Source organism: Zhengella sp. (assembly GCF_041397485.1).
In the GTDB taxonomy this organism is placed as follows: domain Bacteria; phylum Pseudomonadota; class Alphaproteobacteria; order Rhizobiales; family Rhizobiaceae; genus Zhengella.
Genome location: NZ_JAWKWO010000001.1, coordinates 230,687 through 287,667, shown reverse-complemented (window position 1 = coordinate 287,667; position 56,981 = coordinate 230,687). Strand labels below are relative to the sequence as shown.

Here is a 56,981-nt window from a genome sequence, read left to right as displayed (position 1 = left end):
GCCTTCCATGTCGGCCAGCGAATTCACGTCGCGCTTGGTATTGAAGATGCCGGTGGCCGGACCCACGGTGGTCACCGCACCGACGCGCACGCCGCCCGGCGTCGTGCCCTCGTTGATGCGCGCCAGCATGCCGCCATCGTAAAGCGCGCGGTCGACCTCTTCCATGTCGGCGAAGAAATAGGGCAGGCGCAGCCCGAAGATCAGCTTGTCCAGCGATCCGACGATGTTGAGCGGCGCCATCGCCACCTCGACAAGGCCCTGGCTGACCTGATCGAAGACCTCCGCATCGCTGCCCAGCGCGCCGCGCTGGAATTCCTCGGCCTTCATGCCGTTGGCATTGAGGTGCTCGCTGAAGGTATGGGCCCAGACATAGCTGCCCGATCCTTCCAGATCCGGCGGGCTGTCGAGCGAAACCTTGACCTGTGCTGTTGCCGCGGTCGCCATGGCGAGTGCGGCCCCGAATGCAGCCATAAAAGCAAATCGTTTCATTGCGCGTCTCCCTGTTTTCCTTGCTTGAACCAATGCGTTGGCATGCGGGTCATCCTCCACCCGCAAGTCCGAATGCGCGCGGCAGCGCCAGGCTGATCTGCGGAAAGGTGACCAGCAGCGCCAGCACGAAAACCTCCACCAGCACGAACGGCATCACCGCGCGCGCCAGGCGCCAGTAGTTCACCCCTGTCACCGTGGTCACCATCAGCAGGCAGCCGCCAAGCGGTGGCGAGACCAGCCCGATGCACAGGTTGAAGCAGAGCACGATGCCAAGGTGAACGGGATCGGCGCCCTGCGCAAGCGCGGTCGGCGCCAGCAATGGCACCAGCAGCGCCAGCGCTACGGGTATGTCCAGGAACATGCCGGCGACGAGGAACAGCACGTTCAGCACGATCATGTAGCCGACCGGACCCAGGCCCATGGCATCGACCGTGGCAGAGATCGCTTCCGGCACACGTTCCAGCGCGCTGAGATGCCCGAGCGCGGAAACGGCGGCGATCAGCAGGAAGATCGCGCCCGACAGCATGGCTGTGCGCCGGAACGCCTGCCAGACCGCATCCAGCCCCATGCGTTCATAGTGATAGCCGCCAGCCCAGGCCACCGCGACGGCCACGGCGGCCGCTTCTGTCGGTGTCATCAGGCCGAACACGATGCCGCCCAGGATGATGGCGGGCACCAGCAGCGCGGGCAGGGCGTGGAGAAGGGCGGGCAGGAAGGGCGGTACATCGCCGGCTTCAAGGCGGGGGTGACGATGAATGCGGGCATAGATGGCATTGGCGGCCATCAGCGAGGCAGCAAGCAGCAATCCGGGCACGATGCCGGCGATGAACAGGGCCGTGACGGACGTGCTCATCAGCGCGCCGTAGAAGATCAGGATGATCGACGGCGGAATGATCGGCCCGATGATCGAGGACGCCGCGGTGATGGCGCTGGCATATTCCAGGTCGTAGCCGCGTTCGCGCATGGCCGGCACCAGCGTGTTGGAAACGGCCGCGGAATCGGCCACAGCAGAGCCCGAAATGCCGGCGAAGAACACGCTGGTCATGATGTTGACATGGCCGAGCCCGCCGCGCAGCCGCCCGACCATGGCCATGGCGAGGTCGATGAGAACCCGTGTGATGCCGCCCCTGTTCATCAGTTCGCCGGCCAGGATGAACAGCGGCATCGCCATCAGCGCGAAGACATCGATCTTGGAGAAGATCTGCTGCGGCAGGATGGCGAGATAACGGGTGTTGTCGGTGGCGATGAAGGCCAGGACCGCGGCCGCGCCGATGACATAGGCAATCGCGAGGCCGGAGGCGAGCAGGACGATCCCGGCGGCCAGCACGAGCCAGATCATCGCCGCAATCCCGCACGCGCCGGGCTGAGCGCTTCGGCGCTGACGCCCTCGGCGGCAATGTCGGCCGGAATCTCCTGCCCGAGCACCAACGCGGCGGCGGTCCGCGCGGCGGCCGGCGCGCTCTGGATGCCATAGCCGCCCTGTCCGGCCAGCCAGAAGAAGCCCTTGGCGTCAGGTGCGTAGCCGATCACCGGGCACTTGTCCGCCACGAAGGAGCGCAGGCCCGCCCATTTGTGCGCGATACGGCGAACCGAGACGTCGAAGGCCCGCTCGATCCGGTCCACGCAGATCGCCACGTCAAGCTCTTCGGGCTGCGCATCGCAAGGTGGGGAGGGCGTTTCGTCGGCCGGCGAAATCAGCAGCAGGCCGGCATCCGGCTTGATGTAGAATTCCTCCTCCGCGTCCACGACCATGGGCCATGTCTGCGGCTTGTCGGGCTCGAAGCCCGCAGGCGGATCGATCAGAACCGCCGTGCGGCGCTTCGGCATCAGCCCGACGGGCGCGACGCCGGCCATGGCGGCGATCTCGTCGGCCCAGGCGCCGGATGCGTTGACCACCGTGTCCGCGAAAAAACGCTCGCCGCCGGCCTCGACACTCCAGCCGCCACCCTCGCGCGCGATGGCCGTGACGCAGGCATGCGTGCGCAGCGTGCCGCCTTGCGCCTGGAAGGTCTTGAGATAGTGCTGGTGCAGCTGATCGACATCGATATCGGCGGCGCTTTCATCCATCAGCGCCGCGGCCAGGTAGTCGCGGCGGATCAGCGGCATCATGGCAAGCGCTGTCTGCGTATCCAGTGGCCGCACCGCCGCGCCCAGTTCGTCCTGAAGGTCCGTCAGCGCGTCCGCCTGTCCTTCGTGGCCGGCAAAGATGACGCCGCGCGTCTTCAGCAGCGGTTGCTGTATGAACGGACTGCCGGGATCGCGGAAGAAGGCGTGCGAGGCGCGCGACAGGGCGCGGATGACCGGCGGCCCGTAGGCAATGGTGAACAGCGCGGCCGACCGCCCTGTCGTGTGATAGCCGGGTCTTTCCTCGCGCTCCAGAAGAAGCACCCGCGCATGGCCGGCAAGCCCGGCTGCCACCGATGCCCCGGCAATGCCCGCACCGATGACGATGATGTCGTGGCCGTCCGTCGTCTGCGCCATGAAACCTCTCCCTGGGCAAGAACGCTAGCACTGATTTTCCGATTGGAAAAGCGAATTTTCTGAAAGGAAAAACGATTTGCCGCGGACGGGAGGGCGGATTAGGATCGCACTCCTTTTCCGGGAGCGTGCCATGGACAACAACGAGAAACCGGACAGCCAGCGGATCGCTTTCGGTCAGCAAATCCGCAGGCTCAGACGGGAAAAGGGCTGGACGCTTGCAACGGTGGCCGAGCGGTCGGGCCTTGCTGTGTCGACCATTTCAAAGGCCGAACGCGGCGTCATCGCGCTGACTTATGACAGGCTGGCGCAATTGGCGCAGGGGCTGGAGGCAGACATGGCGGCCTTCTTCACCGCCGAGGGCAGCCGGTTCGAGCCGGGCGGCTTCGCCGTGGCCAGGAAGGGCGAGTTCAGCCGCCAGGAAACCGCGAACTATGTCTACGAGATGCTGTTTCCGGAACTGTGGCAGAAGGCGATGACGCCGATGATGGGCACGCTGAAAGCCCATGACATCAAGGATTTCGAGGAATTCGTCCGCCATCCGGGCCAGGAGTTCCTGCTGGTGCTGGAAGGCGTCGTCACCGTGCATCTGGAAGGGCGCGATCCGGTTGTCCTCAGCGAGGGCGATTCCATCTATTTCGACAGCGCACGCGGCCACCTCTATGCATCGGACGAGGACCGCGACGCGCGTATCCTTGTCGTCTGCGTGGCGTCCTGACGGCAGCCGGGATCAGGCGAGACCGGCGTCGAGGGCCGCCAGGTGCCGGTCGAGAATGCCATCGACATCGATATCCTCGGGCATCACGCCGAACATGTGCCCGCCCGCACCGCCCAGGCGCGTCGCGCAGAAGGCCCGCGCCACCGGCGCCGGGGCGAAGCGGACCAGGAGCGCGCCCTGCAGCACCAGCGCCAGGCGCTCCACCAGCAGCCTGCCGGCGCCCTCGCCAAGCGGGCCGTCGAGCATGGTCTTCACGCCTTGAACCGCCATGTCGAGATCGTCGTCGCGCCCGAGCCCCGGCTCGATCTCGGAGAAAAGCGCGGCAAGGGCCTCGGGCTCCTTGCGAAGCGTGCGCAACACGTCCAGCACGATGACATTGCCCGAGCCCTCCCATATCGCGTTGAGCGGGGATTCGCGGAACAGGCGCGGCATGGGCGTTTCCTCCACATAGCCGGCGCCGCCATGGCACTCCATGCATTCGAAGACGAAGTTCGGATTGCGCTTGGTCAGCCAGTATTTGGCCAGCGCGACCGCTATGCGGGCAAAGGCCTTCGATCGCGGATCCGAACCGCCGAACATGCGCGCCACCCGCGCACCCAGCACCGCCGCCGCCTCGTATTCGACCGCCAGATCGGCGATCACGGCGCGCATGAGCGGCTGATCGATCAGCGTCTTCTGGAAGGCGCGCCGTCCGCGCACATGGTGGAGCGCCTGCAGGAAGCCCATGCGCATGATGCCGACGGTTCCGGCCACCGTGCCAAGCCGCGTATGGTGAACCATGTCGATGATGACGTTGACGCCGCGACCCTGTTCACCCAGCAGGATGGCGAAGGCATCGTGGTATTCGATCTCGCTCGACGCATTGGACTTGTTGCCGAGCTTGTCCTTGAGGCGCATCACGTGAATGCCGTTTCGCCGCCCGTCAGGGGTGATGCGCGGCACCAGGAAACAGGACAGGCCGGCCTCTGTATAGGCCAGCGTCAGGAACCCGTCCGACATCGGTGCCGAGCAGAACCACTTGTGCCCGACGAGCCGGTAGTGACCGGCCCCGGCATCGATGGGGAAGGCGCGTGTGGTGTTCGCGCGCACGTCGCTGCCGCCCTGTTTTTCGGTCATTGCCATGCCCATGGTGATGCCGGCCTTGGCGCCGATGGGCTTGATGTCCGGATCGTATCGTCCGCCGAGAATGCGCTCCAGCCACGGCCGCGCGGCCTCCCCCTGCTGCCTGAGCGAGGCAACCACCGCATAGGTCATGTTGATCGGGCACATGGTGCCCGCCTCGGCCTGGGTGAACAGCGCCAGCAGGCCGAAATGGCCGACATGGGATGACGGATCCTCCACGGTCCAGGCCACGTCATGGATATTGTGCTCCATGGCCAGCGCCATGAGGTGGTGGTACGAGGGGTGAAAGCGCACCTCGTCGAGCCGCCGGCCGTAGCGGTCGAACGAGACGAGTTCCGGCCCGTGGCGGTTGGCCAGTTCCCCCCATTCCAGGACCTTTTCCGATCCCGCTTCAGCGCCGAGGCGCGCCATGCGCTCATCCAGCCATGATCCGGCTTCCCGCCGGATGGCATCGCGCATGGCCGGATCGTTCAGATACAGGTTCCTGCCGTAATATTCTGACGGCTGGTTGGCGACCTCATGGGTGGCGAGCTCGATTGCTGGTGCGAATTTGGGCATGCCTTCCTCCCCGGCAGGACTGTCAGGCTTGTGTCGCTTCCTTTGACGTAACCGTCAATCCCGAAATCGTCAACGCGCCAGCAGGCGAGCGGCCTGAACGCGTCTGGCGCGCTTCGGAAATCGCAATCGCATGCGGAGTGGGGCGCGCGCGCACGGTCAGTTTTCGCCTGTTCCGGGCTGTAAAAAATTAAACATTAGAAAAATACCTTTAACCGTCGGGAAAAAGTGGACGGGAACAAGCGATGCGAAACATCTTCAATGGAGGCGCGCGCGATGCGCAGGCAGTGCTTTCCGCACTGGACCGTTCCCTCGCTGTCGTCGAGTTCGACATGCAAGGCAACATCCTGCGCGCGAACCGGCAATTCTGCGCGGCCACCGGATATGCCGTCAGCGAACTGGTGGGCCGTCACCATTCGATGTTCGTGGACGAAACGACGGCAGCCGGCAGCGGGTACCGTGAATTCTGGAACAAGCTGCAGCAGGGCGAGTTCCTTTCCGGCGATTTCGCCCGCATCGCGAAAGGCGGGCGGCTGCTCTGGCTTCATGCCACCTACAACCCGGTGCGCGGGCGCAAGGGCATTTGTGAAAAGGTGGTGAAATTCGCCACCGACATCACCGCCGAAAAGCAGCAGGCGGCGGAAGCCGACAGCAAGCTGGCGGCCATTTCGCGCGCGCAGGCCGTCATCGAGTTCGATCCTTCGGGCCGGATTCTGACCGCAAACGACAATTTCTGCGCCACGATGGACTACGAGCTTGGTGAGATCGTTGGCCGTCATCATTCCATGTTTGTCGATCCCGATCATGCCAGAAGCGCCGATTACCGCACGTTCTGGGAGCGCCTGTCGTCGGGTGAGTTCATCGCCAGCGATTTCCGGCGCACCGCGAAGGGCGGGCGGACGGTCTGGCTGAAGGCGAGCTACAACCCCATTTTCGACGCCGCCGGCAAGGTCGTGAAGGTGCTCAAGATCGCCACCGACCTGTCCGCCACCATGGCCGACGTCGCTGTGCTGGGCAAGGGATTGAACGGCCTTGCCGATGGCCGTCTCGACCAGCAGATCACCGAACCGTTCGCGCCCGCGCTGGAATCGCTGCGCACCGATTTCAACGCCTCGCTTGCCCGGATGAAGGATGCCATGGCCACCGTCCGGCGCAATGCATCGGCCATCGATGGCGCTTCGGGCGAGATCGGCGCTGCCGCCGACGACATGGCGCGCCGCACCGAGCAGCAGGCCGCTGCCGTGGAACAGACCGCCGCATCCATCGAGGAAGTGACCGTTTCGGTGAAGGAGACGGCAACCCGGTCGCAGCAGGCCGGAGCCCTTGTCTCGCGCACCCATGGCCGGGCCCGCGAATCGGGCGAGACGGTGAAGAATGCCATCGCCTCCATGGCACAGATCGAGGAATCGGCGCGAAAGATCAACAACATCATCGGGATGATCGACGAGATCGCGTTCCAGACGAACCTGCTTGCACTCAATGCCGGCATCGAGGCGGCCCGGGCGGGAGAGGCGGGCAGGGGCTTTGCCGTCGTCGCCCAGGAAGTGCGCGAACTGGCGCAGCGCTGCGCCACGGCGGCCAATGACGTCAAGGAACTGATCTCCGATTCCGAACGCCACGTGCAGACAGGATCCCGCCTCGTCGGCGAGACAGGCAGGGAACTGGAGGCCATCGGCGCCGATGTCAGCGAGATCACCGGCAATGTCTCGGCCATCGTCGAGGCCGTAACGGCACAGGCCGCCAGCCTTCAGGACATCAACAGGGCGATTTCCGAGATCGACCGCAACACGCAACAGAATGCGGCCATGGTCGAGCAGTCGACAGCGGCAAGCCACAGCCTGGCGCATGAGGCCGCCGCCCTGGCCCGCTTGCTGGACCGTTTCCATGTCGGTGAACCGGAGCGCAAGGCCACGGCCGAAACGCCTGCGGATGCCCCTGCACAGCGTCCCCGCATGCGGCTGGTCGAGGGCAATGCCGCGCTGGCGGCAGACACGTGGGAAGAGTTTTGAACAGGGGCCGGTAACCGGCCGGCCTTGAAAGGAGAGCGACGCGCCCATGTCGGAACAGATGCAGAAGGTGGCCGGCGGCCCCACGCGCATATTGGTCGTGGATGACGTGGAGGAAAACCGCGACCTGCTATCGCGGCTGCTGGCCCGTCGCGGCTATGGCGTCGAGGTGGCAGGCGATGGAGCGGCCGCGCTTCGGCGTCTGGAGGCCGGCGACGTCAATATTGTGATCATGGACTGGATGATGCCCGGAATGTCGGGCATCGAGGCGCTGCGGCGCATCCGCCTGCGCCGGTCGCAAACAGACCTGCCGGTGATCGTCGCCACGGCAAGGGCGGCTTCCGACGACATGGTCGAGGCCTTCGCGGCAGGCGCCAACGATTACATCACCAAACCGATGGATTTCGCTGTCGCGCTGGCTCGCATCCGGGTTCAGGAATCGCGCCAATGGGCCATGCGCCGGCTCTCCGACTCCAACAGGCTGCTTCGCCAGGCCAACGAAAAGCTGGTTTGCGAGATCCGCGAGCGCCGCCAGGCCGAGGAAAGGGCACTGTTCATGGCCAGCCATGACGCGCTCACCGGGCTGGAAAACCGCAGCCGGTTCTTCGCGGGGCTGGAACAGGCGCTGGCGGCGGAAAGCGGCCATGTGGAGGTGTTCTTCATTGATCTGGACGGTTTCAAGCTCATCAATGACCGTCATGGCCATCTGGTCGGCGACGAGATCCTGAAAACCGTTGCACGGCGCCTTGAAAATGCCGTCGGCAGCGATGGATCCCTTGCCCGCTTTGGCGGCGATGAATTCGTCGTGCTGCGCCGGCACGGCAGGGCGCCTGGCGATGGCGAGGCCTTCGCCGAGCGCATTCGTGCAGCCGTTGCCGCGCCGATCGGGCTTGACCGCGTGCGGCTGCGCGTCGACGTGAGCATCGGACATGCCGGCGCACCGGCTGGCGGCCTGACCGCCGACGAACTTGTGCACCATGCCGATACCCGCATGTATTGCCAGAAGGCCGTGTCGAAAGCGGATTCCGGCCAGCGGCAAGGGCGCATCGACATGGGCGAGGGCAGGAAGCGCGCGTCCTGACCTGGCCTTCGGCTGTCGCCTACGTCAAAGCGCGGTCCGGGCGGGCGGATTGCTGACGCCGGAATGCCTGCCGGAAGGCAACAAGGTTTGCCACGGTTCGATAGGCTCCGATCAGAAAGCCCTTGATCGCGCGCAATCGCAAGCGGTTCCGGGACTTGCGCCGTCCCTGCTCCAGCAGGCTGCCGCCCAGCGCTTCGCCATTGTCCGTCACCGGGTTTCCGGGAACGGACCAGACATCGAGCCCCAGTTCCCAATACAGCCTGATGTCCTCGTCCACGGCCCGGAAGACCTTGCGCCGCGCGAGCAGACGCTGCGCACCGTCCCGTGACACCAGGTAGCCGACCGTTCCGGCCCTTGGCCGCTTCCATTTCATCAGCGTCAGGCCACCCACATGCCGGGAGAGGCCGTAGTCATCCGGTCGGCTGCGCGGGTAGTCGAACAGCTTGACCAGATTGCGCCCCTGCGACAGCAGCAGGCCGGCGGAATGCAGGGCCTTGCGCACGGTTTCCGGATCGCGAAGCAGGAAATCGTCTTCCAGCACCAGGGCCTGTTCCCATGGCCCGTTCAGCAGGACCTCCCAGCACCGCCGGTGCGAGGTGTAACAAGCGACCTCCGTGGGCGTCAGCGGATGTTTGGACCACATTCTGGCCCGGCTCGAATCGAGCAGTCGGGTCGCGGCATCGTCCCCGGCCACCGCGCCCTGAACGAACAGACCCGTCCAGTCGCCCAGGTGCTCGTCGAGCTGCCGCCGCGCCGCCGTCAGGCGTTCCCTCGGGGACAGGGCGCATGTCATCACGAGGATGACCGTCGCCGATGAACCGGCGTCAGGACGCATGATGGACGACCTCGACGCCCGGCAGGCCGATCGGCGTGAGACCGAGATCGCGCGCCAAGGTTCCGAATCCCTCGGTCTCAACAAGATCGCGGTACGGAATCTCGGGAAAGTCCAGGTCAGCGCGGTGGACGTCGCCATGAACGAGAAGCGCCGTGCCGCCGACGCTGTCCAGCGGTACCCTTTCCAGATAGCGCAGGTCGTGCAGATGGCGGCGTGGGGGATATTGCAGCGGCGGCTGGAAGAGGCCGTGGCGGATGTAGCTGTAATATTCGGCCCGGCTGGGCTTGCGGATATAGAGAAAGGCGTTCAGGTCATAGCTCGCGCCGCCGGGTTTCAGCACGCAATCCGGCGTGACGATCTTGGCCCTTGCCGCCAGCAGCCTTTGCAGCAGGTCGCGGGGCAGGCCGATGACATCGGCATCGATCCACAGGAACCAGTCGGCATCCAGCCCGGCCGCTGCCCGCAGCAGGTCGTTTCGCGCCATGGCTATGCCCGAACGGCGCGCCAGTTGGGCCCGCGTGTCCCAGCGCTGCGAGCGCGAGAGGCGCGGCCCGTTCCGCTCGACCCGGACAGAGGATATGCTGGCGAATGTTTCCCCGTGCCGCGCAATGATTTCGGCGATCACCTCCGGCGTGCGGTCCTCGCTGTCGCCCTCGCCATAAACGACGTGCAGACGGTCCTTTGGATAGTCGAGAGCCAGAAGCTGCTCCACGCCGTTTTCCAGAAACGCCTCGCCATTGCGCACGGGAATGAGGACCGCGATGGAGGGGTGCTTTTCTTCCGGCGGCAGGGGGCGGGTCAAGAGGCCGGTATCGATCTGCCTGCGCGCATCCGCAAGGGTCAGCCGCTTGCTGCGCGATAGCACTTCGTGACGGAACCTCTTCCATTGCGCCCGCCGCCGCTTCAGCCATGGCATTCTCACATTGTCGATCCAGCTCCCCTGCCAGAGATGCTCCGAGCAGGTCAGGTGGCCATAGGGACCCCATCGCGCATCGCCCGTGTGCCCGCCGAGCGAGGTGAGGCCGGAGAAGAGATGCGAGGAGTTCAGTGCCAGACTGTCCCGGTCCTGCCACTGCGAAACGGCGGCGGTCAGGATACAAGGCCCGGTTGTATCGAGGACATCGGCATCGCGGCGAGGATACATGAGCACAACATGATTCAAGACCGATTCCCAGAACGGGTGGCCCGGCGGCGAGGCCATGGTGCCGTTGAAGAACAAGGTGTCCAGGCCGCGCACACGGCCATGGTGCTGATGCTCTCCGGGTTCCTCGCAAAGGATGACCCGCTCGTCGCCGGCAAGGGGCTCCACCGTGGCCAGGCAACGCGTGTCGATGTCGGCATAGAGCCCGCCGATCCGGTACAGGATGCAGTAGCGGGCAAGGTCGGCCCGTTGCACGGGGAGAGAGTAACCGTCAAACAGATCAATGAGATGCGGGAATTCCTCCGCCATGAAGGCGCGCAGGTCCTCATCTGTCCAGAAGCGGTATTCCCAGTCCGGATTGAGGCGCTTCCAGCTTTCCGGATCCCCTTTCTCGGGCGCAACGGTTCTGCTACGCCATGTCTGGTGAATGATGCGGGGAACGCCGCCGGTACGCTCAAATGTCATTTCTGCAAGTCTGTATTCTCGAAAACGATGGACGCCAGTCCGGTGCTGAAATCCGCAATGCCACAAATTTGAGTAATTTATCAACCTTGGATTTTAGCGCCTGCTTCAGTTTTCGGCCCGTTGCGCGAAAAGGACGCCGGCGGACTTGTGCCCCGACCGTCGCGGAACTGGAACCGGCGCAGGTCGCGATGCTGCTGGAAACGATCCGCCGGCAGCGGCCGGTCTGCGTGTTGTTCGAAGGTGTCGGTCTTCTTCAGGCTGTCGAGGCGGTACGGGCTGAATTTCCCGGCCTGCGTCTGATTGTCGATTTTCACAATGTCGAGAGCCGCCTGCTGGCGGATGTTCTGCGCGCGCGCCTTCCCCGCCCGCTGCGTCCGCTGACGCCTCTTGTCTGGGCGAGGCGGCTTGCCGCGGCCCGGCAGGCCGACCGCCGCATCGCCCGTCTGGCCGGCGAAATCTGGACCTGCTCCACCCGCGACCACGACCATGCGCGCGCTCTGGGAATCGAAGTGCCGGTCAGCGTCATAGCCAATCCCGTGCCGCAATGGTGTTTGGAAACGCCCGGCAAGCCCCTGGCGCCGGCACAGGATATCCTCTTTGTCGGGCACTTGCGCTACCCGCCGAACAGGCGTGCTGTGCTGGAACTTTGCCAGTCCATCATGCCGCGCCTGCAGCAACGCCTGCCCGGCGCCCGGTTGCATGTGTGCGGCCGCAGCCCGAAGGCGAAGCTGAAGCGGTTGGTGGAGAGCCGTGGCCATCGCCTGACCGAGAATCCGCCCGAATTGCGCCCGGTCTACGAGACCGCGCAGGTGGCGGCCATGCCGTTGCGCGAGGGCGGCGGCACGCGCATCAAGGTGCTGGAGGCCCTGGCCGTGGGATGTCCTGTCGTTGCCACGGGCAAGGCGGTCGAGGGCCTCGGGTTGGAAGATGGCGTCCATTTTCTCAAAGCCGATGACGCGCGGGAATTCGCCGTCGCGCTGGAAGCGGTGATGACGACGCCGGCCCTTGCCCGGCGTCTGGCGGAAGCGGGCCGTCACCTTGTCGAGCGGCAATTCGGCCCTGCAACCCGCCGCGCGGCAATCAGCGCCGCGCTCGGTCCGAAATGGCATGAGGCTGCCGGCGCCCCATAGGCGAGCCGCGCCAGCTCCGTTTCGCCATCGGGCGAAGCAGCCGATCGCTCGTCGCATTGAGCCGCTCACACGCTTCTTGCATGAAGTTGGGATGAAATGCGTACAGCATGCATCGCTTGGCGGAAATGATTGCCGTTTTGCATGCCTTTTGTGCCGCATGTGCGCTATCAGTGAATGAGTGCTGCCGCACGCCGGCTGTCCGCAAACCGTTGGCCGCTGCGGGCGTGGAACGGTTCGCGTCAGGCGGGCATTGGCAATCTGCCCGGCAATGAAACAGCAGAAGGCTTGAAGCGCATGTCCGGTGAAAAGCAATATACCTACAAGGCAATTGCCCGGTCGCTCCTCGATCATGGCGCCGATACGCTTTTCGGCCTGATGGGCGATGCAAACCTGTTCATGGTGGACCACTATGTCCGCCACGGCGGCGGAACGTTCATTCCCGCCGCATTCGAAGGCAGTTCCGTGCTCATGGCGCTGGCCTGGTCGCACGTGTCCGGCAAGGTGGGCGTTGCCACCGTCACCCACGGTCCCGGCCTGACCAATTGCGTCACGGCGCTGACCGAGGGCGTGCGCGGCCATGTGCCGATGGTCCTGCTGGCCGGCGATACGCCGGTGGAAATGCCGCAGCATCTGCAAAGCATCGACCAGCGCGAACTGGTGAAGGTCACGGGCGCCGGATTTGAGCAGATGCGAACGCCGCAAACGGTCGCCTATGACATCGCCAACGCCTTCTATCGCGCCCGGGTCGAGAAGCGGCCGATCGTGCTGAACATGCCGGCGGATTTCATGTGGCAGGAGGCAGGCTATGAAAAGATGGTCTTCAAGACCTTCGACACGCCCGCCCATGTGCCGGAGGGCCATGCACTGGACGAGGCCATCGGCATGATCGCCTCGGCGAAGCGGCCGATCATCCTGGCCGGCGGCGGCGCCGTGGGCGCGCGCGACAAGCTGGTCCGCCTTGCCGACCGGATGGAGGCGCCGCTTGCCACCACGCTGAAGGCCAAGGGCCTGTTCAACGGACATCCCTACAACATGGACATTTTCGGCACGCTCAGCACACCGGCGGCCTACGACGCCATTGCCGATGCCGATTGCGTGATCGCCTTTGGCGCCAGCCTGCACTACTTCACCACCGACAAGGGCGCCCTGATGAAGGGCAAGCGCGTGATCGTGGTCAATGAGAACCCGGCCGATATCGGTCGCAATTTTCATCCCGATGCGGCCCTGACCGCCGACGCCGGCCTGACGGCCGATAACATCGTCTACTGGCTCGACGAGGCCGAGATCCCGGCCACCGGCTTTACCGGCGAACTGGACATGGAAGCCCTGACCTGCCACCCGAAGGGCGATGCCGACAAGGCACGGGCGGGCACGGTCAACTATGTCCATGCGCTGGATCGCCTCGAGGAGGCGCTTCCCCGCGACAGGATTCTCGCCACCGACGGCGGCCGTTTCATGACCGAGGTCTGGTGCCGCGTGTCGGTGCCCGATCCGGCGAGCCTTCTGGTAACCGCGAATTTCGGCTCGATCGGGCTTGGCCTGCCCGAAGCCATCGGCGCCGCCATTGCCGCGCCGCAAAAGCCGGTCGTGCTGTTCACGGGCGATGGCGGCTTCATGATGGGCGGGATCAACGAGTTCAACACGGCCGTGCGCCTGAAGCAGGATCTGATCGTCATCGTCTGCAACGATTCCGCCTATGGCGCGGAGCACATCCAGTTTCTCGATCGCAGCATGGATCCGAGCCTGGCGCAGTTCGACTGGCCATCCTTTGCCGACGTGGCGACGGCGCTGGGTGGCCAGGGCATCGCCGTGCGTTCCGCCCGGGACCTGGAAACGGCCATTGACGCCATCGGCAAGCGCGACCGGCCGCTGCTCATCGAACTGAGCCTCGATCCCAATGACGTACCGCGCATGCGGCTGTGAGGCACGGCGGCTTCAGGCCGAGGCAAGGCCCGCGCCGCCAATGGCCAGAAGCAGCACGACGGCCCAGGGCGGCGCCTTCCAGGCAGCAAGCAGGACGAAGCCTGCAAGCGCCAGCGCGAAATCGCCCGGAGAGAGGATGGCGCTCGTCCAGACCGGATCGTGCAGCGCCGCCGCCAGGATGCCGACCACGGCGGCATTGGCGCCGCGCATCGCGGCTTGCGCGGCAGGCATGGCGCGAAACCGGTCCCAGAAGGGCAACATGCCGAGAAGCAGCAGGAAGCCCGGCAGAAAGATGGCCGCCAGCGCGATGGCCGCACCCGCCACACCGGACGGGTCAGGGCCCGTGACCGCGCCAAGATAGGCGGCGAAGGTGAACAAGGGGCCGGGCACGGCCTGCGCCGCGCCATAGCCGGCCAGAAAGGTGCTCTCCGACACCCATCCCGGCGCCACGACCTCCGCCTCCAGCAAGGGCAGGACGACATGCCCGCCACCGAACACCAGCGCGCCCGCGCGGTAGAAAGCATCGAACAGTGCCAGGCCCTGCCAGCCGCTTGCCGCGCTTGCCAGCGGCAGGCAGGCCAGCAGCACCAGAAAGAGCGTAAGGCACATGAAGCCCGTGCCACGGGGCAGGCGGAATGCCAGCCGCGGCGCCGGGCCCGTGCAGTCCGTTCGGCACAGCACGAGCCCTGCGATGCCGCCAAGGGCGATGGCCGTCATCTGGCCGGCCGCGCTGCCGCTGAAAACCACGATCAGTACCGCGGCCAGGGCAATGCTGGCCCGCTCGCGGTCCGGCGTGAGACTGCGCGCCATGCCCCAGACGGCCTGCGCGACCACGGCGACGGCAACCAGCTTCAAGCCATGCAGCAAGCCGCCGCCGACGGGCCCGCCGAAGGCGGTGGCACCCATGGCAAAGACGACGAGAAGAACCGCCGAGGGCAGGGTGAATGCCGTGAAGGCGGCGAGCGCTCCGGCCAGGCCACCGCGCAACAGGCCGAGTGCGAAGCCAACCTGGCTGGAGGCAGGGCCGGGCAGGAACTGGCACAGCGCGACGAGATCGGCATAACCGGCCTCGTCGATCCACCTGCGCCGGATCACCAGCTCGTCCCGGAAATAGCCCAGATGGGCAATCGGCCCGCCAAACGATGTCAGCCCGAGTTTCAGGAAGGCCAGGAAAACCTCGCCAGCCGACCCCGCCTTCGCTGTCCTGTCCGCTGCTTTTTCCCACTTCATGGTTCTGCTATGTGCCGTTTCCCGCGCCTCCGGGTCCGGATGGCCGGTTGCGATGTCACGCGTGTGAAGAAGCCTGTGACCCTGTCACGCAATTCACATCCATGAACTTCGCGCATTTGCCTGCTGGCCCTTCGCAAAGGCGCCGGGCTTCCTTCACTATTGCCCCTGAAGCCGGGCGGCAATCGGGAGGATGTCATGAGCGCACTGTTTTCACCGCTGCAACTGGGACCGCTGGAACTGGAGAACCGGATCGTGGTCTCGCCCATGTGCCAGTACAGCGCCGTCGACGGGATGGCGCAACCCTGGCACCTGATCCACATCGGCAATCTCATGATGTCGGGTGCCGGTCTCGTCATCCTGGAAGCCACCGCGGTGGAAGCGCGCGGGCGCATCACCCACGGCTGCCTCGGCCTGTATTCCGATGAGCAGGAGGCGGCGCTGACAGCCATCGTTCGCGAGGTGCGGAACCTGTCGCGCGCCAGGATCGGGATCCAGCTTGGCCATGCCGGGCGGCGCGGCTCAGCCCGCTCCATCAGGGATCGCTGGAAAGGTGAATCCCTGCCGCCGGAAGAAGGGGCATGGCAGACCTGTTCGCCATCCGCGCTTGCCTACAACGAAAATTGGGCCGTGCCCGCGGAACTGACGGTGGACGGCATCGCAGCCATCGTGGACGCCTTCGCCGATGCGGCGCGGCGGGCCGTGCGTGCCGGGTTCGATCTCATCGAGGTGCATGCCGCGCATGGATACCTGCTGCACTGCTTCCTGTCGCCGCTCACCAACCGCCGCACGGATGCCTATGGCGGCAGCCTCGCGAACCGGATGCGTTTTCCGCTGGAGGTGGTCCGCGCCGTCCGGGACGCGGCTGACGGAAAGGTCGCGCTTGGCGTGCGTGTCAACAGCACCGACTGGCATCCCGATGGCGCGACGCCGGATGATGCGCTCGCCTTTGCCCGGGCACTGGAGGCCGAAGGCGTGGACTATGCCGTCATGTCGGCGGGCAATCTGGTGCCCGATGCGGTCATCCCGCCGGCAGCACCGGGTCATCAGGTGCCCTTCGCCGCCCGCGTGAAGGCCGAGACCGGATTGCAGGCCATGGCCGTGGGCTTCATTGTCGATGCGCGACAGGCCGAGGAGATCGTGGCATCCGGGCAGGCCGATTGCGTGGCGCTCGCCCGCGCCATGCTGGATGATCCGCGCTGGGGCTGGCATGCGGCCGCCGAACTGGGCGCCGATCTCGACTACCCGCCGCAATATCTGCGCGCGCGTCCCAACAACTGGACCGGTTACACGCTGGCGCATCCGACAAGCCGGCCTGCCGGCAGCAGCAGCCAGGCAGACCGGCCCAGCGCTTCCGCCTGGGATCGTCCGCGCCTGGGCGCGAAATAGGGCATTTCCAGACGTGCTGAACACGTGCCGCCGGCCCGCCACAAGCGGATGCCGGCGGCCCGACCCGCCGCTCAGGCGGCGGCGGCCAGAACCGCCGCTCAGGCGGCGGCGGATTGCTTTTCGCGGTCGAAGACGAAGTCGGCATAGCCGTCCTGCTTCGCCTTCAGGCAATGGTCGCGATACTTGTTGAAACCGCCGACGAACATGGTCAGGCCCTGTGGCTTGCCCTTGACGTTGGCGCCGACCCACCAGGTGTTTGCCTTGCGGATCAGCGAATGCTCGGCAAGCTGGGCGACCAGTTTCATCCAGGCATCTTCCGCCTGCTGCGTCGGCTCGACCGACTTCACGCCCGCGCGGTCCATATGCGTGATCATGTCCGCGATCCAGTCCACGTCATGCTCGGCAATGGTGATCAGGTTGGCCAGCGCCGCCGGGCCGTTGGGACCGCTCACGGCAAACAGGTTCGGGAAACCGTTGAGCATCATGCCGTAAAGCGATGTCGGGCCATCCTTCCACTTGTCCTTCAGCGAAATGCCGTCGCGCCCCGTGACGTCGAAGGCCAGCAGCGCGCCTGTCAGCGCGTCATAGCCGGTGGCGAAGATCAGCATGTCGAGTTCGGTCTCGCCGGATTGGGTGCGAATGCCCTTTTCGGTGATCTCGACGATCGGATCGTTCTTGCAGTCGACCAGGTGGACGTTCTCGCGGTTGTAGGTCTCGTAATAGGACGTGTCGAGGCAGGGCCGGCGCGCGAAGATGGGATAGCCGCGCGGCTTGAGCGCCTCCGCGGTCTTCGCGTCCTTGACGATCTCGCCGATCTTCTCGCGCACGAAGTCGGCCACCTCGTCATTGGCATCCTGGTTCAGCATCAGGTCGGAGAAGATGCCGAGGAACGTATGGCCGCCATTGATCCAGGCCTGCTCCATGAGCTGGCGGCGCTGCGTCGGCGGCAGGCTGAAGAAGGGCCGCGTGGAAATCGGCCGCGCGCCGCCGGTCGGGTTGTTGCGGCAGGCTTCGCGGATGGCCGGGTAGTGGTGCTTCATCTCGGCCACGTAGTCGGCATCGAGGTCATGGTTGCGCATCGGCAGGGTGAAGCTGGGCGTGCGCTGGAAGACGAACAGTTCACCCGCCTGCGGTCCGATTTCCTGGATGATCTGGATGCCGGTCGACCCGGTGCCGATCACGCCGACGCGCTTGCCGGCATAGCTCACCGGCGTGTGCGGCCATTTCTGGGCCCGCAGCAACTCGCCCTTGAACCTTTCAATGCCGGGAATGTCGGGATCCTTGGGGATCGACAGCGGACCTGTCGCCATCACGCAATAGGGCGCTTCCAGCACTTCGCCCGCATCGGTCGTGGCACGCCAGACGTTCTGCTCCTCGTCCCAGCGCGCGCTCGTCACCCGCGTGTTGAACTTGAAGTCCTTGCGCAGGTCGAGCCGGTCGGCGACGAAATTGGCATAGGCCAGGATTTCCGGCTGCGCGGCGAACTGTTCCGACCACGTCCATTCCTGCTGGATCTCGTCGGAGAACCCGTAGCTGTAGTCGATGCTCATCAGGTCGCAGCGCGCGCCCGGATAGCGGTTCCAGTACCAGACCCCGCCCACGTCGTCGCCAGCCTCGATGCCGACGGTTTTCAGGCCCATGCCGCGGAACTTGTAGAGCGCGTACATGCCGCCGAAACCGGCTCCGACGACGAGAACGTCGACACGCGTGGCTTGGCCCTCGGCCGGTGTGGCCGTCTGGTTGGTGCTCATGGCTTTCCTCCCGGTTCAGCAGAAGCGCTGTCTTTGGATCAAGTAAATGCGCCGGACGGATGTCGTTCAAGCGCCGTCAGCCCACTGAAGGGCAGTTTTACATTTGTGAATTGGCAGACCTTGCGAAGCCCCGGCGCGCGACGGGAAAAACCGGCGCGCATCCTGCGCCGGTTCATTCCTGCCGGGTCCGGGCCGGTGTTCAGGCCGCCTTTTCCAGCCCGCCGCAAAGGCCGCGCAGCGTGCCGCAATAGTTGATGAGCGGCATGCGGTCCTCCAGTGCCTGGCTGGCCGAGATCACCTGGCCGATCAGCACCGTATGCGAACCTGCGCGCTCGCGGATCGCAGGACGGCAGACGAGGCTCTGCAAGGCGTCGGCCAGGGTCGGCACGGCAGCCGTTTCCTGCCATGCGCCATGGGTGAAACGCTGGGCCCCGGTCAAGCCGTTCATGCCGGCGAAGGTGCGCGCAATGCCGTCCTGTTCCGCGCCCAGGATGTTCACCGAGAAGCGCTCCGCATTGACGATCGCGTCGTGGCTGGCCGAAGCCTTGTTGATGCAGACAAGGATCATCGGCGGCTCGGCCGATACCGAGGAGAAGGCCGAGACGGTCATGCCGCGCCGCTCTTCGCCCGTGCCCGCCGCCACGACACAGACGCCGGAGGCGAACTTGCGCATGGCATCGCGGAAGGCGGCATTCGAGACCGATTCCGCATGGTCGCGGAATTCGATATGCGCGCGGATGGCCCCGCCTTCGCCGATCCAGCCGCGGGACCGGGCAAACTCGCTCATCCGGGCAAAGCCCGTTTCCCAGTCGGCCGGCAGGTCCACCGGCAGAAGGGCGCGCAGGCAATCGGGCCGCACCCAGGCATGGCCGTCGCAGGAAAGCCTGCCGATGCCGCGCAGCGCGGCACCGGGCATATTGCGGAAAGCCTCGTCCATGAGGATGGAGAAGTGCTGGAAGTCGCAAGCGTCTTCGAGGCGCGGCGGACCGGATTCGGCGATGACGATCCGCATGGTTCAGGCCGTCGCGTATTGCTTCGCGCTGCTGCCGGCATCGCTGCCCAGCGCCTTGCGGATGGCCGGAATGATCTTGTCGCCCCAGACTTCGATCTGCTTGAGCATCGTGGTCTGGTCGCAGTCGCCAAGCTGCGTCTGGAGCGCGATATGGCGCGGCTTCAGGATCTCGATCTCTTCCAGCATGCGGTCGATCACCTGGTTGACGCTGCCTACCGGCAGGTTGGCGCGCATTTCGTCCAGTGTCATTTCCTGTTGCAGCGGCACTTCCTGCATCAGGTAGCCGTCATCGGTTTCCTGGCGCCGGTCGCGCAGGCTTTCGGAAAGGCGGCGGGCAAAGCGGGCGCTGTCGAGATAGGCGTCGATGTCGGCCTTGTTCTCGCTGGCGAAACCGCAGCGCAGGAAGCCGAACTTGGTGTCGTCGATATTCGTGCCGGCGGCTTCCGCGGCTTCTTCCATCCTGGAACGCAGGACGCGGATGGCGTCGAGGCCGCCGAGAAGCGCCGTGATGAACAGGTTGTAGCCCTCGCGCATGGCGCGCGCGCGCACCAGCGGATTTCCGGTTGTCACCCAGATCGGCGGCATCGGATCCTGCACGCATTGCACGTTCAGCGATGTCTGCGGGATCTTCAGGTACCGGCCTTCATATTCGAAGGACTTCTGCGTGAGCGCCATCGGGATGACGTCCATGTATTCCTGGAACATCTTGCCGGCTTCCGAGAGATCGGTGTTGAACCGCTCGAATTCGAACTGCTGGTAGCCCGATCCGATGCCCAGTTGCAGACGTCCGTTCGACAGGGTGTCGACAAGCGCGACCTCTGCCAGGAAGCGCGGCGCCTGGTAGAGCGGAAGCACGCAGACGGCGGGTCCAAGGCGGATGCGCGAGGTCTTCGCGGCCGCATGGGCGCACAGCATCAGCGGCGAGGGCGATAGCGAATAATTGTTGAAATGGTGCTCGGCATACCAGGCGGCGTCGAAGCCGGCCTGTTCGGCGGCAACCGTCTGCTCGATCGAGGCGCGGATGACATCGTGGGACGACTGCGCGTAGCTGCGCTGCTGGGCCAAAAGGAATACGCCGAATTCCATCTTCTTCCTCCCGTAAAAAGACTGACTGACCGGATGGTAAGTCCGATCATTTGTGATAACAATAAGCGCATTCCGGGCATCAGCTTTTCAGAAACTGCAAAGGTGAGGGATGGACAAGCTCAGGGCAATGGCGTTGCTGGTGGCGACGGCGGAGACAGGAAGCTTCTCGCAAACGGGCCGCCGCTTCGGCCTGTCGCCGGCCAGCGTGTCGCGCCAGATCGCGGAACTGGAGGAGCGGCTCGGCGTCACGCTGGTTCACCGCTCCACGCGCAACCTCGTCCTTTCGGAGGCGGGGCAGCTCTACGCCCGTCAGGCGGAAATGATCCTGGCCTCCGTCGATGCCGCCGATGCCGGCATGAGCGCCATGCAGCAGGTGCCCACAGGGGTGCTCCGGGTCCACTCGCGCACCATGTTCGGCGTGGCGGTGCTGGCACCCTTGCAGGTGGACTTTGCCCGCCAGTATCCCGATGTGACGGTGGAATTGCACCTCTCGGAAAAGCCCGTGCGCCTGCGCGAGGACGGCTATGATCTGGATTTCCGCATTGCCGCGCCGCAGGAGGCGGGGCTGATGCGCAAGCGCCTGTTCCTCAGCCAGCGCATCATCGTGGCCTCGCCGGATTATCTCGCCAGCGCGCCACCGGTGGACGTGCCGGAGGATATCCGCCGGCACAATTGCCTCGTCTACTGGATCAACGGCGATCCGGTGACGTGGCGCTTCCTGGAGGGGCGGGCGGTGGAGGAAGTGCAGGTGCCTGCCAATTTCGCTTCCAACAATGGCCAGGTGCTGCTGGAGGCGGCGAAGGCCGGACAGGGGCTGGCTCTCCTGGATGACTATACGGTGGCCGATGACCTAGCCGCCGGCAGGCTGCGCCGGGTCCTGCCGGAATACCGCATCACCAACACCACGTTCGAGGAGGGGATCTATGCCACCTATCTCGAAGGGATGCAGGTTCCGCTGAAGCTCCGGCTCTATCTCGACTTTATCTCGGACAGTTGGGCAAGACGGGTCCGCGCGCTTCCTTGACCGACCGGTCAGCCAGACGGTATAGACCGGTCAGGAAAGGCGATTGCCGAAGAGGGGACATGACATGGCGGACGCTGTGCAGCCATTGGGCGAGGAATATCCGGGCGAGGAGGGGCAGAGCGACCGGGTCCGCGACATCCTGCGCACAGGCGCACGCATCTTTGCGCAGAAGGGCTTCGAGAGAACCTCGATGCGCGACATTTCCGAAGCCTGCGGCATCTCCAAGGCGCTGCTCTACCATCACTTCGAGAGCAAGGACAATCTCTACGCGCTGATTGCCCACAACTCCGCCCAGCACCTCTATGAATTCGTCTACCAGCGCGTTCCCGAAGAGGGGACCGCCGGCGACAAGATCAGGGCCTTCATGGTGGCCATGGCCACCTTTTTCGACGAATACCGCTGGGCCTGGGTGGCTTCGAGCGCGGCGTTCTGGAGCGACCCGGACCGCAGCCGCATGGAGACGCGAATCCGGCAGCGCAAGCAACTGGAAGGCCGCCTGCGCGACCTGATCCGCGAAGGTGTGGAAAGCGGCGAGTTCAACGATGTCGATCCGGCCATGACCGGGCGCCTGATCCTCTCGGGCATCAACTGGATGCACCGCTGGTACAATCCGGAAGGGCCCATGCGCCCCGCCGAGATCGTGTCCGCCTACTTCGACACGATCTACAACGGACTGGCGCGCCGCTGAGGCGTCCGGTTCACGCCGGTGGCCGGCGACATCCCTCATTTCACGTCTGTGAATCGGCCCCGCCGGACGGTGCGGGCGTTTGTAACCGGCCGGTCAGCCCAATAACATCGCCCGTCAGACGAGCGGACGGTCAGCGTCCGGATAACAGGACTGGAGTGAGGGCAGATGAACATTTCAACCGGTGCCGGACAGGCCGCGACAGAAGCAAAGCCGGCCCATGCCGCGACGGCGGCCGCCAATGCGGCCATGGCTCGCGCGCTTCCCTTCTCCGACCGGCAGGATTTCGAGGATGCGCGGCGCGGCCTGATCGCCCCGGCTCCGCGCCAGGTTGCCAATGCGCAGGGCCGAATCGTCTGGGACACCGCTGCCTTTTCCTTTGTGGAGGAAATGGCGCACGCGCCGGACACGGTCAATCCCAGCCTCTGGCGCCAGACGCAACTGAACATGATCGCCGGCCTGTTTGAAGTGACCGGACGCATCTACCAGGTCCGCGGCCTCGACATTTCCAACATGACCATTATCGAAGGCGAAACCGGCCTGATCATCATTGATCCGGTGACATCGGTGGAGACAGCGCGCGCCTGCCTCGATCTCTATTTCGCCAACCGGCCAGAGCGCCCGGTCGTCGCGGTCATATATAGCCATAGCCATCCCGACCACTATGGCGGTGTGAAGGGTGTCATATCGGCTGCCGATGTCGCCGCCGGCAAGGTGGCCGTCATTGCGCCGGAAGGCTTCATGGAGGCCATCGAGGGCGAGAATGTGCTGAGCGGCACCGCGACCTACCGCCGGGCGCAGTTCCAGTTCGGAACCCTGCTGCAAACCGGTCCGCGCGGCTGCGTCGACACCGGTCTTGGAAAGGCGGTCACCCGTGGCGCCCGCTCGCTGATCGCCCCCACGCAACTCATCTCCGGCAAGACGGAGACCCATGTCATCGATGGTGTCGAGATCGAGTTCTACATGGCGCCCGATTCCGAGGCGCCGGCGGAAATGCACATGTACTTCCCCCAGTTCAACGTGCTCAACATGGCGGAGAACGTCACCCACAACCTGCACAATTTCTGCCCCATCCGCGGCGCCATCGTGCGCGATCCGCTGCTGTGGTCGAAATATATCGGCGATGCCATCGCCCTTTACGGCAGCCGGGTGGATGTGCTGATCGCCCAGCACCATTGGCCGACCTGGGGCCGCGATCGCGTGCTGGAGCTGCTGTCCATCCATCGCGACCTCTACAAGTTCATCCACGACCAGACGCTGCGCGGCATCAACAACGGCCTGAAGCCGGCCGAAATCGCCGAGGCGCTGGAACTTCCGGCCGAATTGCGCTCGCAATGGTCCTGCCGCGACTATTACGGCACCGTGAACCACAATGTGAAGGCGGTCTACCAGCGTTACCTGAGCTGGTATGACGGCAATCCGGCCAACCTGCACGCGCTTCCCGCCGTCGAATCGGCGCGAAAGACGATCGACTACATGGGCGGCGCGGAGGCGGTTCTGGCGCGTGCGGCGGCCGATTTCGAGGCTGGCGCGTTCCGCTGGGTCGCCGAGATCCTAGGCAAGCTGGTCTTCGCCGAACCCGCAAACAGCCAGGCCCGCCACCTGCTCGCCGACACGTTCGAGCAATTGGGCTACCAGGCCGAATCGGCGACCTGGCGCAATGCCTATCTCTATGGCGCGCAGGAATTGCGCCACGGCGTGATGGAAATGACCATTTCGCGCACCCTCGGGCCGGACCTGATGCAGGCCATGACCGTCTCGACCATGCTCGACTATCTCGGCGTACGCCTCGTCCCCGAACGGGTGGCGGGCTTGGCTTTTGCGATCAACCTGAACATTTCCGACCGGGGAGAAACCCTTGCCCTGACGCTGTCGCGGGGGTGCCTGACGCATCTGCCGGACCAGGCCGATCCGGCTGCCGTGGCCACGCTGACCCTGACCCACGAAGCGATCGCGAATATCGCTGTCGGCGTCAGCACGCTCGCCGATGAAGCGGTGGAAGTCGACGGCGACCGGGCGAAGGTGGAGGCGCTTTTTGCCGCCCTGGACGACTTCAACCCCATGTTTGACGTGGTGACGCCGCAACAGGCGACTTGAGTCCGCCACACCGCCCGGTAAACTTGCAGCTTCGCAAGGCGTGCGGGAGGGATGCATTGACGGGCGATGAGACAGGACCGGGGAAGCCCGGTGACGAGACCAGCGAGCGCGCCCGCGCGCTGCTGGACATCGGGGCGAGAATATTTGCCGAGAAGGGCTACGAAGCCACCTCGATGCGTGACATCTCGAACGCGGCCGGCGTTTCCAAGGCGCTGCTTTATCATCATTTTTCCGGCAAGGAAGACATCTACGCGCGCATCTCGTTCGCCGCGACGCAGGACCTTTATGCATTCGTCGATTCGCGCATCCCGGAGCATGGCACCGCTGCGCAAAAGGTCCGCGCCTACATGGTTGCCGCCGCCACCTTCTTTGAAGAACACCGTTCGGCCTGGATCGCCGCCAGCAATGCCTTCTGGTCCGATCCGGACCGCCACCGGCTGGAAACCCGTCTGGCACGCCGGCGCCAGTTCGAGCAGCGCCTGCGTGACCTGATCGGCGAGGGCGTGGCCTCAGGGGAGTTCAATCCGGTCGATCCGGCCCTGGCAGGGCGGCTGATCCTGTCCGGAATCAACTGGATGCAGCGCTGGTACGATCCGGGAAAGGGGCTGCCGGCCAGCCAGATCGTGAACCAGTATGCCGATATCCTGCTGGGCGGATTGCGCAAGCGCCAGGACGTTGCCGCGCCGGAGCGGGCATGAAAAAAGCCCCGCGCAAGGCGGGGCTTTCGGACCTGTCGGATGGTGAGGGGGTCAGTCCAGCGAGATGTTGTTCTTCTCGATGACGCCGCCCCAGAAATCGACATCCCAGTCGAGCTGGGCCTGCATGGCATCGGCGCCGCCGACATGTGGCGTCATGCCGACATTGATCATCTTGTCCTGCAACGCCTGGACGCTCATCGCCTTCTGGAGCGCGGCGCTGACGCGCTCCTTCTCCGCCTCGGGCGTGCCGGCCGGCGCAACGAGGCCGAACCAGAAGGACGAGACGAGCTGCGGATAGCCAAGCTCGGTCACCGAAGGCAGGTCCGGGAACTTGCCCATACGCTCCTCCGTGGAGATCGCGAGGATCTTGAGGTCGCCCGATGCCACGTGCTTGACCAGCGAGATCGGTGTCGAGAAGTTCAGTTCCACCTGGCCGCCGATCTGGTCGACGATCATTTCCGGATTGGCCTTGTAGGCGACGGGGACAAGTTCGGTCTCCAGCACATCCTGCAACACCATGCCGAACAGGTGCGTCACGCTGCCGGGTCCAAGCATGGCGTAGCGCAGCGGCTTGCCGGATTCCTTCGCCCAGGTCTTCAGCTCATCCATGCTGTTGACGCCCATGGCGGAGGGAACCGTGACGGTGAGCGGGCCGCTGAACATGGTGCCGACCGGCTCGAATGAATCCATGCTGAAAGGCAGGTTGCTGCGCAGCAGCACGTTCAGCGAAAGCGGGCCGGTGGCGCCGACGAGGTAGGTCAGGCCGTCCGGCTTGGCCGCGGCCACATAGGCAGCGCCGATGATGCCGTTGGAGCCCGGCTTGTTTTCCACCACGACCGGCTGGCCGAGTTCCTCTGTCATGGTCTCTGCCATCTGGCGCACGAGACCGTCGACGAGGCCGCCGCCGCCATAGGGCACGATCAGGTGAATGGTGTCATCGGCGGCCGCCGACGACAGCGGCGCAAGGGCGACGCTGGCGGCAAGGCCAAGCGCGGCAAGGACATTTCTGCGGCTGAAAAGGCTCATGAACGATCTTCCTCCCTGGTTCATAACACGGGCTGGAATGCCCGTCAGTCTCGATCAGGTTAGGGGTGACCGGGCGGTCAGTCAAGGGCCGTCGAAATCAATCTTGGCGGTTGCCAAGCGCATTCCAAGTCGCTAACGTCGGGTGGTGACTGACCGACCGGTCAGCGTCGATCGCAGGAGGAGGACCGATGTTCGATTGCAAGAATGTGCGTGTGGAACTGGACGGGATGGTGGCGCTTGTCACGCTTGACCGGCCGCCGGTCAATGCGCTCGACCGCGCCACGCGCTACGAGCTGATTTCGGTCTTTGACGAGATTTCCCAGCGCGACGATGTCCGTTGTGCGGTACTGACCGGCGCGGGCAAGACCTTCTGTGCCGGCGCCGATCTCAAGGACCGCCCGAAGCAGGACGATCCGGGCGATTTCCTGGCGCACAACCGCGCCATCCGCGAAACGGGCAATTCCATCCGCGAATGCGACAAGCCGGTCATCGCTGCCGTCAACGGGGTGGCGCTGGGCGCGGGGCTCGGGCTGATGGCCGCTTGCGACATCTACTATGCCTCGGAAGAGGCGCTGTTCGGCATGCCCGAGATCAATGTCGGCCTGGCCGGCGGCGCGGCCATGGTTCATTCCCTGTTCGGGCGTTCGACGGCGCGTCGCATGTTCTTTACCGGTGTGCGCCTGACTGCCGCCGAACTGAAGGAACGCGCGATCATCGAGGCGGTGACCTCCGCCAGCGACCTGGTTCCCACCGCCATGGCCGTTGCGCAGGAAATTGCGCAGAAGGCGCCGCTTGCGATGAAATACGCCAAGCAGACCTCTAACATGGTCGAGGACATGCCCCAGCGCGACGCCTATCGCATGGAGCAGAATTTCACCATGGCGCTGTCGAAGACGGAGGATGCCCTTGAAGCGCGCATGGCGTTCCTCGAAAAGCGTCCGCCCGTTTTCAAGGGGCGCTGATATGGATGGCATCCTTGCTGGCCGGCAAGGGCTGGATGCGCTGTTCAGGCCGCGCTCCATTGCCGTTGTCGGCGCCTCGTCCGATCCGACCAAGACCGGTGGCCGCCCGGTCCACCTGTTGAGGAAGCACGGTTTTGCCGGCGCCATCCTGCCGGTCAATCCGAAGGCGGACACGATCCAGGGCCTGCCGGCCTTCGCCTCCGTCGATGCCTTGGCGGAAACGCCGGACCTCGTCCTGGTCGCCGTGCCTGGCGCAGGCGCGGTGGCGGCGCTCGAGGCCGCGGCCGCGCGCGGCGTTGGCGCTGCCGTCGTGCTGAGCGCAGGTTTCGCCGAAAGCGGTGCCGATGGCGCCGCCTTGCAGGACAGGGTGACCGCGCTGGCGCGGGAAACCGGCATGCGCATTGTCGGGCCGAATTGTCTCGGCACGGTCAGCGTGCGCAACCGCGCCATCGGCACGTTCTCGGTCGCGCTGGAAAATGAAATGCCGGCTGAGGGCGGTGTCTCCATCGTTTCGCAGAGCGGCAATGTCGGCAGCGCGGCACTGCGTCAATTGGGCGACAGCGGTGCCGGCGTGGCGCGTTTCATCGCCACCGGAAACGAGGCCGACATTCAGGCCAGCGATGCCATCGAATGGCTGGCCACCGACGACGAGACCGGGGTGATCCTGTGCTGTCTTGAGACCTGCCGCGACGGGCCGCGCCTCGTCCGCGCGCTGGAAAAGGCACGGGAAGCGGCAAAGCCGGTCGTCATTCTCAAGATCGGAACCTCCGAGGTCGGCCAGAAGGCCGCCCTGTCGCACACGGGCGGGCTTGCCGGCAGCGACCGGGTTTTCGATGCGGTTTTCGCCCGCAGCGGCGCCATCCGGGTCCGTTCCCTGGAAGAGCTCGTCCAGATTGGCGCGGCCATCGAGGCCATCGGCCCGCGCCGGATCGCGGGCGCGCCGTCGGTGGCGCTGATCGCCGCATCCGGCGGTTTCGGCGTCATGATGGCCGATGCGGCTTCGGCCAACGGCATCGCTGTCAATCCGCTCGGAGAGGCCGCACAGGCGCGCATCAAGGCCGCCATCCCGCTGGCATCGGCCATGAATCCCATCGATGCCACGGCACAAATGTCGGCCAATCCCGACATCATGGAGCAATTGCTTCAGGCAACGGTTGAGGATGATGCCAACAATGTCATCTGCCTCATGCTGGCGCTGGGGATGGAAATTCCGCGCATGCGCGATGTTTTCACCGCCGCCTTTGCCAAGGTGCTGGCGCAGCACCCGGAGACGCTGCTGGTTGCCTGCATTCCGGGCCCGGCAGACGCCATCGCGCAGTTGCGGGCCATGGGCATTGCCTGCTTCCCCGGCATCGATGCCGCCATGGCGGGGATCGCGGCCATCGGCCGGTTGCCGGCAGCCGGAGATGACGTGGATGCCACGCCAGGCGAAGCCATCGCGCCAGAACGCCTCGATCCGTCGGTTTTCCGCAACGAGGCCACGGCAAAGGCCGTGCTTGGCGCAGCCGGCGTGCCCTTCGTGAACGATGTGACGGTTCGCACGGCCGAAGAGGCCGGCGCTGCCGCCGCCCGGCTTGCCGTGCCCGTGGCGATGAAGATCCTGTCGCCCGACATCCAGCACAAGAGCGATATCGGCGGCGTGGAATTGAACGTCACGGGGGATGAGGCCGCGCGCGCCGCCTTCGGCCGCATCATGGCGGCGGCGGCAGAACACGCTCCCGGTGCGGCCGTCGATGGTGTTCTGGTCTCGCCCATGACCTCCGGCGGCGTCGAACTCATCCTTGGCACGACCACCGATCCGTCCTTTGGGCCGGCCATCATGGTGGGACTGGGCGGCGTCTTCGCCGAAATCTTCCAGGACACGGCGCTGCGCATGGCGCCTGTTACCGCCGCCGAGGCCCACGCCATGCTGCGTGAACTCAAGGCGTTTCCGCTGCTTGACGGTGCGCGCGGCCGGCCGCGCGCCGACACCGGGGCGCTGTGCGAGGCAATTGCCGCGCTTTCGCGCTTCGCCGTGCGCCACGCGCCCGATGTGGCGGAAATCGACATCAATCCCTTGCTGGTGCGCCCGGAGGGGCAGGGGGCCGTCGCGCTCGATGCCCTGCTCGTTCCCGGACAAACCCAAGATCGTGAGGCTGAGAAGACATGACAATGGCCGCAATGAAAGACACCGCTTCTGCCGCATACGCGCCGGGTGCCTACGCCGCCCGGGCGCGGACCTGGCTCAAGGAAAACCTGAACGACCGGCTGCGCACCGACCGCGCGCATGACACGCCGGCGACACTGGACGAGTTGAAGCAGTTCGAAGCCGCCCTCTACAAGGCCGGCCTGGCCGGGATCACCTGGCCGCAAGCCTATGGCGGCCACGGTCTGACATTGCGCGAGCACCTGGAGGCCAATCGCGAGATCGGCCTGGCGCCCGCGCCCAACGCGGTCAACTCCATCGGCAAGGAACTGGTCGGCCCGATCGTGCTGGCGGTCGGTGACGAGCGCCAGAAGAGCGAATTCCTTCCGGCGATCCTCGACATGGACACCGTCTGGTGCCAGGGTTTCTCCGAGCCTGGCGCGGGTTCGGACCTGGCGGGCCTGCGCACCCGCGTCGAACCCTGCGCCGACGGTTGGCGCGTGAATGGCCAGAAGATCTGGACCAGCGGCGCATCGAAATCGCAGCGCTGCCTGCTCCTGGCGCGCACTGGCGTGCCGGAGGACCGGCATCGCGGTCTCGTACTCTTTGCCGTGCCGATGGACCGGCCCGGTATCGATGTGCGTGAAATCCGCTCCATCGATGGCGACCGCTCCTTCTGCGAGGTGTTCTTCACCGATGTGATCGTCGATGAGGCCGACATGCTCGGCGCGCCGGATGAAGGCTGGCCGGCGGCGACCCGTGTCCTGTCCATCGAGCGGGCGACCAACCGGATGTATCGCGCCTGGCGCTTCGAGAGCGAACTCGATCACCTCATCACGGCCTGCCGCAGCGACGAACGCAGCCTGCGCATCCTTCGCGGCTATGCCCGCGACCTGGCGCAGGTGCGTGTCGAGATCGAGATGCTGAAGGGCCATGTCGAAACCCTTGTCGACAGCCTTCTGGCCGGTGAGGAAATTGGCCCGCGCGGCAGCTTTCCCAAGCTTTACTGGTCTGAATCGCACCAGCGTTTCGCCCAGATCGCCCATGAGGTGGTCTCGCGCTTCCCCGCCAATGCCGGCCAGCCCCTGCGCGACGTGAAGGCGCGCATGGAAAACCTCTACCTGCACAGCCGTGCCGAGACGATCTATGCCGGAACGACAGAAATCCAGCTGGACATCATCGGCAAACGCATTCTGAACCTTTCCAAGGCGGCCTGACCATGAGCGACGAACTGGATCCGAAGGACTTCGAGGACACCGCGAGAGCCGCGGTCGAGGCTTGCGCAACGTCTGGCGATTGCGCCGGGCGCGCCCGAGTGCTGGCCGATGCCGGCCTGCTGGGCGTCATCGCGCCCGAAGAGGCCGGCGGGCTTGGCCTGCCGCTGAAATATGCCGTTCCGGTCGCCGGTGCTGCCGGCGCCGGACTGCTGGCCTTTCCGCTCATCGAGAGCCTTTTACTGGCACGGGCGCTGGCCGGTATTGACGCGGGCGAGGCCGGACGCATCTGCGCGGGCGAAACCGTGGCGACGATCGCCTGGAGCGGCGTCGACACGGACGGGCTTGTGGCCAATGCCCCCATGGGCCGCGACGCCAGCCGCGTGCTGATTTTCCGCGCCGGTGGCGGTGCGGTTCTGGCCTCCATGAGCAATGTCGTGCGCCTTGAGGCGGCGGCGGATGAATGGAATGTGGACGCGCCTGCCGCGTCGCTGCGTTGCGACGGCCCGATCGAGGGGATCGAGTTCGATGCGGAAACGGTGCGCAAGCTGCATGCCGACGCCAACATCCTGCGCGCCGCCCATATCCATGGCTCGGCCGCCCGCTGTCTGTCCCTGGCCATGGGTCACGCGCAGGAACGCGTTCAGTTCGGCCGCCCGCTTTCCGCCTATCAGGTGCTGCGTCACAAGATGTCGCGTGATGCCCTTGCCATCGAAACCATGAAGAACGGCATTGCCCGTGCGCTGTCGGATCATGGCGAGGAGGCGGGTCTTGTCTGCGAGGCCGCCTGGCTGAACGCAGCCCGGCAGGGGCCGGCAGTCGCGGAAAACGCGATCCAGATCTTCGGCGGCATGGGTTTCACCTGGGAAGTTCCGCTGCACCGGCACCTGCGCCAGATGCGGGCGCTTGCCGCCTATGGTGCGGCCGCCGACGGACTGGAGGCCCTTGGCGACGCATTGATCGCGTCGTCGGTGAACGAATGGTACGGGGAGATCAATCATGGATGAGCGCAAATCCGTTCTCATAACCGGTGCGGGCCATGGCATCGGCCGCGCGACGGCCAGGCACATGGCGGCGCGCGGCTGGGTGGTCGGCATCAATGACCTGAAGGAGGAATTCGTCGCCGAGGCGGTGGAGGAAATTGCCTCCGCTGGCGGCACGGCGGTTCCCGTCGTCGAGAACGTGTCGACGCCGCAGGGCGTCGAGGCTGCGGTGGCGGCGCTTGTCGCAAGGACCGGTCGGCTGGACGGCATGGTCAACAATGCCGCCTGGGTTCGCTACCAGGCGATCCCCGACATAGCGCCGGAAACGGTGGACCGCATGCTGGCCGTCGGCTTCTCCGGCGTGATCTGGGGCATCAAGCACGCCGCCGCCGCCATGGACGAAACGCGCGGCGGAACCATCGTCAATGTCGCTTCCGCCGCCGGGTTCCGGTCTGCACCCAATTCGCTGGTGTACAGCGGTATCAAGGCGGGCATCATGGGCATGACCCGCGCCGCTGCGGTCGAACTCGGGTCGCGCAACATCCGTGTCAACGCCGTGGCGCCATCGGCCATTCCCACCGAGGGCACGGCGAAACACCGCAATGCCGAGCGCGATGCCAAACGCATCGCCAACACGCCGCTGGGCCGGCTTGGAACGGTGGACGACATCGCGCGCGCCATCGTCTACCTGCTGGAGGCCGAAAGCGATTTCGTGACCGGTCAGGTGCTGTCGGTGGACGGCGGCATCGGCATAGCGATCACGTGAGCGGTGGCACCAGGATGACCGGCGGAACGGACAGGCAGGACGGGCGGCTCGCGCTGGTGACGGGCGCGGCAAACGGCATCGGCTGGGCAACGTGCCGTCAGCTTGCCGCCGGCGGCTATCGCATTGCCCTGGCCGATATCGACGGCGAGGCCGCCCGGGCGCGGGCTGGCGAACTGGGTCCCGGCCATGTCGCCCTGCCGGTCGATCTGACCGACCGGGCCGCGGCATCCGCTTTGCCGGCGCGTGCCGTCGCCGCGCTTGGCGGGCTGGATGTCATCGTCAACAATGCCGGCGTCACCGATACCTCAGGCAAATCGATTGCCGATTTGCCCGAAGCGGCCTTTCAAAGACTGGTCGATCTCAACCTGCTGGCGGTGGAGGCCATTTGCGCCGCCGCTGCCGACATCCTTCAGGCCGGTTCGGCCATCGTCAATCTGGCCTCCGGCGCATCCTGGCGTCCACTGGCCCTGCGCGGACCCTACAGCGCCACGAAGGCCGGAATTGTCGCCCTGACGCAAGCCTGGGCGAACCGGCTCGCGCCGCGCGCAATCGCCGTTGCCGCGATTGCCCCCGGCTATACGCGCACGCCGCTTGTGGAGGAATTGCACCGGGCCGGGCGCGTGGATCTGGACAAGGTTGCGCTGACCATCCCGCTGGGGCGGCTGGCAATGCCCGAGGACATCGCCTCCGTCATTGTCTTCGCCGCAAGCCATGAGGGCAGGTCGATTTCAGGTGAAACCCTGCTGGTCGATGGTGGCGGGTCCGCGGGCCCGCCCACCCCGGGGACTGCACCGGAACCGGGCAGCAAACCGCAGGGGCGTATCGCCGTGATCGGCGGCGGACCCGCCTTTGCCGGCGAAACGTCGAACGAAATTGTCAGGCTGGCCGATCCGGCGCAGATCGGCGCTGCGGGTCCGCTGCGCGCCGTCATCGACATGCGCCTGCTCAATGAGCGCACCGGCGCGGCCGCCGCTCTCGGTGCTGTCCGGGAAACGGCACTGGCCTGCGCTGCCCACAAGGCGCGCACCCGCGATTTCGCGCTTCTGCATGTGCTGGGCGAGGGCGATCGCCCCGAAACGGCCGCTGCCATTGCCGCCAGCGAGATGCTGGCGCGCACGATCGCCCTGGAATGGGCGCCAGCCGGCATTCGGGTGAATGCGCTGCGCTGGCGCGGAGAAACGCCGGACGGGCTAGACCCCCTGTGCCGGTTCCTGGTTGGCGCGGGCGCCGGCATGATCGTTGGCCAGGCCATCGCGGCCGGCGCCGCGCAGGCCGCCATGAACCCGCGAATACAATGAACGCATCTGAACCGAAGGGAGGGGCAATGCGATACCTGGTTGAACGAATGGAAGACCTCATTGCCGGGCTTGTGACGGCATTGATCGGTGTGTTCATCATCTTTGAGGCCTCCGGCTACAAGCTGGGCACGCTCCGCAGCATGGGGCCGGGCTATTTCCCGATCATGCTCGGCGGCGCCATGGTCGTCCTGGCATTGCTGATGATCGTCACCGCGCGGCCCAACGACATGCCGCCGGTTGCCGGAAGGGACCAGGTGCGCGGAACCCTGTTCGTCGCGGCCGCCTTCATCGCTTTCGCCTTTACCGTGGAAACCGCCGGCCTGCTGGTTTCGGTCTTCCTCGTCGTCTTTCTTTCGGCGCTGGGCAACCGCAACACGACGATCAAGACCGCGCTCGTTCTCGCAGCCGCCGCTTCCATCCTGTCGACCCTGATCTTCCGTGTCGGGCTCGGCCTCCAGATCGAGGCCTTCTGACATGGACACGCTGCTTTCGGATCTTGCACTCGGTCTCTCGGTCGCCGCCTCTCCCGAGGGGCTTTTCTACTGTTTCCTGGGCGTCTTCCTGGGAACCATCGTCGGCGTGCTGCCCGGTGTCGGCATCATGGCCACCATGGCCATGCTGATGCCGATCACCTACCACATCGACCCGACCTACGGTCTCATCATGCTGGCCGGCATCTACTATGGCGCCGATTTCGGCGGCTCCACCGCCGCCATCCTGATGAACCTGCCAGGCACGGCGGTCAGCGCCGTGACCGGCATCGAAGGATACCCGATGGCCAGGAAGGGGCGGGCGGGGCCTGCGCTTTTCATGAAGGCCATCGCATCCTTCGTCGGTACCTCGTTCGGCGTCGTGCTGCTGGCGGGCTTCTCGGTGCCGTTGTCGCGCGTGGCGCTGAAGTTCGGACCGCAGGAATATGTGGCGCTGATGATGCTGGGCCTCGTTGCCGCTGCGGTCATCGGCACCGGCCGATCGATCCGCTCGCTGGCATCCGTGGCGCTCGGCCTTGCCATCGGCCTGATCGGCCTGGACCTCAACAGCGGCACCGCCCGCTTCACATTCGGCGTGACGGAATTCTATGACGGCTTGCCGCTGGTCGCTGTCGCCATCGGCCTGTTCGGCCTTCCGGAAATCATCGCCAATGCCGGGCGCATCGAATTGCCCAAGGTTCAGGAGGGCAGGATCCGCATGAAGGACATGACGCCGACACGCGAGGACTGGCGCCGTTCGGCCATGCCCATGGCGCGCGGCTCGGTCATCGGCGGCTTCTTCGGGGCGCTGCCCGGCACCGGCGGACTGGTTGCGACCTTCGTTGCCTATGCCGTTGAGCGGCGTGTCAGCAAGCATCCCGAAGAATTCGGCAAGGGCGCCATCGAGGGCGTCGCGGCGCCGGAATCGGCCAACAACGCATCCGTTCAGGCCGCCTTCATTCCAACGCTGAGCCTCGGCATTCCCGGCGATCCGGTCATGGCGATCATGCTCGGCGTCATGATGATCCACGGCATCCTGCCGGGTCCGGATGTGATCCAGTCCAAGCCGGACCTGTTCTGGGGCCTGGTGGTCAGCTTCATCATCGGCAATTTCATGCTTCTCGTCCTGAACCTGCCCTTGATCGGCATGTGGGTGAAACTGCTGAAGATCCCGTACAACCTGCTCTTCCCGGTGATTGTCGCCTTCACCTGCATCGGCATCTACAGCGTCAATTACCAGGTGCTCGACGTGTTCGTGCTGCTCGGCTTCGGCTTTCTGGGAGTCGGCATGCGTGCGCTCAATTTCGAGGTGGCGCCGCTGCTGCTGGGATTTGTTCTCGGACCCATGATCGAGGTCTATTTCCGCCGCGCGCTGGTCGTCTCGGGTGGCGATTTCAACACCTTCATCGATCGCCCGATTTCCGCTTCGATCGTCGCCGTGATCGCCGCCGTGATCCTCTGGGCCGTCGGCTCCGCGGCCTGGAAGGGCTATGCGCGCCGCCGCCGAAACGGGGAGACGGCCAATGCATGACGGGGAAACGCCGGACTCGGGCAGGAATGGCGACGACGCATCCGCCTTCGGTCCGCTTGCCGGCCTGAAGGTCCTCGACATCGCCACCATCATCGCGGGGCCCTTCGCGGCCTCGCTTCTGGCGGATTTCGGCGCGCAGGTCACCAAGTTCGAAATCCCGGGCCAGGGCGACGGCCTGCGCGGCTTTCCGCCCTTTCGCGAAGACAAGCCACTGTGGTGGAAGGTGACCAACCGGGGCAAGCGCTACGGCACGCTGGACCTGCGCCAGCCCGAAGGCCTGGAGATCATCAAGAAGCTGATCGCCACCCACGACGTGCTGATCGAGAATTTCCGCCCCGGAACGCTGGCGAAATGGGGCCTGGACCGCGACACGCTCTGGGCGATCAATCCGAAGCTTGTGATCCTGCGCGTTTCCGCCTTCGGACAGACCGGCCCGAAGGCAGGGCAGGGCGGCTTTGCCCGCATTTTCGAGGCCATGGGCGGCCTCACCTACATCACCGGCATGAAGGACAGCGCGCCGGTTCATCCCGGTTATCCGATCGGCGACAGCATCGGCGCGCTGTTCGGCGCCTTCTCCATCATGGCCGCGCTCTACGGCATCGATCGCGGCCGCAGCAAGGGCGAGGAAATCGACCTGGCCCTGACCGAGGCGACGTTCCGCATTCTCGACAACATCGCCATCGAGTACGACCAGCTCGGCCTGGTGCGCGAGCGCGACGGAAACAACAACCAGTACACCGCGCCGGCCAATGTGTTCCGCACCGGCGACGGCCGTTTCGTGACGGTGACAGGTTCCACCAACAGCATGGCCGCGGCCAACCTGCGCGCCATCGGGCGGGCCGACCTGATCGACGATCCGCGCTTCGCCACCAATCGCCAGCGTCTGGAATATCGCGACGAACTGGACGCTGTTTTCGCCGCCTATATGGAGACGCACACGCTGGAGGAGGTGCTTGAAGCCTTTGCCCGTGAGGGCGGCGCCATCGGACCGATCCATTCGGTAGAGCAGATTGCCGCCGATCCGCAGATGCAGGCGCGCGAAATGATCGCGCGGGTGGCGGATGAGGATTTCGGAACGGTCGGAATGCAGAATGTGGTCCCGCAGCTGACCTGCAATCCGGGCCGGATCCGATGGGCTGCCAAGGGGCTTGGCGCCGATACCGACACCATCCTTGAAGAATTGGGCTATGCGCCGGACGAGATCGCCGCGCTGCGTGAACGCAAGATAGTCTGAAAGGACATGCCTATGAACGATCAGGCAATGAGCAGGACCGCCCTGCGCGTCGAAACGCCGGAAAACGGGATCCGCCTGCTGACCCTTGACGGACCGGCCACGCGCAATTCCATCGGCCGGGTCCAGTATGAGGCCCTTCGCGATGCGATTGTGGATGCCGGTGCCGATCCTCATGTGCGCGCGGTCGTTCTCGCCGGCGCCGGCGGCTTTTTCTGTTCCGGCGGCAATGTTGCCGCCTTGCAGGAAAGCCGCAAGCAGACATTGGCGCAGGTGTCGCGCAACACGGACGCGCTGGCCGCCATGATCCTTGCCATCCGCGCCTGTCCCAAGCCGGTCATCGCGGCTGTGGAGGGCGGTGCGGCCGGTCTGGGCGTCGCCTTGGCGCTGTCCTGCGACATGATCGTCGCGGCGGAACCGGCAGCGTTTACCGTCGCCTATGTGAAGATCGGCCTGACGCCCGACGGCGGAACGCTGCATTTCCTACGCGAGGCCCTGCCGCGTCAGCTCGTTTCGGAACTGTGCATGCTGGGCCGCCCGGTCACCGCGCAACGGCTGCATGCTGCCGGCGCGGTCAACCAGCTTGTGCCCGAAGGCGGGGCGCTGGAAGCGGCAATGGCGCTGGCTGCTGCCTGCGCATCCGGCGCGGCAGGTGCCATCGCCGTCATCAAGGCGCAACTGGAAGACGCCCCAACCAAGGGCCTTGCCGCCCAGATCGAGGTCGAAAGCCGGGGCATCAATGCCGCCCGCTATGGCGACGAGGCCGGCGAGGGCCTGGCTGCGTTCCTGGAAAGGCGGCTGCCGGATTTCGCGGTCCTGCCGGGCGATGGAGGCAAACGGTGATCCGCGACCAGGCCCGCCTCGATGCGCTGCTGGCCGATGTTCATGCCTGGGTGCGCGCGGTCGCGCATCCGGCCGAGGAGCAGGTGGCCGAGACTGGTGAAGTGCCGGACGGAATTGTGCAGGACATGGCCGCGCGCGGCTTTTTCGGCTGGTCGATCCCCGAGGAATATGGCGGCCTGGGGCTGACGACCGAGGAACTGGTGCTCGCCGCCATGGAACTGTCGCAATGCGCCGTCGCCTTCCGTGCCCGCGTCGGAACCAATACCGGCATCGGCTCCGAGGCGCTGGTGGCCGACGGCACGCCGGAGCAGAAGCAGGAATTCCTGCCGCGCCTGGCCAGCGGCGCGGTGACCGGCAGTTTCGCCCTGACCGAACCGGACGCGGGATCGGACGCGACGGCGCTAACGACATCGGCAAGGCGCGACGGGGACGACTACATCCTCGACGGACGGAAGTGCTACATCACGAACGCGCCCATTGCCGGCCTGTTCACCGTCATGGCGCGCACCGACCCCGGTTCTTCCGGCGCGCGCGGCGTCTCCGCCTTCATCGTCGAGCGCGGCAGTCCGGGCCTGACGACATCCGAGCCCTACAGGATGATGGGGCAGGCGGGATCACCGGTCGGCGAGGTGCGTTTCGAGGGCGTTCGCGTCCCGGCCCGGAATCTGATCGGCGGCGTCGAGGGGCAGGGCTTTCGCACAGCCATGAAGGTGCTCAACAAGCAGCGCATCCACCTGGCCGCCCTGTGCACGGGGCCGGCCATCCGCATGCTTGACCTGGCGATGGATCATGCCGAGCAGCGCCATCAATCCGGCCAGGCGATCATCGACTTCCAGCTTGTCGCCGCGCTTCTGGCCGACTGCCGGACGGAGATCGAGGCGGCGCGCGCCCTGATCCTGCAAACCGCCCGAGCCCGCGACGAGGGAACCGATATCGCGCTGGAAGCCTCGATATGCAAGTATTTCGCCTCCGAAGCCTGCGGGCGGGTGGCCGATCGCTGCGTTCAGGTGTTTGGCGGCGCCGGCTATGTTGCCGACCACAGCCCGATCGAGCGCTACTACCGGGATGTCCGCCTGTTCCGCCTCTACGAGGGCACGAGCCAGATCCATCAACTCAACATTGTCAGGCAGATGCGCAAGCGCAGGCAGGCCGGATGACGGCTGGTGCCGGAGCCGTGTCAGCGGCGCCGGTTTCACATTTCTGAAACTTTTCTTCGCCCGCCCGCGGGCGTTGACTTACCGGTCGGTTAGCCGGAAGCTTTTTGAGAAAACCCGGTCAACGGGCAACAGTGGGAGGGGAAGGGTTCGCATGCTAGGACTCATGCAAGACCGTCAATTGCTCATTTCATCGCTGATCGAGCATGCCGCGGCCTATCATCCGGACGTGGAGATTGTCAGCCGCACCTGCGAAGGCGTGGATGTGCGCACGAATTACCGGCAGATAAGGTCGCGCGCGGCGAAACTGGGCAAGGCGCTGCTGGCCATGGGCATCCGGCCGGGCGACCGGGTCGCGACGCTTGCCTGGAACACCCATCGCCACATGGAACTCTATTTCGCCGTGTCCGGAATCGGCGCGGTGCTGCATACGGTCAATCCGCGCCTGTTTCCCGAGCAGATCGACTATATCCTGAACCACGCGCAGAGCCGCGTCCTGTTCTTCGACATCACGTTCGACGGGCTGGTTGCCGACCTGGCGCCCAGGCTTGACAAGGTAGAGACCCTTGTCGCGATGACCGATGCCGGGCATCTGCCGGCCATGCCGGGCGAATGCCTTGCCTATGAAGACCTGCTTGCCGGCCAGACGGACGATTTCGACTGGCCGCAATTCGATGAGAAGACAGCGTCCTCGCTGTGCTACACCTCCGGCACGACGGGCAATCCCAAGGGCGTGCTCTATTCGCACCGGTCCACCGTGCTGCATTCCTTCGCTGCCTGTTCGGCCGACGGCCTGCGCCTGTCGAGCGCCGACACGGTTCTGCTTGCCGTGCCGCTCTTCCACGTCAATGCCTGGGGCATTCCCTATGCGGCGGCCATGTGCGGCGCCAGGCTGGTGCTACCCGGCCCGCAACTGGACGGCCGGAACCTGTTCGATCTCGCCGTCGCGGAACGCTGCAATTTCTCGCTGGGAGTGCCCACCGTCTGGCTGGGCCTGTTCCGGCATATCGACGAGACGCCGGGCATCGACACCTCGAAGCTCTGCCTTGAACGCGTGGTCATCGGCGGATCGGCGGCGCCGCGCGCCATCATAGAGCGCTTCCGTCGGGATTTCGGCGTCTTCGTCATCCATGCCTGGGGCATGAGCGAGACGAGCCCGCTGGCCTCCATCGGCAATCTTCTGCCGAAACATGCGGGTCTTTCGGACGATGAGCAGGTGGATGTGCAGGTGCTGCAGGGCCGCGCCATCTACGGCGTGGAACTGCGCATCGTGGACGAGGAGGGAACACCGCTGCCGCAGGACGGATCGGTGTCGGGCGATCTGAAAGTGCGCGGGCCGTGGGTCACGGCGGGCTATTTCAGGGGCGAGGGTGGCGTGGTCTTGGACGGGGAAGGGTGGTTTGCCACCGGCGACGTCGCGAAGATCACCGCCGATGGCTATGTCCAGATCACCGACCGGTCCAAGGACGTCATCAAGTCCGGCGGCGAGTGGATTTCCTCCATCGACCTGGAAAACGCCGCCATGGCGCACCCTGATGTGCAGGAAGCCGCGGTCATTGGCCTGCCGCATGAGCGCTGGCAGGAGCGGCCGTTCCTGATTGTCGTGGCCAAGGCTGGACGGCAGCCCTCGCGCGAGGCGCTGATGGCTTTCCTTGCAGACCGTGTCGCCAAATGGTGGCTGCCCGACGACATCGCCTTTGTCGACGAGTTGCCGCACACCGCAACGGGCAAGTTGCAGAAGACGAAGCTGCGCGAGCAGTTTCGTGAACATGCCTTGCCAGCGTGAAGGCCATGCCGGGCAGGGCGGGGAGGCCGCTGTCCGGTTTTCGTGAAATGGGCGGCCGGGCCGCTGGAGGAGATGTCCGTTGCAGAACAACCTGATCAAGACCGAAATCGCCGATCACATCGCGCTGTTGACGATGGACAATGCGCCCGTCAATGCCTTTTCGCGCGAGTTCGCCGAGGAACTGACCGACGTCTTTGATGAATTGATGGACACGCCGGAAGTCCGCGTGATCGTCATTACCGGCCGCGGCAGGATTTTCTCCGCCGGCGCCGACATCAAGTCGCGCGGCAATGTCGGCGCGGTGAAGGGCGAGACGTGGAAGCACCTGCGCCGCACCCGAGAAGTGGCCAACTGCATCCTGGAATCGAGCAAGCCGGTCATCGCGGCGGTGAACGGTCCCGCGCTCGGTGCGGGTATGGGGCCGATCGTCAATGCCGACATCATTCTTGCCTCCGAAAATGCCGTCTTCGGCCTGCCGGAGATCGACATCGGCCTCATGGGCGGCGCGCGTCACACCATGCGCATCTTCCCCCATTCGCTGGCTCGCAGGATGATCCTGACGGGCTATCGCGTGCCGGCGGCGGAAGCCTACCGCCGCGGTATCATCGAGGCGTGCGTGCCGCATGAAGACCTCATGGACGAGGCGATGAAGATCGCCCGCGAGATTGCGTCGAAGAGCCCGAAGGCGCTTGCCCTCGCCAAGCGCGCGATCAACACGGTGGAGAACATGCCGCTGCGCGACGGCTACCGCTTCGAACAGAATCTGACGGTGGAGATGACGAAGCACGAGGATTCGAAGGAGGCCATGCGGGCATTTCTGGAAAAGCGCAAGCCGGTGTTCAGGGACGACATCTGATGGCGATAGGCACACAGGCCGCCTCCGGTGGCGACAATGTCCTCATTGGACGCAACCTGAGCAAGGTCTTCGGCGGTTTCGCAGCCGTCAAGCATGTGAACCTGGAAGTGAAGCGCGGCTCCATCCATGCGCTGATCGGCCCGAACGGGGCGGGCAAGACCACCTGCTTCAATCTGCTGACCAAGACCCTGCAACCGACCGAGGGGCAGATCATCTTCGATGGCGAGGACATCTCCGGTCTGCGCACCGCCGAGGTGGCGAAACGCGGGCTCGTGCGCTCCTTCCAGATTTCCGCGACCTTTCCCAACCTGACGGCCCTGGAAAACGTGCGCGTCGCGCTGCAATCGCGGTTCGGCAAGGCCTATCACTTCTGGCGCTCGCTGGCGGCCGTGGCGCCGCTCAATGCGCGCGCCGGGGAACTGCTGGAACAGGTCGGGCTTGCCGGCAATCGCGACACGGTCGCCGCAGAGCTGTCCTATGGCAAGAAGCGGGCGCTCGAAATCGCCACGACATTGGCGCTCGAGCCGCGCGTCATGCTGCTGGACGAACCGACTGCGGGCATGGGGCACGAGGATATCGAGCCGATCACCGCTCTCATCCGGCGCGTTGCCGAGGGGCGGACCATCCTGCTGGTGGAGCACAATCTTTCGGTCGTCGCATCATTGTGTGACACGATTACCGTGCTGCAGCATGGCGAGATCCTGGCGGAAGGCACCTATGCCGAGGTTTCCGCCAATCCGGATGTCGTCACCGCCTATATGGGAGGCGTCGATGAATGAGCACGCGAGCAACCCCGTGCCCGCCCGGCCGCTGCTTTCGGTTGAAAACCTGAACGCATGGTACGCCGAATCCAAGGTCCTGCACGGCATGACCTTCGATGTCCGGGAAGGCGAATTGCTGACGCTGATCGGGCGTAACGGCGCCGGCAAGACCACGACGCTTCGCTCCATCATGGGCTTTCTGCAAAAGCGCACCGGTTCCATCCGGCTCGATGGCGAGGAACTGATCGGGCGGCGCACCTACGAGATCGCCCGCAAGGGCATTGCCTATTGCCCGGAGGAACGCGGCATCTTCTCCGGCCTGTCGGTCAGGGAGAACATGTTCCTGCCACCGGTCCTGCGCGAAGGCGGCATGTCGGATGCCGATCTCTACGCCACTTTCCCGAACCTGCGCGCAAGGGCGGCCAGCCGTGGCACCCTGCTTTCGGGCGGCGAACAGCAGATGCTGGCCATTGCACGCATCCTGCGCACCGGCTCGCGCCTGCTCCTGCTCGACGAGCCGAGCGAAGGGCTTGCTCCCGTCGTGGTGCAGGAGATCGGTGCCATCATCCAGAAGCTCAAGAAACAGGGTTTCACCATTCTGCTGGTCGAGCAGAACCTGCGTTTCGCGCGCAAGGTGGCCGATCGCCATGTCGTGGTCGAACATGGCAAGGTCGTCGATATCCTGACGCGTGACGAATTCGACACCGGCATGGACCGGGTCAAATCATATCTGGGGGTATGAGCGCCATGTTCGAGAACATATCCATCCAGTTGCTGATGGGGCAGGTGCTCCTCGGCCTCATCAACGGCTCGTTCTACGCCATGCTGTCCATGGGACTGGCCATCATTTTCGGCCTGATGAACGTCGTGAATTTCGCCCATGGCGCGCAATACATGCTGGGCGCCTTCGTGGCCTGGATTCTGCTGACAACGCTTGGCCTGCCCTATTGGGGCGCGTTGTTTGTCGCGCCCATCATCGTCGCTGTCTTCGGCATGGCGATGGAACGCCTGATCCTTCGCCCGCTGCAGAACCTCGACCACCTCTACGGCCTGCTGGCCACCTATGCCATGGTGCTGGTGCTGGAAGGCCTTGTGCGCCAGCAATTCGGTTCCACCGGCATACCCTATCAGAACCCCATTCCCGGCGGTGTGAATCTCGGCTTCATGTTCCTGCCCTATTACCGGCTCTGGGTGGTGGTCTTCTCGCTCGTCACCTGCATCGGAACCTGGCTGCTGATCGAGCATACCAAGCTGGGTGCCTATCTGCGCGCCGCCAACGAGAAACCGCATATCGTGGAATCCTTCGGCATCAACGTGCCGCGGATGATGACGCTCACCTATGCCTTCGGCGTCGGCCTGGCGGCCCTGTCGGGTGTGCTGGCCGCACCGATCTACCAGGTCTCGCCCTCCATGGGGTCGAATGTCATCATCGTGGTCTTCGCCGTCGTCGTCATCGGCGGCATGGGGTCGATCGCCGGCGCGGTGGTTGCCGGCTATGCGCTCGGTGTCGTGGAAGGGCTGACCAAGGTTTTCTATCCGGAAGCCGCGTCCGTGGTCATCTTCCTGTTCATGGCGGCAGCCCTCTTCTTCCGGCCCGCAGGCCTCTTTTCCGGCAAGGAGTCCATGTGATGAAACCGGTCCATCTGGCCCTGGCCCTGGGTCTCGCCGCTGCTTTGGCCGCGCCCTTTTTCCTCTATCCGGTCCTGCTGATGACGATCCTGTGTTTCGTCGTCTTCGCCTGTTCGTTCAACCTGCTGCTGGGCTATACCGGGCTGCTTTGCTTCGGCCATGCCATGTTTTTCGGCACCGCCGCCTATATGACAGGGCTTGCCCTCAAGACGACCGGCATTTCGGTGGAACTGGCCATCGCCTTTGGCGGCATCGTGGCAGGCATGCTGGGATTGGTTGTCGGCTATCTCGCCATCCGCCGGCAGGGCATCCAGTTTGCCATGATCACGCTGGCCTTCTCGCAGCTCGTCTTCTTCGTGCTGCTGCAAAGCGAGTTCACCGGCGGCGAGGACGGCATGCAGGCCATTCCGCGCAACCCGCTGTTCGGTTTCATCAACGTCGATGACAGCTTTACCTACTATTACGTGGTCCTCGCCATGGCGATCCTGGCGATTGCCGCTTACTACCGCATCGTCAATTCACCCTATGGCGAAGTGCTGAAGGCGGTGCGCGACAACCAGCAGCGCGTGGAATCGCTCGGCTTTTCACCCGAAAGGGTGAAGCTCGTCGCCTTCGTGCTGTCAGCCACAATGGCCGGTGTGGCCGGAGGCATGAAGGCGACCGTCTACCAGTTCGCCACCCTGACCGATGCCTCCTGGCAGGTGTCTGGCGAGGTCATCATCATGACCCTGCTCGGCGGGCTTGGAACGCTGACAGGACCGCTTTTCGGCGCCGGCATCATCATCTGGCTGAATGACGAACTGGCCGGCTTCGGCGAATGGGCGCTGATCCTCCAGGGTGTCATCCTGCTTGTGGTGATCATCTTCTTCCGCCGCGGATTTGTCGGCGAACTCTCCGCGCTTGCACGCTGGATCGCCCGGCGAAAGGAGGCTGGCGGGGTGTCGTCCACGCAGGCACCGGTGAGCGAAAGGGCGGCGGCCAGCAAGAATGGCTGAGGCCGGCGGCAATCAGATTTCGATATCGATCGGCATGTCGAACGGATCGGAATGCTGGATCGACTTCGCCGCCCGCTGCAGCGCGACGAGATAGCGTTCGCGGTTTGCCCGCACCCTGTCCACCACGCCGCCGAGCCCGAGCGCGACCGGCTGGTTGTGAATGGTGACCGGCAGCAGCACGCACAGCGTCGCGCCGCCGAGAAAGGGTATGTTCTCGGTATATCCGTAACCCTGCGCCCGGATCTGCTCGACCTCCGCCATGATGCTGGCGGTCTTGACGCGCTCTGCCGGTTTCTCGATGGCGATATTGGTCCGCCGTACGATATTGTCGATCTTCTCGTCCGGCAGCGTGGAGAGCAGCACCCAGCCCACCACCGAATGGGTGAGGAAGCGCAGCGTTCCCTCATCGACATGGAATCGCATGGCGTGGATCGACTGGATGATCTGCACATATTGCAGATAGATGTCGTTGCGGGCGTTGATCGAGACTGTCTCTCCGGTTGCAGCATGCACGTCATGCATGGCTTCCAGCACGCGTGTGCTGCCGAACAATGCGCGCGGGATCCAGTCGCCCAGCGCCGTTACCTTCGGTGTCGGAAAATACAATCGCTCGACACGGTCGAAATTCAGATAGCCGAGGTTCACCAGCGTCTTCAGGAGGACGGTCGTGCTCGACTGCGGATAACCCAGCGCCTGGGCGATGTCGGACATGCCGCAGGGTTCCTTGATACGCTTGAAAAAGTCAAGAATTTCAATGGCACGCGTGGCGGATTTGACCTGGGACGTCTGCATTGTCGGTCTCCCTTCGACGGGTCCATTTTCAGAAATGTGAAACTGGACCGCAAGGATGAAATGGTTCTGGTCACCCCCGGGTGCCCGTGACAAGCTGTTTCCGTCAAGCCGGAAACAAGGCTTCGAACAGGAATAATGAGACGGGAAGCCGGGTGGATTTTCCGTCAGGGGAGGTGGCTCGCCATGCAATGCAGGCGTTCGGACATCCGGTTTGGCATACAACCTGTGATATTTTTCGGCAGGGCGCGGCGAGTGCGGTTTCCTTCTGTGGGAGCGCGGACATGAGCGGCCGCCTTCAGGGCCGGGTCGCGCTCGTCACCGGTGGCGGTCGCGGCATCGGCCGTGCCATCGCAGAGGCTTTTGGCCGTGAGGGCGCGCGTGTGGCCGTGCTCGACCTCAAGGCGGACGTCGCAGGGCAGGCTGCCGCCGCCATTCGTGATGCCGGCGGCGAGGCAGTGGCCCTGTCCGGCAATGTCGCCAGCCGTGATGATGTCTTCAGGGCTGTGGCCGCGGCGAAAGAGGCTTTCGGTCCGGTCACGATCCTCGTCAACAACGCGATGTACAACCGCTATGGCCCGCTTGAGGAGCAGACCGAGGAACTGGTCGGGCGCATGGTCGATGTCGGTTTCAAGGGCGTGATCTGGGGCTATCAGGCGGTCATGGATGGCATGACGGATGCCGGTGGCGGCGCCATCGTCAATATCGCTTCGCCGGCCGCCGTGCTCGCGATGAAGAACGGCATCATGTATTCCGCCGTCAAGGCGGCGGTTGCGGCCTCGACGCGCTCGGCGGCCGCGGAGTTCGGTCCGCGCGGCATTCGCGTCAACGCCATTGCGCCGGGTCCGACGCCGACCGAAGGCGCCAATCGCGTCGTCACCGACGAGGCCTGGGAACGGCGCCGTCAGCGCATGCCGGTCGGCCGTCTCGGCACGCCGGAAGACGTGGCCAATGCGGCCGTCTTCCTGGCCAGCGACGAGGCAGGCTTCATCACCGGCGACATGCTCTTTGTCGACGGTGGCATCACCTACGCCTTTTCCTGACGGCGCGCGGGAGGGTCGCCGTCTCTACGTGCAGTGAGAAGACACAAACCCAGTGGAGGAATTGACATGAAGAACACACACAAGATCGGCGCCGCGGTCCTTCTGGCCGCTTCGACCGTTCTCACCCCTTTCGCCGTGTCGGCCGAGGGGATTTCGGACGATATCATCCGCATCGGCATCATGAATGACCAGTCCGGCCCCTATGCCGACAATTGCGGACCAGGCTCCGTCGTGGCTGCCCGTCTCGCGGTCGCCGACGCCGGCGGCGAGATCGACGGCAAGAAGATCGAGATCGTCGTCGCCGACGACCAGAACAAGCCGGATATCGGCATGGCTGCCGCGCTGAAATGGATCGACCAGGAGGGCGTCGACACCATTGTCGGCTGCTCGGCATCCTCGATCGCCGCGGCCATCAGCGACATGATGAAGGAAAAGAACAAGCCTTACCTTCTGGCCGGTTCGGCTGCCAGTTTCTTCACCAATGACAAGTGCAACGCCATGACCACGCAGTGGATGCAGGACACCTATGCGATGGCCAAGGCGACCACCAACGCGCTGCTTCAGGCCGGCAACAAGACCTTCTACTTCATTACGGTGGATTACACCTTCGGCAAGGTCTGGCAGGAGGATTCCACCGGCTTCATCGAGGCTGGCGGCGGCGAAGTCGTGGGGTCCGTGCTGCATCCGCTCAATTCCAACGATTTCTCGTCCTACCTGCTGCAGGCCCAGGCCAGCGGCGCCGATGTCATAGCCCTTGCCAATGCCGGCAACGACCTCGGCAATGCCATCAAGCAGGCGGCAGAGTTCGGCATCACCCAGAGCGGCCAGAACCTCGCGCCGCTGGGCATGTTCATCAACAATGCCCATTCCATCGGCCTCCAGGCCCTGCAAGGCGTACGCTTCACCACGCCGACCTACTGGGATCTGAACGAAGGCACGCGCGAATTCGCCAAGCGCTATCGCGAGGCGTTTGACGACCGCTTCCCCAACGAAGCCCAGATGACGACCTACAGCGCCGTGACGCACTACCTGAAATCGGTCAAGGCGGCAGGAACCGACGAGGGCACGGCGGTCATGTCGAAGATGCGCGAAACGCCCATCAACGACTTCCAGTTCGACAATGTCTCGATCCGTGCCGATGGCCAGGTCATGCGTCCGTCGCTTTCCGTCGAGGTCAAGTCGCCGGAAGAATCCAAGGGACCGTACGACTACTATAACGTCATCGCGACGCTCGATCCCGAGCAGGTCTGGCGCTCGCCGGAAAACAGCGCCTGTCCGCTGCTCAAGCAGTAAGGCCTCCCAAGGCTGCGGCGGAGGGCTCCGGCTCTCCGCCGTCCGTTTTCCTGTCCTGAAGGCTCCACCATGACGCCCGAGATCCGCATCGTTTGCGATACGCCCGACATGCTGGGCGAAAGCCCGGTCTGGGACCACAGGTCGGGCCGGCTCTACTGGGTCGACGGGGTGTCGCGGCTGATCCGCTGCCTCGATCCGGCAAGCGGGGAAATGCATCGGTGGCGGACCCCGTCCATGATCGGGTCTGTCGCGTTGGCCGAAGGCAACGGCCTTGTCTGCGGCCTTGCCGACGGCATCTGGCTGATGGACAGGGCGACAGGGGACTTCACGCCGCTCTTCCGCCCTGAACCGGCCGATCCGGCCATCCGGTTCAACGACGGCAAGACCGACCGGCAGGGCCGCTTTCTGTGCGGCTCGATGGGCGTGCATGCCGATCCGCTGGGCAGCCTCTGGCGCCTCGATGGTGCAGGCAGGACACGCGTCTTCGCAACGGGCATCCGTATTTCCAATGCGCTGAGCTTCAGCCCGGACGGGCGGATCATGTATTTTGCCGACAGCCTGGAACGGGTCATCCGCGCCTGGCCCTATGGCCCCGCCGACGCGGATATCGGCGCGCCGCGCGTCTTTGTCGATACCGCACTTTGGGGCTCGGGCCCCGATGGTGCCACGGTGGACAGCGAAGGCTGCCTCTGGACCTGCCTGATCCAGGTGGGCAAGATCGCCCGCTTCACGCCCGATGGCGAACTGGACCGCCTGCTGGACGCGCCCACGGACCTGCCGTCGAGCCTGGCATTTGGCGGACCGGACATGGCCACGCTCTATGTCACCTCGATCATGGATTCCGGTTCCGGCCGCGCCATCTCCAGACACCCGAAAGGCGGATGCCTTCATGCCATCGAAGGGCTTGGCGCCACGGGAATTCCCGAGACGCCCTTCAACCCGGCCCCGCCCGGAAGCGGCGGCTGAAGGATCCGTTCCCCTCGAAGAAAGGTTTGCCTTCCATGGATCAGGACAGACTCACCGAACTCATGGACCGCGAGGCCATCCGCGATTGCATCTTTCGCTATTGCCGCGGTATCGACCGTGCCGACGAAGCGGCGCTGCGCGGCGCCTACTGGCCCGATGCCCATGATTGCCATGGCGCCTATGACGGGTCAGCGGAAGGCTTCATCGCCCATGCGCTGAAGGTGTTTCAGGCCGGACCGCGCAACGTGCACCAGGTTGCCAACATCCTCATCGAGTTCGCCGGCCCGGATGTCGCCATCGTCGAGAGCTACTTCAACGCCCTGCAACGTGGCCCCGACCGCGAGGGAACGATCCGCCAATACCTTCTGGCCGGGCGCTATTGCGACCGCATGGAGAAGCGCAACGGCGAATGGCGTGTTGCCGACCGCACCGTCGTCTATGACTGGGTGGAGGAACAGACCCCGCCCGAAGAAAGCGAAACCGAGCGGTTCGGGCCGCGCCTGCCGATTGGCGCCACGGCGCCGTCCGATCCGATCTATGCCTTGCGCCGTGCTGCCGGCCTTCCATGAGGTCGCCATGAAGACCAGCGCCATACCCGGGACCGACGGCTCGCCGGCTGCCGATGCCGTGTCCGAGGCCGGGTTCAAGGCGGCCATTCGCCAGGTGGCGGCGTCGGTGGCCGTGGTCACAGCCTCCAGCGGCAGCGCCCGCAACGGCCTGACCGCGACGTCGGTCTGCCCTGTCGCGCTGGCGCCGCCAACGCTTCTGGTCTGCGTCAACGAGCATGAACCGGCGCTGCCGGCGATGATGGCCAGCGGCGCATTCGCGGTCAATTTCCTGTCCGAGAGCCAGCATGGAATCGCCCGCCTTTTCTCCACAGCCAAGCTTTCTGCCCGTGCGCGCTTCGCAAAGGGCAGGTGGACCATGCTGGAGACCGGTTCACCGGTGCTGGAGGGCACTGTCGCCAGTTTCGATTGCCGGCTGGAACGGTTCATCTCCCATGCCTCCCACAACCTGCTTCTGGGCCGGGTCGTGGCAACGACTGTTCTTGATGAAAGCGCGCTGCTTCATCGCGACGGATTGTTCCGCCGCCTGGCCCCCATGATTTGAAAGGCTGGCTCTGGTGTGGCAGCCGCCCTTGCGCAGCGGAAGGGACACCGGCGGCTTCCGCCAGGGACCGGTCCTCTATCCTTTTGCCCTGCCGGCGTGTCATTCCGCCGGATTGCGCGGCAACGGAAAAGGCAGCGCCGGTCTATTGGCCGGCCAGCCCGGTAATCCCGGCCACGGCGGCGTTCACGCCGCTGGTGATCGTGCCGGTATTCACCGCGCCCAGCGCCGTGGTGGCGATGTTGCCGAACGACCCGTTCACGGCGATCAGCATATTGTCCACGCTGCCCTGGACGGCCGAACTGTTGCTGGCGACGTTGAGGACGAGCGCGCCTGTATCGGCAGAACCACCGACAACGCCAAGCGTTGACCGAACGGCGCGGGTTTTCACTGTCGCCGCCTCGTCGACCACTGAGTTCACGCCCAGCGTGATCTCGCCGGTGTTCACCGCGCCCAGCGCCGTGGTGGCGATGTTGCCGAAATTGAGTGTGGGCAGGGTGTATTCGATCCCCGCTATTGCGTCGGTAGTGGCTTGCTCGGTGGCAGCCGTCACGCCTGAGATCGTGTTGGTGATGCTGCCGTCGATCAAGGACGAGTAGTAAGGCCCTTCCACGAGACGCGTTTGGTCGACATATACCTTGAATTCAGATGAGCAGCATAGGTCTATGTAACTCTCCGGCAATAAAACCACTTCCGGACCCAAATCATAAGCTACGGCATCGGCTCCTAATGTTCTTGTTATGCCGCCAATGGTATTTAACTCATACGCTTTATAAGGCGGAGAATATCTTGACACATCTATCAAAGTCGCAACAGAATTGCTGTCATCGTCTTTTATTGTTATAGATCCATCCAAACCGATTGAAATTTCTTCAATTCCAAGTGCGGTCAGTTCTGTTGAGTATAGCCCACTGCTAGCAGAGTATGTTTTGCCAATATCTGATCTGGTCAATATAATATTGATATCCGGACTGTCAGGAAAATCCCTGACGTACCATATCGTTGTATCATCCGGTGCATTCTCGAATGTTGCCGGAACGCTTTCGGTCACAGAAACGAGGCCAGGTTGTCCAATTGATTCAGCAATGTTCGCATAGACGCCGTTGACGGGAACCGCCTTGCTCACGCCGTCAATCTGGCTCAATACGCGTTCCAGAACCGACTGCGCCGCCGCCGGCGATGCATAAAGAACTGAACCGGCGAGCGCAGCTTTGGCAACCCGACCATAGTGTTTTCTCAAATGCATGCGCCCCACCGATCCGCGTCTTGCCTGCCCCATTCATACCGGTCTGATCTCTAACGCAGCCCCGCTTGCGGTGTAAATATCGTTTGCATACATTCAAATTTGCTTAAATTCATGCCGTCTCCACCGCTTGCCGTCGTGGAGCCGGAATCTGCGGCCAATGTCCACGCAATGGCGGGAAAAGACGGAATCATGCGGCTTGTCGGGCCACGTGCGCTTCCAGGGCATGAAACGACTATGCAGTCGAGGCGGTGTGGATAAACCGGCTGGCGAATGTTCGTGTAACGCTCACCCGGCGCGATATTGCCGGCCATGTCCCCATCAGGATCGATCGGCCATTGCGTCGGGCTTTTCCGTTTCGCCAGGCGCGTTGCAGACTGCATTGCCAAGATGACGCCACTTGGCTTTGGGCCGCTTTCGCATGCCTTGAAACTTCTAGCTAACTTTTTGAAAAGGTTGGCTCCCCGGGCCGGATTCGAACCAGCGACCAACCGGTTAACAGCCGGTTGCTCTACCACTGAGCTACCGGGGAAGGCCTGCTCGCGTTGGAGTGCGCTGCCTATAGCAAACCGGATTCGGTTTTGCCAAGGCGCAAAATCAAAAAAATGTTGAAAACCGTTTGAGCCGACCGGGAGGGCACCTACATCGTCTGCAGACCGGCCAGTTGCCCGCGCGAACCCTTCGCCGGACGCGCAGGCTGGAAACATGGGAAAGGCGAATGCGGCTGCTGATGGAAAGCGAAAGAAAACCGGCCCGGCCGCGCATGCATCTGTTCGGCCGGGCCTATCACCTGCCGCGTTCGGTGATTGTCCGCCGGTCCCTCGGCTTCGCCTTGGTGGCCTTCGGTTTCCTCGGCTTTTTGCCCGTTCTCGGATTCTGGATGATTCCGCTCGGGCTTCTGGTGTTGAGCCATGATTCGCCCTCCATCCGGCGCTGGCGGCGGCGAGCCGCGGTGAAATGGGGGCGGCGCAACGGCAATGGCGGCGGCAACGGGCGCGGCCAAACCCGCTGAATCGACCGAATTGCCAGGCGCCGGCTCCGCGCAGATGCCGTGCGCGTGCGAAGTGTCTGTCCTTTGCAACAGTGCGGCAGCAATTTGGGATAATCCGCATCGGTCGGCTGTTGAACGCGATTTCCCTCTTGCGGGTCCCCGCCCAACGGTCTATTCGGTTCGCGCTGTCGCAAGGGCGTTGCCGGGGCGCAGCGAAAAAGCGGTGCCCGCACTTGCGGGCGAGACGTGTGGCGGCCTCGTGGCGGAGTGGTTACGCAGAGGACTGCAAATCCTTGCACCCCGGTTCGATTCCGGGCGAGGCCTCCAGCGCGCTTTTTATTGTTCCGGACTTTCACAAGTGCCGGAATGTCGGGCTGATTTGTCCCGTGGTGCCCCGTCTGCACACCGGAAACCCCATCCGCTGGCGGGCAGGGACGGTGAAGCAGGAAGCCGGCCGGTCAAGTGCCGGAACGCAGATGGGCAGGTAACATGACTTCGGATTTCTCGCTCCTTCGCCGCCATATGGTGGACAGCCAGCTTCGCACGACAAGCATATCCGCGCTGGACGTGCTCGAAGCATTCCTGTCCGTCCCGCGGGAGGCTTTCGTGCCGGCGCGCAAGCGTGACCTCGCCTATATCGACGAGGACATCGAGGTCGCAGCCGGCCGCTACCTGATGGAGCCTTCGCCGCTGGGCAAGCTGGTGCAGCTTGCAGCGATCAAGCCGGACGATGTCGTTCTCGATGTCGGCTGCACGACGGGCTATTCGGCTGCGATCCTGTCCCGGCTGGCCTCCTCGGTTATCGCCATCGAGGCCGATGAGGATCTGGCGGCCAGGGCAACCGATGCGTTGTCCGAACTTGGTTATGACAATGTCGTCGTTCTCAACCGTCCGCTGCGCGATGGATGTGCGCAGGAAGCGCCCTACGACGTCATCCTGATCGACGGCGCGGTGGACGAAGTGCCGCAGGCGCTCAAGGACCAATTGCGTGACGGCGGGCGTCTCGTTGCTGTAGAAGGTGTGGGGAACGCAGGCGTTGCAAGCATATACGTCAGGGATGGCAACGTGGTTTCAGGGCGCAGGGCCTTCAACTGTTCTGTCCGCCTGTTGCCGGGTTTTGAGCCGAAGGTTCAATTTCAGTTTTGACTTCACTGTACAAATGCGCTTGCATTTGAAGGCGGAGCGCGGGCAGCGCTCTTGACCCGGTGGGGGCCGGGACCGGGAATGAGAGAGAAGCACCGACCAAAGTACTGAAAGGTGAAGTTGTGGCGCGTTTGTCCATCACACTGAAGGCGATTGTCGCTGTCATGCCGATGATTGCGTGGCCGGCGGGTTCCGTATCTGCCGAAACCATCATAGGCGCGTTGCAGAAAGCCTATGCCAACAATTCGCAGCTCAATTCGGACCGTGCGGGTGTCCGGATCCAGGATGAGGGCGTGGCGATCGCCAAGTCGGGCTACCGTCCCGTCATCAATGGCGTCGGCTCCATCAATTACAGCTATAGCGGCCTGAATGGCGGCGCCAGGCTCTCGACCGGCAGCTTCGGCATCTCGATTTCGCAGGCGCTTTTCGACGGTTTCCAGACGCGCAACTCGGTGAAGGCCGCAAAGGCCCGTGTCCTCGCCGCGCGCGAGAACCTTCGCAATTCCGGTCAGAACGTCTTTTTTGATGCTGCTTCGGCCTATATGGACGTCATCCGCGACCGTCAGATCGCCGTTCTGCGCCAGCGCAACCTCGAATTCCTGGAAGAGCAGGTCCGCGCGGCCCGCTCGCGTTTCGACGTCGGCGAGGGAACACGAACCGATGTCGCGCAGGCCGAGGCCAGCCGGTCGGCGGCCCGTGCCCAGCTTTCCGCCGCCCAGGCCCAGGCCCGTGCGAGCGAGGCGACCTATCGCCAGATCATCGGCAACGAGCCCGGCAAGCTCAGCCCGGCTTCCCCGCTCGACCGGCTCTTGCCGCCGTCGCTCGACAGCGTTCTGGCGCGCGCCGAGGCAAATCACCCGGCCATCCAGGCGAACAAGTATCTGGCGGATGCCGCAGCCTATGTGGTCAAGACCAATGAAGGGGCATTTCTGCCGCAGGTGTCGGCCGAAGCCAATCTGAGCCGCAACTACCGTAACCAGATCACGGCGCCAAACACCCACAATTACCAGGAATACGATTCCGGCAGCGTGGGTCTGACCGTCCGCGTGCCGATCTATCAGGGTGGCCGTGCCTCCGCGACGGTTCGCCAGTCCAAGGAGCAGCTCGGGCAGGCGCAGATCAATATCGATGTCGTGCGCGACCAGCTCCGGCAGAACGCGACGGCGGCCTGGCACCAGTACATGGCGGCCAAGACGGCGCTTGTCGCCAACAAGGACCTCGTGAGTGCGGCCCGTCTTGCCCTGAACGGCGTGATTGAAGAGCGCAATGTCGGTCAGCGCACCACATTGGACGTGTTGAACGCACAGGCCGACGTGATCACCGCGCAGCTCACCCTGCTTCAGGCCGAGCGCGATCTTGTCGTTGCCAGCTATGCCATCCTGTCGTCGACCGGCGACCTTTCGGTGCCCAAGCTCAACCTTCAGGTTGTCGAGTACAAGCCCGAAGAGCACTACGAGGCGGTCAAGGACAAGTGGTACGGCCTGCGCACGCCTGACGGCCGTTGAGACGGGAAAGACCAGCAACCACGACGAAAAGCCGCCGCCGGGCGGCTTTTTTCTTTGGCGCCGCTGTCTGCGAAAAGCTGTTGGCAAGTTGCAGGGGATCGGAAGCGGGGATTCTCATTTGCCGGAACCTCGTCTACGCTTGATGAATGATTCGACGCCGGGACGCGGTTTCGGCAGACAGGCAGCAGGTCAAAGGCGGCAGACAGGCGATGGCACAGGCAGGCGGCGCGCAACGCGAACCCTCGATGGAGGAAATACTCGCCTCCATTCGCAAGATCATTGAGGAAACCGAACACACGCGCGACGATGCGCCACCGGCAGCCGTTGCGCCCCAGAAGCCAGCCGAAGCCGCGGCCAGCGAGCCGGTTCAGGTGCGGCGTGAAGCCGACATCTCGGCCTTTCGCGACGCCATCGCCGATATGGGCAACGAGCCGGACGATGAGGCCGAGACCCAGGTCGCCGGACCGGGCATGGCATCGGCCGCCATCACGCTGGCCGAAGTCCAGCGCAGGTTGGCGCGCGAGGACCGGGAGGAAGAAGACCCGGATTCGTCCTTCGATGCCACCGCGCAGGATGTGGAACCCGGCACCGACATGACGCCGGCGCTGGAAGGCGATGACGAAATGGCTGCATCGACAACCGGTGAGCCGGCGGCGTTTCATGCCGAGGCGACGGCGCAGGCCGGGCCGGTGCAGCCGCAACAGGCTGCCCCGGAATTTCCGGATGAGCATGTCACGACCGGCCGGTCGGAGACCGTCGCGCTGAATGGCGCGCGGGCCGCGCTCATGTCACCGGATGCCGGCCGCCAGGTCGCTGGCTCTTTCGATGAACTGAAGGAAGCCTTCATGGCCTCGCGCCAGAAAAGCTTCGACGAGATGGCGCAGGAAATGCTGCGTCCCATGTTGCAGGACTGGCTGGACAACAATCTTCCGGTTCTCGTCGAACGGCTGGTTCGCGAGGAAATAGAGCGCATCGCGCGCGGCTGACGGCAACCGGCGGCCTGACCGGGCGTTCCGGTACGGCCGCCTTTTAGGGTTTGATCGTGCCCGCCGATCGGGAAAAATGTCGCATCCCTGCCGCTTGCCAAGCCGTCCATGGCGGGGGATCCTTCCGCCCGGGATGAACAAGCGGAGGAAAGACGACATGGTGCGAACCCTTTTCATGGCAATGGTGATGGCTGGCGTGACCTTCGCCTTGCCGGCCTCGGCCATGGGCCTGAGTTTTTCCTGGGGTCCGACGAAGAAATGCTTTGACGCGAAATCGCCGCCGATGAAGTTGTCGGCGGTTCCGAAAGGCACCGCAAGGTTGCGCTTTCGCATGGTCGACCTGGACAAGCCCGATTATCCCCATGGCGGCGGCACGGTGAAATGGAGCGGCGGAAGCAGCGCGACGCTGCCCTATGGCGCTTTCCGCTACAAGGGTCCGTGTCCGCCGAGCCCGCATACCTACCGGTTTTCGGTCGAGGCACTCGATTCCGGCGGCAAGACGCTCGCGACGGCAAAGGCCAGCCGCCGCTTCCCTTGATTCGACCGCGACGCGCGGCTGATTGCCACCGGCGTGCGGTTGACTTGGCGCGGGCGTTCGGATTTACCAGCCATCATCTTTATCCGATGCTCCAGCAGGTTATTCATGCTTGACAAGACCTATGACGCGGCGGCCATCGAGCCCCGGATCGCGAAGAAATGGGATGAGGCCGATGCGTTCCGCGCCGGCACCGGCGCCGAACCGGGCGCGGAGACCTTCTGTATCGTGATCCCGCCGCCCAATGTCACCGGATCGCTGCACATGGGTCATGCGTTGAACAATACGCTGCAGGATATCCTTGTCCGTTTCGAGCGCATGCGGGGCAAGGACGTGCTCTGGCAGCCGGGCATGGACCATGCGGGCATTGCCACGCAAATGGTGGTGGAACGTCAACTGGCCGAGCGCCAGGAGCCGCACCGCCGCGACCTGGGGCGCGAAGCCTTTGTCGAGCGCGTCTGGCAGTGGAAGGACGAGTCCGGCGGCATGATCTTCAACCAGCTCAAGAGGCTGGGCGCTTCCTGCGACTGGGCGCGCGAGCGCTTCACCATGGATGAAGGCCTCTCGAAAGCCGTTCTTGAAGTCTTTGTCACGCTTTACAAGGAAGGGCTGATTTACAAGGACAAGCGCCTTGTCAACTGGGATCCCAGGCTGCTGACGGCGATCTCTGACCTTGAGGTCGAGCAGATCGAGACCAAAGGCAACCTTTGGCATTTCCGTTATCCGCTGGCTGATGGCCTGACATACGAGCACCCCTACAATCTCGACGAGGAAGGCAACCGCATCGCGTGGAAGCCCTCCGACGGCGAGCCCGCCGGCTACGAGACGCGCGACTATC

General features: G+C 64.5%; 51 protein-coding genes and 2 tRNA genes (2 of these 53 running past the window's edge). 39 read left to right on the top strand and 14 right to left on the bottom strand.

All coding sequences use genetic code 11. The annotated features are described in order from the left end of the window. The 3 genes in view from R3D65_RS01230 to R3D65_RS01220 are tightly spaced (at most 49 nt apart) and all read right to left on the bottom strand, a layout consistent with a single transcriptional unit that may run on beyond the window. A protein-coding gene (locus R3D65_RS01230; RefSeq protein ID WP_371273409.1) for a TRAP transporter substrate-binding protein crosses the window boundary here: on the bottom strand, positions 1-489 show its 5' portion. 483 nt of this gene lie to the left of the window's left edge; 489 of the gene's 972 nt are visible here — the first part of the coding sequence; the start codon lies at positions 487-489; its stop codon lies off the left edge, out of view. A gap of 49 nt (positions 490-538) precedes the next feature. Beyond that, entirely contained in the window at positions 539-1,828 is a 1,290-nt protein-coding gene (locus R3D65_RS01225; RefSeq protein ID WP_371273408.1) for a TRAP transporter large permease, read from the bottom strand. Beyond that, positions 1,825-2,970: an NAD(P)/FAD-dependent oxidoreductase gene (locus tag R3D65_RS01220; protein ID WP_371273407.1), complete on the bottom strand. Its 1,146-nt coding sequence runs from the start codon at positions 2,968-2,970 to the stop codon at positions 1,825-1,827. Before R3D65_RS01220 ends, R3D65_RS01225 begins: the two co-directional genes overlap by 4 nt. A 130-nt stretch (positions 2,971-3,100) precedes the next feature. Between R3D65_RS01220 and R3D65_RS01215 the strand changes: the two genes are divergently transcribed. Continuing rightward, positions 3,101-3,685 carry a helix-turn-helix domain-containing protein gene (locus R3D65_RS01215; protein ID WP_371273406.1) on the top strand — a complete coding sequence of 195 codons (585 nt, stop codon included), beginning with the start codon at positions 3,101-3,103 and terminating at the stop codon, positions 3,683-3,685. Between the two features lie 12 nt (positions 3,686-3,697). Here the strand turns inward: R3D65_RS01215 and R3D65_RS01210 are convergent, their stop codons facing one another. Then, the gene (locus R3D65_RS01210; RefSeq protein WP_371273405.1) at positions 3,698-5,365 is read right to left on the bottom strand and encodes an acyl-CoA dehydrogenase family protein; all 1,668 of its coding nucleotides are present in this window, start codon (positions 5,363-5,365) and stop codon (positions 3,698-3,700) included. A gap of 242 nt (positions 5,366-5,607) precedes the next feature. On the opposite strand from R3D65_RS01210, the gene R3D65_RS01205 reads away from it, so the two are divergent. Continuing rightward, a complete protein-coding gene (locus R3D65_RS01205; protein ID WP_371273404.1) occupies positions 5,608-7,371 on the top strand; it encodes a methyl-accepting chemotaxis protein in 1,764 nt (587 codons plus the stop codon). Between the two features lie 46 nt (positions 7,372-7,417). Then, complete coding sequence (locus R3D65_RS01200) at positions 7,418-8,449, top strand: diguanylate cyclase domain-containing protein (RefSeq protein ID WP_371273403.1); 1,032 nt, start codon at positions 7,418-7,420, stop codon at positions 8,447-8,449. Between the two features lie 19 nt (positions 8,450-8,468). On the opposite strand, the gene R3D65_RS01195 is transcribed toward R3D65_RS01200, so the two are convergent. Together R3D65_RS01195 and R3D65_RS01190 are read right to left on the bottom strand one after the other, a co-directional pair. Continuing rightward, a complete protein-coding gene (locus R3D65_RS01195) occupies positions 8,469-9,284 on the bottom strand; it encodes a glycosyltransferase family 25 protein (RefSeq protein WP_371273402.1) in 816 nt (271 codons plus the stop codon). After that, positions 9,274-10,890, bottom strand: a complete 1,617-nt coding sequence (locus R3D65_RS01190) for a glycosyltransferase (protein ID WP_371273401.1) — start codon at positions 10,888-10,890, stop codon at positions 9,274-9,276. Before R3D65_RS01190 ends, R3D65_RS01195 begins: the two co-directional genes overlap by 11 nt. 188 nt (positions 10,891-11,078) lie before the next feature. Here R3D65_RS01190 and R3D65_RS01185 point away from each other — a divergent pair, with 188 nt between their 5' ends. Continuing rightward, entirely contained in the window at positions 11,079-12,020 is a 942-nt protein-coding gene (locus R3D65_RS01185; RefSeq protein ID WP_371273400.1) for a glycosyltransferase family 4 protein, read from the top strand. 294 nt (positions 12,021-12,314) lie between these two features. Next, the gene (locus R3D65_RS01180) at positions 12,315-13,943 is read left to right on the top strand and encodes a thiamine pyrophosphate-binding protein (protein WP_371273399.1); all 1,629 of its coding nucleotides are present in this window, start codon (positions 12,315-12,317) and stop codon (positions 13,941-13,943) included. A gap of 12 nt (positions 13,944-13,955) precedes the next feature. On the opposite strand, the gene chrA is transcribed toward R3D65_RS01180, so the two are convergent. Next, positions 13,956-15,173, bottom strand: a complete 1,218-nt coding sequence (chrA, locus tag R3D65_RS01175) for a chromate efflux transporter (RefSeq protein ID WP_371273398.1) — start codon at positions 15,171-15,173, stop codon at positions 13,956-13,958. Between the two features lie 195 nt (positions 15,174-15,368). Between chrA and R3D65_RS01170 the strand changes: the two genes are divergently transcribed. After that, on the top strand, positions 15,369-16,559 hold the full coding sequence (locus tag R3D65_RS01170; protein WP_371273397.1) for an NADH:flavin oxidoreductase/NADH oxidase: 1,191 nt from the start codon (positions 15,369-15,371) through the stop codon (positions 16,557-16,559). Positions 16,560-16,657: 98 nt separating this feature from the next. On the opposite strand, the gene R3D65_RS01165 is transcribed toward R3D65_RS01170, so the two are convergent. From R3D65_RS01165 to R3D65_RS01155, 3 genes are all read right to left on the bottom strand, one after another. Next, positions 16,658-18,310, bottom strand: a complete 1,653-nt coding sequence (locus R3D65_RS01165) for a flavin-containing monooxygenase (RefSeq protein WP_371273396.1) — start codon at positions 18,308-18,310, stop codon at positions 16,658-16,660. Positions 18,311-18,509: 199 nt separating this feature from the next. Then, complete coding sequence (locus R3D65_RS01160; protein WP_371273395.1) at positions 18,510-19,322, bottom strand: flavin reductase family protein; 813 nt, start codon at positions 19,320-19,322, stop codon at positions 18,510-18,512. 3 nt (positions 19,323-19,325) lie between these two features. Beyond that, positions 19,326-20,408 carry an LLM class flavin-dependent oxidoreductase gene (locus tag R3D65_RS01155; protein ID WP_371273394.1) on the bottom strand — a complete coding sequence of 361 codons (1,083 nt, stop codon included), beginning with the start codon at positions 20,406-20,408 and terminating at the stop codon, positions 19,326-19,328. Between the two features lie 109 nt (positions 20,409-20,517). Here R3D65_RS01155 and R3D65_RS01150 point away from each other — a divergent pair, with 109 nt between their 5' ends. From R3D65_RS01150 to R3D65_RS01135, 4 genes are all read left to right on the top strand, one after another. Beyond that, entirely contained in the window at positions 20,518-21,432 is a 915-nt protein-coding gene (locus R3D65_RS01150) for a LysR family transcriptional regulator (RefSeq protein ID WP_371273393.1), read from the top strand. Positions 21,433-21,496: 64 nt separating this feature from the next. Continuing rightward, positions 21,497-22,120, top strand: a complete 624-nt coding sequence (locus tag R3D65_RS01145) for a TetR/AcrR family transcriptional regulator (RefSeq protein WP_371273392.1) — start codon at positions 21,497-21,499, stop codon at positions 22,118-22,120. A 165-nt stretch (positions 22,121-22,285) separates the two neighbouring features. After that, positions 22,286-24,214: an alkyl/aryl-sulfatase gene (locus R3D65_RS01140; RefSeq protein ID WP_371273391.1), complete on the top strand. Its 1,929-nt coding sequence runs from the start codon at positions 22,286-22,288 to the stop codon at positions 24,212-24,214. Between the two features lie 56 nt (positions 24,215-24,270). Further along, entirely contained in the window at positions 24,271-24,912 is a 642-nt protein-coding gene (locus R3D65_RS01135) for a TetR/AcrR family transcriptional regulator (protein ID WP_371273390.1), read from the top strand. A 51-nt stretch (positions 24,913-24,963) separates the two neighbouring features. On the opposite strand, the gene R3D65_RS01130 is transcribed toward R3D65_RS01135, so the two are convergent. Next, complete coding sequence (locus R3D65_RS01130; protein WP_371273389.1) at positions 24,964-25,938, bottom strand: Bug family tripartite tricarboxylate transporter substrate binding protein; 975 nt, start codon at positions 25,936-25,938, stop codon at positions 24,964-24,966. 188 nt (positions 25,939-26,126) lie between these two features. Between R3D65_RS01130 and R3D65_RS01125 the strand changes: the two genes are divergently transcribed. From R3D65_RS01125 to R3D65_RS01045, 17 genes are all read left to right on the top strand, one after another. Then, entirely contained in the window at positions 26,127-26,900 is a 774-nt protein-coding gene (locus R3D65_RS01125; RefSeq protein WP_371273388.1) for an enoyl-CoA hydratase/isomerase family protein, read from the top strand. Between the two features lies 1 nt (position 26,901). Further along, positions 26,902-29,049: an acetate--CoA ligase family protein gene (locus R3D65_RS01120; RefSeq protein ID WP_371273387.1), complete on the top strand. Its 2,148-nt coding sequence runs from the start codon at positions 26,902-26,904 to the stop codon at positions 29,047-29,049. A 2-nt stretch (positions 29,050-29,051) separates the two neighbouring features. Then, positions 29,052-30,242: an acyl-CoA dehydrogenase family protein gene (locus R3D65_RS01115; RefSeq protein ID WP_371273386.1), complete on the top strand. Its 1,191-nt coding sequence runs from the start codon at positions 29,052-29,054 to the stop codon at positions 30,240-30,242. 2 nt (positions 30,243-30,244) lie between these two features. Then, the gene (locus tag R3D65_RS01110) at positions 30,245-31,246 is read left to right on the top strand and encodes an acyl-CoA dehydrogenase family protein (protein WP_371273385.1); all 1,002 of its coding nucleotides are present in this window, start codon (positions 30,245-30,247) and stop codon (positions 31,244-31,246) included. Next, positions 31,239-31,988 (top strand): SDR family NAD(P)-dependent oxidoreductase, encoded by a 750-nt coding sequence (locus R3D65_RS01105; RefSeq protein WP_371273384.1) that lies wholly within the window; start codon positions 31,239-31,241, stop codon positions 31,986-31,988. Before R3D65_RS01110 ends, R3D65_RS01105 begins: the two co-directional genes overlap by 8 nt. 14 nt (positions 31,989-32,002) lie before the next feature. After that, entirely contained in the window at positions 32,003-33,286 is a 1,284-nt protein-coding gene (locus R3D65_RS01100; protein WP_371273383.1) for an SDR family oxidoreductase, read from the top strand. 26 nt (positions 33,287-33,312) lie between these two features. Beyond that, the gene (locus R3D65_RS01095; RefSeq protein WP_371273382.1) at positions 33,313-33,759 is read left to right on the top strand and encodes a tripartite tricarboxylate transporter TctB family protein; all 447 of its coding nucleotides are present in this window, start codon (positions 33,313-33,315) and stop codon (positions 33,757-33,759) included. Position 33,760: 1 nt separating this feature from the next. Further along, on the top strand, positions 33,761-35,287 hold the full coding sequence (locus tag R3D65_RS01090; protein WP_371273381.1) for a tripartite tricarboxylate transporter permease: 1,527 nt from the start codon (positions 33,761-33,763) through the stop codon (positions 35,285-35,287). Continuing rightward, positions 35,280-36,521, top strand: coding sequence for a CaiB/BaiF CoA transferase family protein (locus R3D65_RS01085; protein ID WP_371273380.1), 1,242 nt, complete (start codon positions 35,280-35,282; stop codon positions 36,519-36,521). Before R3D65_RS01090 ends, R3D65_RS01085 begins: the two co-directional genes overlap by 8 nt. A 12-nt stretch (positions 36,522-36,533) precedes the next feature. Next, the gene (locus R3D65_RS01080; RefSeq protein ID WP_371273379.1) at positions 36,534-37,361 is read left to right on the top strand and encodes an oxepin-CoA hydrolase, alternative type; all 828 of its coding nucleotides are present in this window, start codon (positions 36,534-36,536) and stop codon (positions 37,359-37,361) included. Then, positions 37,358-38,518: an acyl-CoA dehydrogenase family protein gene (locus R3D65_RS01075; RefSeq protein WP_371273378.1), complete on the top strand. Its 1,161-nt coding sequence runs from the start codon at positions 37,358-37,360 to the stop codon at positions 38,516-38,518. Before R3D65_RS01080 ends, R3D65_RS01075 begins: the two co-directional genes overlap by 4 nt. 151 nt (positions 38,519-38,669) lie before the next feature. Next, positions 38,670-40,301 (top strand): long-chain-fatty-acid--CoA ligase, encoded by a 1,632-nt coding sequence (locus R3D65_RS01070; RefSeq protein ID WP_371273377.1) that lies wholly within the window; start codon positions 38,670-38,672, stop codon positions 40,299-40,301. 79 nt (positions 40,302-40,380) lie between these two features. Continuing rightward, positions 40,381-41,157: an enoyl-CoA hydratase/isomerase family protein gene (locus R3D65_RS01065; protein ID WP_371273376.1), complete on the top strand. Its 777-nt coding sequence runs from the start codon at positions 40,381-40,383 to the stop codon at positions 41,155-41,157. Continuing rightward, positions 41,157-41,936: an ABC transporter ATP-binding protein gene (locus R3D65_RS01060; RefSeq protein ID WP_371273375.1), complete on the top strand. Its 780-nt coding sequence runs from the start codon at positions 41,157-41,159 to the stop codon at positions 41,934-41,936. Before R3D65_RS01065 ends, R3D65_RS01060 begins: the two co-directional genes overlap by 1 nt. Next, the gene (locus R3D65_RS01055) at positions 41,929-42,660 is read left to right on the top strand and encodes an ABC transporter ATP-binding protein (RefSeq protein ID WP_371273374.1); all 732 of its coding nucleotides are present in this window, start codon (positions 41,929-41,931) and stop codon (positions 42,658-42,660) included. Before R3D65_RS01060 ends, R3D65_RS01055 begins: the two co-directional genes overlap by 8 nt. Positions 42,661-42,665: 5 nt before the next feature. Beyond that, entirely contained in the window at positions 42,666-43,547 is an 882-nt protein-coding gene (locus R3D65_RS01050; protein ID WP_371273373.1) for a branched-chain amino acid ABC transporter permease, read from the top strand. Beyond that, entirely contained in the window at positions 43,547-44,542 is a 996-nt protein-coding gene (locus R3D65_RS01045; protein ID WP_371273372.1) for a branched-chain amino acid ABC transporter permease, read from the top strand. The genes R3D65_RS01050 and R3D65_RS01045 overlap by 1 nt, the downstream gene beginning before the upstream one ends. A gap of 12 nt (positions 44,543-44,554) precedes the next feature. Here R3D65_RS01045 and R3D65_RS01040 read toward each other — a convergent pair whose 3' ends face one another. Further along, complete coding sequence (locus R3D65_RS01040) at positions 44,555-45,334, bottom strand: IclR family transcriptional regulator (protein WP_371273371.1); 780 nt, start codon at positions 45,332-45,334, stop codon at positions 44,555-44,557. Positions 45,335-45,615: 281 nt separating this feature from the next. On the opposite strand from R3D65_RS01040, the gene R3D65_RS01035 reads away from it, so the two are divergent. The 5 genes from R3D65_RS01035 to R3D65_RS01015 all read left to right on the top strand — a co-directional run bounded on the left by R3D65_RS01035 (position 45,616) and on the right by R3D65_RS01015 (position 49,743). Continuing rightward, positions 45,616-46,374 (top strand): SDR family NAD(P)-dependent oxidoreductase, encoded by a 759-nt coding sequence (locus R3D65_RS01035; protein WP_371273370.1) that lies wholly within the window; start codon positions 45,616-45,618, stop codon positions 46,372-46,374. A 66-nt stretch (positions 46,375-46,440) separates the two neighbouring features. Next, positions 46,441-47,667, top strand: a complete 1,227-nt coding sequence (locus R3D65_RS01030) for an ABC transporter substrate-binding protein (RefSeq protein WP_371273369.1) — start codon at positions 46,441-46,443, stop codon at positions 47,665-47,667. A 69-nt stretch (positions 47,668-47,736) separates the two neighbouring features. Next, positions 47,737-48,633 (top strand): SMP-30/gluconolactonase/LRE family protein, encoded by an 897-nt coding sequence (locus R3D65_RS01025; protein ID WP_371273368.1) that lies wholly within the window; start codon positions 47,737-47,739, stop codon positions 48,631-48,633. Between the two features lie 35 nt (positions 48,634-48,668). Continuing rightward, positions 48,669-49,202 (top strand): nuclear transport factor 2 family protein, encoded by a 534-nt coding sequence (locus R3D65_RS01020; protein WP_371273367.1) that lies wholly within the window; start codon positions 48,669-48,671, stop codon positions 49,200-49,202. Between the two features lie 7 nt (positions 49,203-49,209). Beyond that, the gene (locus R3D65_RS01015) at positions 49,210-49,743 is read left to right on the top strand and encodes a flavin reductase family protein (protein ID WP_371273366.1); all 534 of its coding nucleotides are present in this window, start codon (positions 49,210-49,212) and stop codon (positions 49,741-49,743) included. A 142-nt stretch (positions 49,744-49,885) separates the two neighbouring features. Here R3D65_RS01015 and R3D65_RS01010 read toward each other — a convergent pair whose 3' ends face one another. Beyond that, complete coding sequence (locus tag R3D65_RS01010) at positions 49,886-50,986, bottom strand: hypothetical protein (RefSeq protein ID WP_371273365.1); 1,101 nt, start codon at positions 50,984-50,986, stop codon at positions 49,886-49,888. Positions 50,987-51,440: 454 nt separating this feature from the next. After that, positions 51,441-51,515, bottom strand: a tRNA-Asn gene (locus R3D65_RS01005). 186 nt (positions 51,516-51,701) lie between these two features. Here R3D65_RS01005 and R3D65_RS01000 point away from each other — a divergent pair. The 7 genes from R3D65_RS01000 to R3D65_RS00970 all read left to right on the top strand — a co-directional run. Continuing rightward, positions 51,702-51,995: a hypothetical protein gene (locus R3D65_RS01000; RefSeq protein WP_371273364.1), complete on the top strand. Its 294-nt coding sequence runs from the start codon at positions 51,702-51,704 to the stop codon at positions 51,993-51,995. Positions 51,996-52,227: 232 nt separating this feature from the next. Further along, positions 52,228-52,301 (top strand) — tRNA-Cys (locus R3D65_RS00995). 162 nt (positions 52,302-52,463) lie between these two features. Further along, entirely contained in the window at positions 52,464-53,120 is a 657-nt protein-coding gene (locus tag R3D65_RS00990) for a protein-L-isoaspartate O-methyltransferase (protein ID WP_371273363.1), read from the top strand. A gap of 167 nt (positions 53,121-53,287) precedes the next feature. Then, positions 53,288-54,622: a TolC family outer membrane protein gene (locus tag R3D65_RS00985; RefSeq protein ID WP_371274332.1), complete on the top strand. Its 1,335-nt coding sequence runs from the start codon at positions 53,288-53,290 to the stop codon at positions 54,620-54,622. A 209-nt stretch (positions 54,623-54,831) separates the two neighbouring features. After that, the gene (locus R3D65_RS00980) at positions 54,832-55,608 is read left to right on the top strand and encodes a DUF2497 domain-containing protein (RefSeq protein WP_371273362.1); all 777 of its coding nucleotides are present in this window, start codon (positions 54,832-54,834) and stop codon (positions 55,606-55,608) included. Between the two features lie 157 nt (positions 55,609-55,765). After that, positions 55,766-56,146, top strand: a complete 381-nt coding sequence (locus tag R3D65_RS00975; RefSeq protein ID WP_371273361.1) for a phospholipid-binding protein — start codon at positions 55,766-55,768, stop codon at positions 56,144-56,146. 105 nt (positions 56,147-56,251) lie between these two features. After that, a protein-coding gene (locus R3D65_RS00970) for a valine--tRNA ligase (protein WP_371273360.1) crosses the window boundary here: on the top strand, positions 56,252-56,981 show its 5' end (the start). Its footprint extends 2,114 nt past the window's final position; only the first 730 of its 2,844 coding nucleotides appear in the window; its start codon is at positions 56,252-56,254; its stop codon lies off the right edge, out of view.

Coding starts and splice junctions, on each gene's coding strand:
- R3D65_RS01145 (WP_371273392.1), top strand. CDS start 21,497: ATGGCGGACGCTGTGCAGCCATTGGGCGAGGAATATCCGGGCGAGGAG.
- R3D65_RS01050 (WP_371273373.1), top strand. CDS start 42,666: ATGTTCGAGAACATATCCATCCAGTTGCTGATGGGGCAGGTGCTCCTC.
- R3D65_RS01130 (WP_371273389.1), bottom strand. CDS start 25,938: ATGAGCCTTTTCAGCCGCAGAAATGTCCTTGCCGCGCTTGGCCTTGCC.
- R3D65_RS01220 (WP_371273407.1), bottom strand. CDS start 2,970: ATGGCGCAGACGACGGACGGCCACGACATCATCGTCATCGGTGCGGGC.
- R3D65_RS01010 (WP_371273365.1), bottom strand. CDS start 50,986: ATGCATTTGAGAAAACACTATGGTCGGGTTGCCAAAGCTGCGCTCGCC.
- R3D65_RS01095 (WP_371273382.1), top strand. CDS start 33,313: ATGCGATACCTGGTTGAACGAATGGAAGACCTCATTGCCGGGCTTGTG.
- R3D65_RS01170 (WP_371273397.1), top strand. CDS start 15,369: ATGAGCGCACTGTTTTCACCGCTGCAACTGGGACCGCTGGAACTGGAG.
- R3D65_RS01165 (WP_371273396.1), bottom strand. CDS start 18,310: ATGAGCACCAACCAGACGGCCACACCGGCCGAGGGCCAAGCCACGCGT.
- R3D65_RS01070 (WP_371273377.1), top strand. CDS start 38,670: ATGCTAGGACTCATGCAAGACCGTCAATTGCTCATTTCATCGCTGATC.
- R3D65_RS00985 (WP_371274332.1), top strand. CDS start 53,288: ATGATTGCGTGGCCGGCGGGTTCCGTATCTGCCGAAACCATCATAGGC.
- R3D65_RS01090 (WP_371273381.1), top strand. CDS start 33,761: ATGGACACGCTGCTTTCGGATCTTGCACTCGGTCTCTCGGTCGCCGCC.
- R3D65_RS00980 (WP_371273362.1), top strand. CDS start 54,832: ATGGCACAGGCAGGCGGCGCGCAACGCGAACCCTCGATGGAGGAAATA.
- R3D65_RS01210 (WP_371273405.1), bottom strand. CDS start 5,365: ATGCCCAAATTCGCACCAGCAATCGAGCTCGCCACCCATGAGGTCGCC.
- R3D65_RS01190 (WP_371273401.1), bottom strand. CDS start 10,890: ATGACATTTGAGCGTACCGGCGGCGTTCCCCGCATCATTCACCAGACA.
- R3D65_RS01080 (WP_371273379.1), top strand. CDS start 36,534: ATGAACGATCAGGCAATGAGCAGGACCGCCCTGCGCGTCGAAACGCCG.
- R3D65_RS01000 (WP_371273364.1), top strand. CDS start 51,702: ATGCGGCTGCTGATGGAAAGCGAAAGAAAACCGGCCCGGCCGCGCATG.
- R3D65_RS01150 (WP_371273393.1), top strand. CDS start 20,518: ATGGACAAGCTCAGGGCAATGGCGTTGCTGGTGGCGACGGCGGAGACA.
- R3D65_RS01195 (WP_371273402.1), bottom strand. CDS start 9,284: ATGCGTCCTGACGCCGGTTCATCGGCGACGGTCATCCTCGTGATGACA.
- R3D65_RS00990 (WP_371273363.1), top strand. CDS start 52,464: ATGACTTCGGATTTCTCGCTCCTTCGCCGCCATATGGTGGACAGCCAG.
- R3D65_RS01155 (WP_371273394.1), bottom strand. CDS start 20,408: ATGGAATTCGGCGTATTCCTTTTGGCCCAGCAGCGCAGCTACGCGCAG.
- R3D65_RS01025 (WP_371273368.1), top strand. CDS start 47,737: ATGACGCCCGAGATCCGCATCGTTTGCGATACGCCCGACATGCTGGGC.
- R3D65_RS01110 (WP_371273385.1), top strand. CDS start 30,245: ATGAGCGACGAACTGGATCCGAAGGACTTCGAGGACACCGCGAGAGCC.
- R3D65_RS01060 (WP_371273375.1), top strand. CDS start 41,157: ATGGCGATAGGCACACAGGCCGCCTCCGGTGGCGACAATGTCCTCATT.
- R3D65_RS01085 (WP_371273380.1), top strand. CDS start 35,280: ATGCATGACGGGGAAACGCCGGACTCGGGCAGGAATGGCGACGACGCA.
- R3D65_RS01035 (WP_371273370.1), top strand. CDS start 45,616: ATGAGCGGCCGCCTTCAGGGCCGGGTCGCGCTCGTCACCGGTGGCGGT.
- R3D65_RS01020 (WP_371273367.1), top strand. CDS start 48,669: ATGGATCAGGACAGACTCACCGAACTCATGGACCGCGAGGCCATCCGC.
- R3D65_RS01140 (WP_371273391.1), top strand. CDS start 22,286: ATGAACATTTCAACCGGTGCCGGACAGGCCGCGACAGAAGCAAAGCCG.
- R3D65_RS01015 (WP_371273366.1), top strand. CDS start 49,210: ATGAAGACCAGCGCCATACCCGGGACCGACGGCTCGCCGGCTGCCGAT.
- R3D65_RS01160 (WP_371273395.1), bottom strand. CDS start 19,322: ATGCGGATCGTCATCGCCGAATCCGGTCCGCCGCGCCTCGAAGACGCT.
- R3D65_RS01040 (WP_371273371.1), bottom strand. CDS start 45,334: ATGCAGACGTCCCAGGTCAAATCCGCCACGCGTGCCATTGAAATTCTT.
- R3D65_RS01180 (WP_371273399.1), top strand. CDS start 12,315: ATGTCCGGTGAAAAGCAATATACCTACAAGGCAATTGCCCGGTCGCTC.
- chrA (WP_371273398.1), bottom strand. CDS start 15,173: ATGAAGTGGGAAAAAGCAGCGGACAGGACAGCGAAGGCGGGGTCGGCT.
- R3D65_RS00975 (WP_371273361.1), top strand. CDS start 55,766: ATGGTGCGAACCCTTTTCATGGCAATGGTGATGGCTGGCGTGACCTTC.
- R3D65_RS01030 (WP_371273369.1), top strand. CDS start 46,441: ATGAAGAACACACACAAGATCGGCGCCGCGGTCCTTCTGGCCGCTTCG.
- R3D65_RS01125 (WP_371273388.1), top strand. CDS start 26,127: ATGTTCGATTGCAAGAATGTGCGTGTGGAACTGGACGGGATGGTGGCG.
- R3D65_RS01045 (WP_371273372.1), top strand. CDS start 43,547: ATGAAACCGGTCCATCTGGCCCTGGCCCTGGGTCTCGCCGCTGCTTTG.
- R3D65_RS01055 (WP_371273374.1), top strand. CDS start 41,929: ATGAATGAGCACGCGAGCAACCCCGTGCCCGCCCGGCCGCTGCTTTCG.
- R3D65_RS01115 (WP_371273386.1), top strand. CDS start 29,052: ATGGCCGCAATGAAAGACACCGCTTCTGCCGCATACGCGCCGGGTGCC.
- R3D65_RS01120 (WP_371273387.1), top strand. CDS start 26,902: ATGGATGGCATCCTTGCTGGCCGGCAAGGGCTGGATGCGCTGTTCAGG.
- R3D65_RS01205 (WP_371273404.1), top strand. CDS start 5,608: ATGCGAAACATCTTCAATGGAGGCGCGCGCGATGCGCAGGCAGTGCTT.
- R3D65_RS01105 (WP_371273384.1), top strand. CDS start 31,239: ATGGATGAGCGCAAATCCGTTCTCATAACCGGTGCGGGCCATGGCATC.
- R3D65_RS01200 (WP_371273403.1), top strand. CDS start 7,418: ATGTCGGAACAGATGCAGAAGGTGGCCGGCGGCCCCACGCGCATATTG.
- R3D65_RS01225 (WP_371273408.1), bottom strand. CDS start 1,828: ATGATCTGGCTCGTGCTGGCCGCCGGGATCGTCCTGCTCGCCTCCGGC.
- R3D65_RS01215 (WP_371273406.1), top strand. CDS start 3,101: ATGGACAACAACGAGAAACCGGACAGCCAGCGGATCGCTTTCGGTCAG.
- R3D65_RS01100 (WP_371273383.1), top strand. CDS start 32,003: ATGACCGGCGGAACGGACAGGCAGGACGGGCGGCTCGCGCTGGTGACG.
- R3D65_RS01185 (WP_371273400.1), top strand. CDS start 11,079: ATGCTGCTGGAAACGATCCGCCGGCAGCGGCCGGTCTGCGTGTTGTTC.